Source organism: uncultured Hymenobacter sp. (assembly GCF_964242765.1).
Classification (GTDB): Bacteria; Bacteroidota; Bacteroidia; order Cytophagales; family Hymenobacteraceae; genus Hymenobacter.
The window spans coordinates 9,874-67,544 of the sequence record NZ_CAXTBM010000018.1 but is presented as its reverse complement, the minus strand read 5'-3'; the positions used below and the strand labels follow the sequence as shown (position 1 = coordinate 67,544).

Sequence of the window (57,671 nt, the reverse complement as noted above, 5' to 3'; positions counted from 1 at the left end):
CGCGGGCAGTCGATAAGTTTCATGGAGAGGCGGGGAAAGCAGCGTAGATCCGTAAAGGTAGAACCCCGCACGACAAACCTGCCCCGGTTCCCTCGCTTAGTTCTGCACCACTCCAAAGCGCCCTCTGGGGGCGTCCATGATTACGGTGTGCTCCACAAACGGCTCGTTGCCGAGCATGCCGCCCATCCCCGAAAAGCGCATTAGCAACGTCTCACGCCAGCTCATTCCCTCGATATAGGTAACGGTGCGCAGTGGCAGCACCAAGGATCCTACCTGCATGGCAGCCGCGGTAGGCACGGTATGCGCCGTCAGGGTTTTGCCCCACGAGTTTACGGGCACCGTATGCGCAAGGGCCGCCGGACGGGCCATATCGTGCCAGGTAGCTTGGTTGGTGAGCAGGGCAAAGGCGCTACTGCCCGAGTCGAAGAGCAGTTGCTTTGGCTTGCCTTGCAGCCCTACATCCAACAGCACTCGGCGACTATCGAAGCGCATGGGCACGTAGGCTGCCCGGCGCGCGAGGCTGTCGGGAACGGAAGAATACAAACTGAAGCGCCGACGGGCATAGTCAACGACCAGGGCCTGATCAGCCAGCACATCCGACCCTAGCGTGCCAATGACGAGGGGAGCGGTACTATCGGCGGGTAGCTGGGTTGCGCCGCGGTGCATCACCCGTATGGTGCGAACCTGTACTTGGCCCTGACCGATAGCGAACCTGAAATTGCGCACTGAATCGGCGTGGGGAAGAAGCGCGTTGTGAGTGGCCGGGTAACGGGCCCGGAGCGCCGCCAGTGGGTTGTCGTACAGTATCGAGTAAGGTGCTCCCGTATCGAATTGAAGGTAGCACGTCCGGGGGCAACCAGGCAGCGTCACGGGTACGAGCAGCGCCGCATGCGGCATGGCCCGACCAGCCGTGGTATCAGCGTCCCACAGGAAAGAGCAAGTGGCAGGTAGTTGCGTAAGGGTAAGCTGATTGACCGGCGGCTCGAACTTCTTACGCACGTAAAAGTAGCCGCCGATAGCACTACCTACCAGCAAAACCAGCACGGCAAGCAGAACTTTGAAGAGGGGTTTCACGAGAAATGGGGTTAGGATGAACTATGAAACCAAAACTAGGGTCTCACCCAACCCGGCCGTGCGTCATATTACCGCCGTTTTGCCGCCACTTCGCTCTACTAGTTGATTATCAGCCTGTTGCTTCTAGAGCCAGACACGATAAATGTTGAGATGCCCCTGGCGCAACCGCAGGGCATAGTACCCAACGGTTAGCACGTTGAGCGAATAAGTTAGGATAAACACGCCCAGAAAAACTCCTGGTAGCACGAGGTGGTAGCGTGCCGCCACTAGTTGGCCCAGCAGCACCAGCATGTAAGCGAAGAAGCAGCCAACCTGCCACAGTATCTGAAAGCCCAGCACCCGCCGGCCTATTTCGGCCGCATATTCCGTGTCGTGGCGACGCGCACGCCAGAGCAGCAGCGGCACCACTATATTGAGAAAAGGGAACAGCAAAAAGCTTAGCGCACTCAGATTGAGTAGCTGCAAAAACTGCGGGTCTGACCGCAGCACTAGCGCCCCAGCCGAGGCCTTCGTCACGGCTCCGGGCGCTAGCTCGTGCCTTGCTTCCGGCTCGTTTTGCAACACTTCGAGGGGTACTTCCAGCGCCACGGCCAGCGCTAGTACGGTATGGCCGCGCGGGGTGGTGTCACCTTGCTCCACTCGCTGTATGGTGCGCAAGCTCACCCCCGACCGCTCAGCCAACAACTCCTGTGAAAAACCTTTGCTTTTGCGAGCGGCAACAATACGGTCAGCAGAAAACATACAGATGTGTAGAGGCAGTACAAATTCCGTCAATAATACCTTTCTGCGGCCATATACTCTCGCTGTGTACTTGCTGGCGTTGATCTGTAAGCTCAATCGAGTTGGTTGTTGTTCCGACATTCCGCGCCTCCAGCGGCGAGAGGAATGTCGGAAGGACAACTGGCCCGATTAGATAGGCTTCAGAGCATCTGCTTTAGCGAATCAGCGGTGTATAACCGCACAAACTACTTACTCCATCTGCCCCCTGCCACAGAGATGCGAACTACCCTGCCCAGTTATGGGTTTGAAGGGAAATCAATAACGCATGTTCTTTCGCCTCCGCACTCCGCTATACTTCGCTTTCTTTCTGCTGCTTACTGCCTGTAGCCAGCAACAAACCTTACAGGGCATCTTTCAGAAATCGACACCCCACGAAACGTATGCCCGCCGCCTGCGCCAAGCCAAACTCGATCAGACGGCCTTGGGCCGCGACTGGCTGGCGGCGGCGGCCACCGCGCTGCGCGACTCGTTGGTTGTGACGCTGCCTTTCCAAGAAACCGGCTACTTCTCGGCCGAGCGTGCTACGGCTGCCTCTTACCGCTACCAAGTGCGCGAGGGGGAAACCGTCCGTATCAGTTTGAGTTTGGGCGCTGGCACCGACGCCCGGGTGTTTCTGGATGCTTTCGAGTTGGACCCCGACCGGGCTGAACCGCGCCCATTAGCTTCCGCCGACACCACGGCCCTATCGTTCAGCTACGTAGCCGCCGACGACCGCCAGCACTTGTTGCGCGTGCAGCCGGAATTGCTGCGCACAGGGCAATTCACCCTGCGGATTCAGCGGGCCCCGAGCCTAGGCTTTCCGGTGCACGGCAAGAACGACGTGGCCGTGGGCAGCTTTTGGGGGGTCGACCGTGACGGAGGTGCCCGTCGGCACGAAGGCATCGACATCTTCGCCAAACGCGGCACCCCGGCCGTAGCGGCGGCGGCGGGCTACATCACCCGCGTGAACGAAACCCCGCGGGGCGGTAAGGTGGTCTGGCTGGCCGACACCGAACACAGCCAACACATATACTACGCCCACCTCGACCAGCAACTTGTGCAGCCAGGCCAGCAAGTACGCGTAGGCGACACGTTGGGCCTTATCGGCAATACCGGTAATGCCCGCACTACCCCGCCGCACCTGCACTTCGGCATCTACCGGGGTGGCCGGGGCGCTGTCGATCCATTTCCGTTTGTACGTCGCGCCGATGCGCTGCCACTAGCCCCGCAGACCGCGCCCGAGCGGCTAGGCCAGTGGGTGCGGGTGCGCGACAAGCAGGCTACCCTGCACCGCGGCCCCTTGGCCAAGGCGACAACGGTAGCGGGCGTTTCGCGCAATACGCCCCTCTTGGTTGTCGGCAGCCAAGCCGACTGGTACCGGGTGCAGCGCCCGGACGGGCAGCTCGGCTACATTTCGGCGAAGGCCGTGGTAGCGGCTGAGGCACCTTTGCGGCGCACGGCCCTGCCCGTAGCTACCGACCTGTACGCACACCCACAAACCGGCGCCGCCACCCTCGACTCGTTGCCTGCGCGCAGCTTGGTAGCCGTGTTAGGCGAGTTCCAGGGCTTTCGGTTGGTGCGTAGCGCTACAGGTACCATCGGCTGGCTCGCCGGGCTCGATTCCTAACCGTTGCGGTTGGCTTCACCAATCATTCATGTAGCGGCATCTACCTTTCACGCGGTGATTGGAATTTTCGCGGCGCAGTTTTCCTGGTGGAGCTGCGCCGCGTTCTTTTAGCTGGTTGGTAGTAAGTAGCTCTTGTGTAGCTCCTGCGCTTAAACCAAACAGCCCCTGGCAAATACCAGGGGCTGTTTGGTTGGTACTGGTTGTTGCTTTAAAGCCCAATAGGCTACACGCTGCTTTATTCTGACCTTGAATTATTCCGCTACGATAACCGCTTTGCGCAGCTTCTTGGCATAAGCCAGGCGCCGCTCTTTGCCACCAGCCGCGGTGTAGTCGAAGCCTACGGCTTTGGTATCTTCCCGAACGGCCTGCCAGGCTTGCGCATCCACGTCGGAGGGCGCGCGCAGAGAGCGCGGCACTGCGGGCTGGGTAAACCGATCTTCCTTGAAGAAAGCATTCATGCTTTGAAGGATAGCAATTTCTTTGTCGCGGGCCGTGACAACGGTAGGATCAGAAGCGATGCGCTTGTCTAGCAAGGCCGTAGCAGGCATCAACTCTTTACGCAACGTATCGCCGGTGCTACTTAAAATGATGAAGCGGGCTTGCGCATTCAAAATCTTGGTGCCCCGCAACTGCAACACAAAGCTGTCTTTGGCCTTGGGATTAGAGAAATAGTGCGCCGCGTTTACCGTCCGCAACACCGTGCGTTCAGTGACACGGCCGCGGGCCCCTTCCGGGAGAGGCGTAAAAGGTTTGTCAGCGCTACGGGCGTTGCCTGCCTCTTTGTCGGTGGTAATACAAGAAGAGACCTGTAGCAAAAGCCCTAAACAGGTGGCGACCAGTAGTTTTTTTGTCATTATTACACGAAAATTTTTCATTGGAACAAGTCGGCAAAGTGCAAAGTTGCCCGTCAGCCGGGAGACGCTCGAAAACCGATGTCACTAAATTTAAATCAAAGCTACGGCTAACCCTTCATCTACCAAAAACTGCGCATAATTAAATAGTATGAGTTGTTTAACGGCTTTCATTATTTCCCGTAGGCCACTTAATATTAAGCTTGTATTGCGAGCAATATACGATTACAACTCAAGCCAAGATTTGAAAAATACCAATTTTAATTAAAATTTTAAAGCCATCCGAGCTCTACTCCTACCGTCCAGCGGGGCAACTCTGGATAGCTGGTTCGATAACTGGAAGTGAAAGTATCGGAGAGGCGGTAGCGTGCCACCGCCGCGCAACGGCCCGAGCCAAGCCGGGCACCGACGCCATAAGGCCAGCGCTCTAAATAAGGCAGCCCACGCTCCACTACTTGCACCTTCTTGGCGCCCGTACCGGGCCGATCTTCATACCGGTGGGCGGTACTCATCACCCAGCCGCCCCAACCCGTTAGGTCGAGGTACCGGCCCAGGACATTGCCGCGCTGCCCTACATTCAACCGCACAAAGCCTTCGAGTTGCCACTGCGCTGCCACCAACGACTCGCGGTGGTGCAACGCTGGCGTGGGCAGCAGCTTCTGACTGGTTTGGTCGAGCACGTATACCAGCCGCACAAACCGCAGGTCCACCCCTACACTCAGCGGCTCGCTCAACCGGAATTTGTTGCGCAGACCGAGCATCAACTCCGCTGAGTTGCCGTAGTGCAACTTGGCGCCGGCCGCAGCCCGCCCTATCACCGGCAAATAGCCCAGATAGAGGTGATTGAAGAATGCTCGATTCGGGCCGAAAGAAGTATAAACCGTATCGTTGGCTACTTCGGCGTGCAGCAGCACTCGCTGGGCATGCGCGGGCCCGCCGGCCAGCACCGGCAGCATCAACCACAAAGCCGCCGCTAGGTTCTTAAGAAAACTCATCGAATAGGGTAGCTATGCGTAGTGCCCTGGTAGAAAACCCGAACCACATCGCCGGGGCGCAACGTGCGGCGCGGGATGCGCAGGATAGCCCGCTGGCTGACTTCCATCACTTCGTAGCGCCGCAAGACACCTTGGGCGTCTGCTACGTGCCAATACAAATAGCCCGCGGCGGGTAGCGGCGGGAACCCCGGCGCCGCGGGCACGCTGGACGCCGCCGGACGCTGGATTTCAGGCTGCGTTGTTGGGCGAGCATCTTCGCGGCCGAGCGGGGCTACTCGTGCTGGTGCATTGTCGGCGCCCACTTTGGTGGAAATTGAGTCTACGTAAAGCGGGAGTTGCTGCCCCACGGCCGGCCGCTCCACCTCGGCGCGGATAACCACGGCCAGCGTACTATCCTGGAGCACAAAACTGACGGTTGGGTTTTGCTTTGGGCCTCCCTGCTCAGTTGAATTGCGCAGCACCGCGACGGCTTGTGGCACGCCGTAGCCGTGGGCATAGTCATAGTAAGGATACAAACTGGCCGACTGCTCGACTTTTGTGAACAGCGCCATCACGGGCAGCGTGCGTTGCAACTGCCAGGCGCAAGCGGCAAAACCAGCTACCAACGGCGACGCAAACGAAGTGCCATCGATGCGGGAGTAACCGCCGGGCGAGGCGGCCAATACCGTTCCGAAAGCGGCCACGTTGGGCTTTAGCCGGCGGCTGGCGGAAGGCCCATAGGCGCTGAAATCGAGATGCAAGCCGGTTTCCGGATTTATGCCTCCCACTGCCAGCACCGAATCGGCGTCGGCGGGGGTGCCGATGGTACGCCACTCCTCGTTGTCGCCGTCGTTGCCGGCGGCATTCACTACCAGTATTCCTTTTCGGGCGGCCAACTCGGCAGCGCGGGCCACCAGGCTGGTGCGGCCGTCCATGTCTTCGGGGAAGTAGCGGCGCGAAGTGTAACCCAACGACGAGTTGATAATGTCGGCGCCGTTGCGGTCGGCCCATTCCACGGCGGCTAGCCAATCCAGTTCCTCGGTATATACTTCCCGGTTCATGCGCTCGGTGCGAGCCAACAGATATTCGGCACCCGGCGCCAAGCCTAGCAGCGTACCGTCGGGCAGGCGGCCGGCCAAACACGAAAGCACCTCCAACCCATGCGTGCCGCCATGAAACACGTCGGACGTCTGGCGCACAAAATCATAGCTAGCCACCACCTTCTTTTCAGCGAAAAGCTGGCGAAAGGCCGGGTGCTGGTCGGCCCCGTTGAAACCCACATCGAAAATAGCAATGCGCAAACCGCGACCATCGAGCCCGGCCCGACGGAAAGCATCGGCCCCTAAAGTCCGGGTTTGCTGATGGGCCAGCTCGCGGTCGGCGGAACTAATGGGGGTCTTGTCTCCGGAACTGGCAACAGCAGCCAAAGGCGGGCGGTGGGCAGGCTGCAGCGCTACTTCCGGCAGTTCCAGTACTCGCCGCACACTGGGTAGTTTGGTAAGCGCGGCGGCCTGAGCGGCGGTGGCCCGGCAAGCCACTGCATTAAACCATCGACTCACGAAGAGCACCGTATCGGCGTGGGCTTGCACGGCGCACACGTAAGCTGGGCTAACCGGAAAATCGGTGGGGTCGGCGGCGGGCAGGTGCTGCCGCTGGCGCCGGGCCTGGGCCGCCGGGTGGAAATAGGTGGCCGGCTCGAACTCGACCCCGGCCTTGTCGCGCAGCTCCACCCAATAGCGGCGCGTGGGTGGTGGCCCGGCTGCCCGGCTCGTAGTGCCGAGGAGCAGGAGCAGCACTAAAACCTGAACGCGGGACAGCAAATACAACAAGGAAATAACTGGTCTAGGAATACAATCAGGACGACGGGGCAGTAGGGCAACACCCAAAAATGGCACCTGACAGCCTGAAAGAAGTGCTTGGCGTTGCGGCTCCAAAGCTAACGCAAAACAACCTCTCTTGGTCGTATTACCCGACAACTCAACCTTGCTCGAACCCGTTTTAAGCTCGACTCTTCTCCCACCTTTTTCTCATTTCTATGAATATACTGTCTGCCCGTTTGGCTTTGCTATCGGTGCTTAGCTCTGGTGCACTAGTACTCAGCGGTTGCAATGCCAAGGAAATTGCGGCGCTGCAACAACAGAATGCCACTCTTATTTCTTCCCGCGACCAGTTACAGGCGCAAAAAACAGCGTTGGAGCAAGAGAAAACACGCAATGAAGAAGCTTTACGAGCTAGCTTGCTGAATAAGAATCAACAAGTAAATCAGTTAAACGACAACCTCAGCGGGGCCGAGCAAGCCAACACCGCCCTCACCGCCGATTTGCGCTCGAAAGAGCAGCGTATTGCCGAGATGCAGCGCATTCTGGACCAGAAAGACGCCGCCGTGAAGGCCCTGCGCCAGAAAGTAGGCGACGCGCTGCTAGGTTTTAACTCGCAGGACTTGCAAGTGAATGTGAAGAATGGGAAAGTGTACGTTTCCCTCTCCGAGCAACTACTCTTTAAATCAGGCTCCACCAAAGTCGACCCGAAAGGCCAGGAAGCGCTGAAGAAGTTAGCTACTGCCCTGCAAGGCAACAAAGACGTGAATGTGGTGGTTGAAGGGCACACCGACAACGTACCCATTGCCAGAGGTACCGCCGGTATGCGCGACAACTGGGATTTGAGTGTATTGCGAGCCACTGAAATCACTCGCTTGCTTACCATTAATGGTTTACCAGCCAGCCAGGTAACGCCTTCGGGCCGCGCGGAGTACGTACCCATTGCCGAGAACAATACGCCCGCAAACAAAGCTTTGAACCGGCGCACCGAAATTATTCTAACGCCTAAGCTCGACGAATTATTTCAGATTTTGGAAGCCAACTAATTACAGTTCACTCCTTTCTATTTGCCTTGCAACAATGACTTTCCACTACGGGAAAGTCATTGTTATGTAATAGCATTCGTTGATCAGAGAAAAGTATGTGCTATAGGAAAGTTCACTCACGCCTAGTTAATTACTTACCTAGTAAGTGATGCAAGAGTATACTGGCAAATTGTAAAAGCACTTAACGGAATTTTGTTCAGCGGAGCAATAACGCTTAATATCTATAAACCCTTATACACAGCTGCGTCCTCACTGTTCTTGCACCGCGTCTCGGCAACGGGAGCACCGCGCAAAAATCGAATATCCAAACAAACGTTAATGGTGGATTCGACCGAAAATTATCTAATATACTAATGATTGCTATTACCCCTTTTGCTTAGCTCATTACGTGTTAATACATGCTTCTTGCATGAGAGATAGTTGCGGCACGGAGCAGTTAAATCCAAGGGGATAAGCTATTAATGACGTGTTATCAATACCTTGATTGTTGCCCACATGCCTGATTCTTCTTTCGTGGGCTATAGTTGAATTTTGATTGAAGTATTAGCTTAAGTTACAATAAAACAAGTGAGCAATGATCCTACGAAACTTCTGTAGAATACTTTCTATAGTTGAGTTTTCTAGAAAGTAGGTATAAGCTGTATGGAGGCTATATGCCTTAAATATGCTTCTTGAGGCTGTCGGGTTACTAATATGCTCTGTATTCGTTGTTTGCATCAGTGAATAAAACATGAAAATATTTTCCTCAACAATCAGAATTCAATTGCAGTAAATAGATAACCAGAACGCTTTTTCCCCGTTGTAGTTAAAAACTATTTGATATAAATAGTTTTTAGTTCAACTTTGAGCGATAGTTCATATTTACTCAACCTAAATTTCCAGCTCATGGCTACTCCCGACCTCAGCAAACTACAGCAAATTCTGGCCAGCGCCGAAGATAATGAAGCGGTGCTCAATCAGATTCGCAAAAACATGACCAAAGTAACCGAATTGATTACGGAAATCAGCACGATGTTGGAGCCCGGCTTTACAGTTGAGAAAAAAGAGCGTAAGCCTCGTGCCGTAAGCAGCACTGGCAAGCGCCCAGGCCGCCCGAAGAAAGAAGCAGCTTCAGCTGAATAGCTGTTAAATAATAAAGTAAAAAGCCACCTGCAAATATTTGCAGGTGGCTTTTTACTTTATTATCTATCCGAAGTAAGTTAATTGAAATAGGCAGATCAATAGGAAGTTTGTTTCAGCAATTATCTTAAACTGTACTCCTTGTCGGCGCTATTACAAACCGTATTTGCTGATTAGATAAATAAGCCCTGCCATGCTGGCGCCTCCTAATTCCAACTCGCGCCGATTCACTTTATCGAACGTGTCGGCGGCGGTATGGTGAATATCAAAATAGCGCTGGTCGTCGCAATTGTAGCCGATGAGGGCTTTCACTTGGTCTTTTAGCGGGCCAATGTCGGTGCCGCCGTGGCCAGGTTCGAATTCACCACTCTTATACGGTACAAACAGAGGCTGCCACTGCTGCATTTTCTTCACAGTGGCCGGATCGGCTTCGATGCTGAAGCCGCGGGGCGTGAAACCTCCCCCATCCGATTCCATAGCGACGACATGCTGTTCCTGGGCGGTTTTGGCTAGCTCGGCGTACTTGTTGCCACCACGCGTGCCGTTTTCCTCGTTCATGAACAGTACCGCCCGAACGGTACGCTCGGGGCGCAGACCGGTGGCTTTGAGCAGCCGTAGCACTTCCATACTTTGCACGCAGCCGGTGCCATCGTCGTGGGCGCCCTGGGCGAGGTCCCACGAATCGAGGTGCCCCCCCACGGTGATAATCTCAGCGGGGTATTTTGAGCCTTTGATTTCGCCTACCACGTTGTAGCTTTTCACCTCAGGTAGAGTTTGGCAAGCCATTTCCAGCTCCACCGTCAGGTCGGAATCCACTTTAAGGAGTTGGCTGAGCTGGTCGGCGCCGTTGGTGCTGAGGGCGGCGCCAGGCACTTTAGCTACGTTGTCTTCGTAGCGCATGGTGCCGGTGTGGGGCAGGTCGTCGTGGGCTAGGCTGAGGCTGCGCACGAGGGCACCCACAGCTCCACGCTTAGCGGCTTCGGAAGCTCCAATCCGGCGCTGGTCGCCGGCTTCGCCGTAGGCGCGGCCGGTTTCCACGTAGGTGGCGTTCATGGGGCGATTAAAGAACACGAATTTGCCTTTCACTTTTTCGGCGGGCAGTGCGGCTAGCTCGGCCATGCTTTTCACTTCCACCACTTGCGCTTTCAGCTTGCCATTTGTCCCGACGGAACCCCCAAGGGCACACACTGACAGCGCCACGCCCTTGCCTTTGGCCGGCTTGATCTCGGCTTTTTCCTTGGCACCCCGCACCCAATGCGGCACCATCACTTCCTGCAAGTACACCCGGTCTACTCCCAATTTCTCCATGGCCAACTTGCCCCATTGCACCGCTTGCTCGGCCTGGGGCGAGCCGCTTAGGCGCCCTCCAACCTTGGTGCACAACTCGCGCAGATTCTCGTAGCTCTGCCCGCGCAACAGTGCCTCGTCGTAGATTTTGCGGATGGCTAGCGAATCAATTTTAGTGGTGCTTTGAGCTGCGGCTGGCGCGCTAACAGCTAGCGTGAAGGCACCAGCAAACAGTAAACGAGAAAAGGAAATCAGCATGAAGAAAGAGAAGTTGAAAACAAAACAACAGTTGTGTAGCAACTGCCAACAGCGCTAAAGTAGCACGAAGCCCGCGGCAAGTTGCAGCATCGACGGGTATTAACGGCCGGCACTTGACCCGCCGTAGCGCCGTGCCACGGCCGTAGCAGCTTGCGTGGAGTCGCGGGGAAGCTTCACTTCCAGCAAGTAGTCATATTCATTGTCGCCGATGGTGGGCACTGGGCGGGGCGCACCGAAAGCTTCGGCAGTTTCGAGGATGGTGTTGGAATGGCCGACAACAAGAACCGTTTCACCCGGATAGCTCTGCCGGATACGGCGGGCCAGGGCGGGCAATTGCTTGGGGTCATAGTCTTGGATAGGCAGCTTCAGGACCTGCGCCAGTGGTTCGGCGGTGGTGCGGGTGCGGCTAGTAGCAGTGCTGAAAACGGCTGCCCAGGGCTTCCGCCGAAGCAGCGTGTCGCGCAACGCCAAGGCCCGCTGCTGGCCTTCGGGGGTTAAAGACGGATCGGGCAAGTTAGGGGTGAGGTCTTTCTCGGCGTGACGCACTATATAGATAGTGGTGGGCTGGTTGGCGGCACCAGAACGGCGGGTAGCACATTGCGTGGTAAGCGCCAGCAAGGGCCAAAGCAACAGGTGGAGGAAAGCGAGGCGGCTCATGGATTCTTGATTTTAACGGCTAAGTCTTCAAGCTGAAACGATGCTATTGCAACGCCAGAATCTGTTTTAACTCAGCGTCGCTCACGGTTAGCAGCCCTACTTTGGGTAGACGCTGGGTGAGGGTGCGCCAGTTGGGATCTTGCTTGAAAATGGGCTGGAGCATTTTGAGGGCCGCTGGTACTTGCTGCTTGTTGGCGAGGCTGATGGCGTGCCAATACTTCATTTCCAGGTTGTCGGGGAACTGCTTTTCGGCGGCTTGGTATTCGCGAATGGCGCCGGGAACGTCGTTTTTTTCCACGGCCAAGTCACCGGCATTCATGTGCTCGTAGGCGCGGTGCAAGCGCAGCAGGCGAGCCAGTTCTTTGAGAGGTTCGGCGCTGTCATCTACCCGCAGGTCGAGGAGGCGGTCGGTCCAGGGGGCATCGGTAGCTTTGCCGCGCACAATCAATATCGCGGCCGATTGCCGGCCCCGAATGTCGCCGCCGGCCGCTTGGGCGGCTTCCAGGGTGGCTACTACGCGCTCCGCGAAGGGGAGTTTGGCGTTCTGCTCGTAGGCTTTGGCCATAGCCGCGGGCACCGTGTTGTTGAGCATCATGTTGGCTTGTACCGAAAACTGGTTGCCTTGCTGCTGACCAGCCATGTCGATGCACTTGCTGCCCGTGTGCGTTGCTACGCGGCCTTGCGCGTCGAGAATGGCTACCTGACGGACGTCGCGGCCATCATCGGTGCGCAGGAGTTCATCGAGAGTTTGCTGGGCGGTTTTACCACTCTTCAGCAACGCCAGCCCGCGCATTCCAAACGACTTATTGGTGAACGATTGGGTGGCCACCACCCCCACGCCGGCCTCGCCCCAACTCACGGACGTTCCCACCGAAAACCAATGGCTTTGCACGGCCACGGCCATGTCGCCGGTTTGCGGGTCGCGGGCTACAATGGAAAAGGTGTGGGCCAGCGGGTCGGAAGCGCGGTACACCTGGGCTGCGGCGCGGTGCGCGAAACCGGGTAGCAAGGTTATTAAAAGAAAAAGCAGTAGTAGCGGTTTGCGGTTCATAGGAAGCTTGGTATGGAATGCGGCTCAAGATACACGCTGGCAGCTTTCCAGCGCATTCCGTTAGCTGTAGCGCGAGGCCTGCGCTTCGCGTATCGGGGCACAACCGGAACCGCCCCCTCGCAACAACACCGTTCAGCGACACGCGAAGTGCAGGCTTCGCGCTACAACCTTTGGCATCCAACGCAAGCCGACGCTTAAGCTACATTTTTTACCTTACTGCCTCTCCCCTATTGTATGTCTGATTCTGAACCCATCATCCGGGTCCGCGGCCTGAGCAAGCACTACGGGCCGCACGCCGTGGTGCAAGACGTGTCGTTCGACCTGAGGGCCGGCGAAACGCTGGTGTTGCTAGGCCCGAGTGGCTGCGGCAAAACGACGTTGCTCAAGACCCTCAACCGACTAGTGGAGCCCGACGCCGGTACGGTGGAAGTACAGGGCCAGGACGTACGCGCCCAACGCCCCGAAGAATTACGGCGCGGCATCGGCTACGTTATTCAGCAAGTAGGGCTGCTGCCACACCTTACCGTGGCCGAGAATGTGGCCGTCGTACCGAAACTACTAGGCCACCCCGCAGCCCAAGTAGCTGCCCGAACCGAGGCCCTGTTGACGCGCCTGCACCTGCCACCCGCCCGCTACGCCAACCAGTATCCGGGGCAGCTTTCGGGGGGGCAGCAGCAACGAGTGGGACTGGCCCGCGCCCTGGCCGCCGACCCGCCCATCGTGCTGCTCGATGAACCCTTCGGTGCCCTCGACCCCATCACCCGCGCCGGCATCCGGCGCGAGTTTCAAGAGCTAGATGAACTGCGCCAGAAAACCATAGTGCTCGTCACCCACGACGTGACCGAAGCCTTCGAGCTAGCCGACCGCATTATGCTGCTTGCTAGTGGCCGGGTGCAGCAGCTAGGTACGCCGCGGGAGTTGCTGTTTCAACCCGCCAATGATTTCGTCCGGAGCTTCTTCGAAGCTGAGCGGCTGACGTTGCAACTGCGTACTTTGCGCCTCGACGACTTGCTTGAAGATTTAGTTGAATCAGCAGACTACAAAGCTATACCTAGCTCACTATCAGAGCTAAATACCATCAGCAGTGATGTTACAGTTCAAGAAGCTTTGGAGCTATTGAGTGCGCCGCTAGCTAACGTCAGCACGGCCGCTATTCAGCAAAAGACAGCAGCTTCTGTTCCGCTCTCGGAAGGCGAAGTGCTTCCTCTTCGGCACGTTTCGGGTAGGCCTTCTTCCTCGTCGATGTTATGGGTCCGGCCGCTGGCAAGTGACGCCGCAAAGCCTTTCAATCAAGCAACCAACAGCCCAGAAATAGTAGCCGACAACGCACTGATTCCCGTCACACTACCCGCGCTGATGGCGGCATTTGGGCAAACAGTGCAACGCCTCCAACGCCCATGAACACGCTGCACGAACTGCTTGCTTTTTGGCAACTGCAAGCTAGCAAACTAGGCCAGCAAACGGTGCAGCACATCGGCCTCACGGCCGCTTCCTTGCTGCTCGGCGTGGCCGTAGGCGTACCGCTAGGGTTGCTGCTTACGCGTCGGCCGCGGCTAGCGCCCTGGGTGCTGGGTGTGGCCGGCGTGCTCCAAACTATCCCGAGTATTGCGCTGCTCGGATTCCTGATTCCGGCCATGGGCATCGGACCGGTGCCGGCCATCTTTGCGCTGTTTCTGTACGCCTTGTTGCCTATTGTGCGCAACACCGTAACCGGCATTCGGGGGGTGGATGCGGGCGTGGTGGAAGCGGCTCGCGGCTTGGGCTTCACCGATGGGCAACTACTACGGCGCGTGGAATTGCCGCTGGCGCTGCCAGTACTTTTGGCCGGAATTCGCACGGCGGCCGTCATCAACGTGGGCGTTGCGACCCTGGCGGCCTACGTAGCCGCGGGCGGGCTCGGCGAGTTCATCTTTGGCGGTATTGCCCTCAACAATCCGGTTATGATTCTGGCCGGGGCCATTCCGGCGGCGGTTTTGGCTTTGGTGTTTGACGCGGCGCTGGGCGGGGTTCAACGCCTGGCGAGCCGCAAGCGGCGCAGCGTTGGCCTTGGGGTGGTGTTGGCGTTGCCCCTGCTGGCTACGCTCTACCTGCTGCCGCGCGCTACGGGCCGCCTGCAAGCCGGCTTCAGTCCCGAGTTTGTGGGGCGGGCCGATGGGCTGCCCGGTCTCACGCGTACCTACGGCCTGCGCCGCCTGCCGAGCGTGGTGCTGGCTCCTGCCTTGGTTTACGAGGCCGCTCGCAACGCCAACGTCGATGTTATTGATGGCTATTCCACCGACGGGCGTATCAAAGCCTACAATTTGCAGGTGCTGCACGACGACCGGCGCGTATTTCCGCCCTACTACGCGGCCCCCGTGGTGCGCCCTGGTCTGCTTAGCGCGCACCCGGAACTGCGGGCGGTGTTCAGTAAGCTTGCCGGGCAGCTTTCCGATTCGGTGATGACCGAGCTTAACTACCACGTCGACTACCTGCACGAGGAGCCGAAGGCTGTGGCCCTAAACTTTCTGCGTCGTCGGGGTTTGTGGCGCACGCCTCGCCCGTTGCCGGCCGGCGCGGCTACCGTGAAGCTGGGCTCGAAGATTTTCGCCGAGCAGTATATTCTGGCCGAAATGTACGCCGGCCTCATTCGGGGCTACACCGACCTCGATGTGCAAACTAAAACCGGCCTGGGGGGCACCACCATCTGCTTCGAAGCTCTGCGCAGTGGGGCCATCGACATGTATCCCGAGTATACCGGCACGGGGCTTCTGGTACTGCTGCAACCTACGCCCGCCGTTGTAGACTCGCTGGGCGGCGACGCTGGCGCCGTGCTGCGTTACGTGCGCGCCGGGTTTCAGCGCCGCTACGGGCTTGAATGGCTGGCACCGCTGGGCTTCAACAACACGTATGCCTTGCTGATGCGTCGCCAACAAGCCACGCAGCTAGGAATTACTTCTATCTCCGACCTGGGCGCGTATTTGCGGCAATAGCGTTATCCAACTACTGCATTCCCTTGAATCTTCATCTACTTTTCACTTCCGCTATAAGAACCTTGTGCTTTAATCCTGATTTCCTATGCACGTCCTGATTGTAGAAGACGAGAAAAGCCTGCACGAGGAAGTGCGGCAGTTTCTGCTTGAATCCCAATACCTCGTTGATTCGGCCCACACCTACGGGGAAGCTTCCGAGAAAATATTTGTCAATAGCTACGATTTCGTTCTGCTTGACCTCGGTTTGCCCGGCGGCGACGGTCTGGACCTGCTGCGCGAAGCGCGCCGCAACGAGCAGCAGGAAGCCTCCTTTATTATCCTGACTGCTCGCGGCGCCCTCGACGACCGTATCAAGGGCCTCGACCTGGGTGCCGACGACTACCTGCCCAAGCCGTTCTCGCTGCTGGAGTTGCAAAGCCGGATGCAGGCCATCATGCGCCGTAAGTTTGGGTTGAAGCGGCAGGAAATCACCTTTGGTTCCGGGTTTATGATGGATGTACCGGGCCGGGTGCTACGCCAGGGCAACCAGGAAGTGCCCCTCACCAAAAAAGAGTTTGATTTACTGCACTACTTGGTGCTGCACAAAAACCGCGTGCTTACGCGCCTGCAACTTGGAGAGCACCTGTGGGGCAACGTGTTAGAGGATGACTCCGACTCCAATTACATTGATGTGCACATCAAAAACGTCCGCAAAAAGCTCAGCGCCTTCGCCCCCACCGACTTTCTAGAAACTGTGCGCGGTATTGGCTACCGAGTCACGGATAGCAATTAAAAAGTGTGCATTGCGACTTAAAAATTACCGGCGAGTAGTTTCCGCTTACGCCTTTCGTCTGATGTGCTGCCTTTAAAAACAACAGCTTTGCACAGGCCTACTCCACCCATTTTTAATGCGTAATTCCCATTTGACTTCATGCGCTTAGAAGCCAAGCTCGCTCTTTTCAATGCCCTGTCGAAGGTGCTGCTGGTGCTGCTGGGAGTGGCCCTCATTCCGGCCATTGTAAGCCGGGTGGCCGTGTCGCACACCGACCAGCGGCTGCATGAAAAGAAGCGAGAAGTCCTCGACCTGATTCAACGGGACGGGCTAGTAGCGTTTGTGCGGCAAGAGAAAAACGAGGCGTACGCCGACTACAATATTCTCAAGCAAGAGTACATCAGCCTGACCCCGGAAAGCGGCCCGGCGCTACCGAAACCGGAAGAGCTGATTTTCAACGAGCAACGGCAAGTAGACGACGAAGTAGAGGACTTCCGCATTCTAGGCTACCGATTCACGGCCAACGGGCGGCCGTACCGGCTGGAAATTGGCTCGTCGTTGGCTACGGTGGAACTCCTAGAAGACACCTTGCGGCGGTTGGCGCTGTGGGTGCTGGTGATTGGGGCGGCTCTGACGGTCGTTACCGATGCCGCGTTTGCGCGGTTTCTGCTGCGGCCTCTGGGGCAGCTTATTTCCAGCAAACTGCGCGACGTCCGCCACCCTTCCGCCTTCTCTTTCGCGCCCATTCCAACGACTACCACCGACTTTCGCCAGCTCGACGACAGCCTCAACGAGATGATGCACCAGATGCAGTCGGCATTCGAGAAAGAGCGTGAGTTCATGAGCAACGTATCGCACGAACTGCTGACGCCGGTGAGCATTCTGCAAACCCGCTTCGAGAATATGCTCCAGGACCCGGAGCTAGGCCACGCCCATTCGCTGAAGCTAGTGGAGTCGCAGAAGACGTTGTACCGGCTGCGCAACACGGTGAAGACGTTGCTGCTCATTGCCAACATCGAAAACGAGCAGTACCTGCGGGAAGAATCGGTGAGTTTGGCTGCTGTGGTGGCCGAGGTAACCAACGAGTTGGAAGACCGGCTAGCCCAGCGGGAGTTGCACTTGCGGGCGCTGCTGGACCCCGATTTTGTGCTGCCCCGCGCCAATCAAACCTTGCTTTTCACGTTGATTTTCAACTTGCTCAGCAATGCCATCAAGTACAACCGCTGGAACGGCAGCATCACCGTTACGGGTCAGTTGCAACCCAATGGCAGCTACCGCCTAGCCGTATCCGACACCGGCCCCGGCATCGCGCCCGAGAATCTGCCCCACCTCTTCGACCGGTTCCGGCGCTTTCAAGCCAGCGGCCCCGCCTCGCCAGAGGGCTTCGGCCTCGGCCTGCCCATCGCGCAGACCATTGCCACCTTTCACGGCGCTACCCTCACGGCCACTTCGGAAGTAGGCAAAGGCACCTCTTTCGCGCTAGAATTTCAGCCGCTCTCCAAACCCATACCAAGCAGCTCAGAGGCACACTGAATCAACACCTTACGCTTTACGGCACTGCACGCAGAAAGAACCGCTGTTCGCGTGGGTTGGTACGAAAGGCCTCACCTAGTCTTCATGGTTGCAGTGCCAACTTTAAGGACTTGTTCCTTGGCTCCCACCAATTATGAAAACTTCAGCTCTTTCCAACTTACGAGTTCCTATCCTTGCGCTTTTGCTGCTCCTGAGCCTGCTATTGGTACTGGTTTTTTCACCTAGTCCGCTGCAAGTAAAAAAAACGTCAACGCTGGCGCACAACGCCCCGCTAGTAGTCCGTCACTCTCCCGTTCCCATTCTGCACCGTGTTAGTGGTGTCCATCATCACCCCCCACGCCCCTAGCACATTGGCGTTTTGCAAAAAGCCCATCTGAAGTTATTCAGATGGGCTTTTTTTATAAAGGTATGGGGCTTGTCGGCTAGCTAGTTCTCGCTACGTCCACCTAGCCTAACCCCTCCGCTGATTCGCCGGGGCCAGGAGTGGCGCTGCCAATTAAGGGCGCGGGAGCCTCCTTGGTTGTGGTGGAGGGCGTGTTGAGTTGCCAGTTGGTGTTCATGAGCTTCAGGGCGTAGGTGGCCGTGAGGTCGTACTGGCAGGGCACGATGGAAATGTAGTTGTTGGCCAGGGCCCACTCGTCGGTGTCGGTGCCTTGGTCGAGGTTGACGAACTCGCCGATCAGCCAGAAATACTGGCGCTTGTGAGGGTCGTGGCGGATGTCAAACTCTTCCTGCCACTTGGCATTTGCCTGACGACACAGGCGCACGCCAGCAATGGGCGTGGCGGAATTGCGGGGGATATTTACGTTGAGGGCAGTGCCGGGTGGGATGCCATTTTGCAGGGCCTGGCGCGCTATCATCTCTATCCAGTCGCCGGTATGGGAGAAATCGGCGTCGTGGCCGTACTCACAGAGTGAGAAGCCGATAGCCGGCAATCCTTCAATGGCTGCTTCAATAGCGGCCGACATGGTACCGGAGTACAGCACGTTCACCGACGAGTTGGAGCCGTGGTTGATGCCCGACACCACGAGGTCGGGTTTGCGTTCCTTCAAGACGTGGTTCTTGGCCAGCTTCACGCAGTCGGCGGGGGTGCCGCTGCACTCGTAGGCTTCGATGCCGTCGAAGATGGTGCTGGAATCGAGACGCAGCGGGTGGCCGATGGTAATGGCGTGGCCCATGCCCGACTGCGGCGAATTGGGCGCTACTACCACCACTTCGCCGATGCGCCGCATTACGCGCACCAGCATGGCAATGCCGGGGGCCGTAATACCGTCGTCGTTGGAAATCAGAATCAAGGGTTTTTCAGCTTCAGCAGACACAGGCAGCAGGGATTAAAAACAACAGACGCAAAACCACGCTTGGCTAGCGCAACACCAGCCCAGTGCGGTAAAGGTACGTGCGGTGAGAGGTTGAGTTAGTGAAATTAGTGAAATGGTGAGTTTGTGAATTTGTGATGCAGAGCCAGCCTCCAAGTAAGCTCTTTGTCAAAGCCTTGATTGCCTTAAATCATCATTCCTTGAACGCCAGAGGCGTTGGGCGCGTAAGCATCGGCACTGCCACTTAACGTTCTGTTCCATGTCTACTTTTCGTCTTCTGTTGTGGCCCGCTGGCGTGGCGCTGCTGGCCCTGCAACTCAGTGCTTGCGGTTCCTCCGGAAACAGCGCTTCTTCCAGCGGCGACGTTCCCTTCGCCGGCGATTCTCGTGCCAGTGACCCCAATGCTGCCGCCGAGCGGTTGGCCGCCAATCCCAACGTGCCCGACTCGTTGCACCTGCTTAGCCCCGGCCGGGCGGGCCGCCTGCGCCTCAACATGACCGAAAAGGAATTGCTCCGCCGCGTGCCAGCTACCCAGCTCAAGCGCACCACCTACCAGGATCAGAGCCAGACCTACCCAGCCTACGAAATGCTGGATGCGCAGAAGCCCGATGCCCCGGCTACCGTCCTGCATATGCGCCCCGATTCGAGGGGTACGGTCCGCCTGCGCCGCATCCGCATCTACGACCCGCAGTACCGCACTGCCGAAGGTATTGGCGTCGGCTCGCCCTTCGGGGCGGCCCGCCAAACCATGGGCTTAACGCGGGTACGCAACACGCCCGCCGGGTTTGCGGGCGTATCGGATCTAGTGAGTATGGCGTGGGTAATCGACCCGAATTCCCTTCCCGATAAGCACCCCGAGGATATGAATTCGGCGGATATTCCGCCGGCCGCGCGCATTACGGGGGTGCTGCTCTACCAGTAAGTGGCAACATAGTGGAATAGCAGTAGATGATAAATAGTGTACTTTGGCCCTACCAGACGAGGTTCAATTCGTCTGCATGGTGCCACCAAGTACGGGCTTTGCCACTTTTTTCATCTATGGCTTTATTCAACAACCACTACCGCACCCACGACTTCGGCCTGTTGCTGCTGCGCGTGGGCATAGGCATCATGTTCACTATCCATGGCTACCCCAAGCTTGTCGGGGGACCGGAAAAATGGCTGGAGCTAGGCGGCGTGATGAAGATGCTAGGCCTGAACTTTGCGCCGGTTGCGTGGGGTTTCTTGGCCGCTATAGCCGAAGCAGTGGGCGGCCAGTTGATAGCGCTGGGCTTGTTCTTTCGGATTGCCTGCGCACTGTTGGTCGTGACCATGCTAGTTGCCACCGTCATGCACCTCAGGAGCGGCGACGCGTTCAACGCCTACTCACACGCCCTCGAATCGTTGATTCTGTTTTTGGGCCTTGCCTTTGCCGGTCCCGGCCGCTACAGCCTCGACCAACTCTTGTTTCCGGCTCGGCGTCGGTTGTACTAAATAGAATTAAGAATGAACAATTAAGAACGGGTCGTTCAACGTCCTCAACATAACTTTCTGAAAGCTTCCTTTTTTTCGTTGCTCATTTATCATCCTTCATTTTTAATTCTTAATTCCCCATGCCCCTCTTGCAAAGCTGGCGCTGGTACGGCCCCAACGACCCCGTAAGCCTCTCCGACATCCGGCAAGCCGGCGCTACTGATGTGGTGACGGCCCTGCACCACATTCCGAACGGCGAAGTATGGCCGGTAGTGGAAATCCAACGGCGCCAAGCTGAAGTAGCCGCCGCTGGCCTTACGTGGAGCGTGGTGGAGAGCGTACCGGTGCACGAGCACATCAAAACCCGCATCGGCGAGTACCAACGCTACATCCAGCACTACCAGGAGTCGTTGCGCAACCTGGCCGCCTGTGGTATCTACACGGTTACCTACAACTTCATGCCGGTGCTGGACTGGACCCGCACCGACCTGGCCTACGAAGTGGAAGACGGTTCCAAGGCTCTCCGCTTCGAGAAAGCCGCTTTCGTGGCCTTCGATACGCTGTTGCTGCAACGCCGCGACGCTAAGCATGACTATACCCCGCAGGAGCTGGCGCAGGCCGAAGCCCGCTTTGCCAGCATGAGCGACGCCGAAAAGCAACTCTTGCAGCGCAACATTATTGCCGGCTTACCGGGCAGCGAGGAAAGCTTCACGCTGGCGCAGTTTCAGTCGGCGCTCGATGCCTACCAAGGTATTGACGCCACCAAGTTGCGCGAGCACCTCATCTTGTTTTTGCAGGATATTGTGCCAGTGGCTGAAGAAGTGGGCATCAACCTCGCCATTCACCCCGACGACCCGCCCTACCCCATTCTGGGGTTGCCGCGCGTGGTAAGCACCGCCGCCGATGTGCAGGCCTTGGCCGACGCCGTGCCGTCCCGGCACAATGGCTTATGCTTCTGCACTGGCTCGTTTGGCGTGCGGCCCGACAACGATTTGCCGGCCATGGTGCGCCAGTTCGCCGACCGGATTCACTTTATCCACCTGCGTAGCACCCAGCGCGACGCCGATGGCAACTTCTACGAAGCCAACCACTTGGAAGGCGACGTGGACATGTACGCCGTGATGCGCGAATTGGTGCAAGTGATGCAGCAGCGCCAAGTACGCCTGCCCATGCGCCCCGACCACGGCCACCAAATGCTCGACGACCTGCACAAGAAAACCAACCCCGGCTATTCCGCCATCGGCCGCCTCCGGGGCTTGGCGGAGCTGCGCGGCTTGGAAATGGGCATCACGCGCGGGCTAACTGACTAGAATGTTTGGCAACGAGGGAAGGCATCTTGATTCTTCAGGTGCCCATGCTCTACAAGTAGTGGTTATGCGGCGCAGGCTAAAGCAGCCTAATCTTTACGCCTGAACAACTCCTGCCTGAGCACCCGCATCTGTCATTCTGAGCGGAGCGAAGAATCTTCTCACGCCCGAACAACCCCGCGTCTGTCATCCTGACGAAGGAAGGCCCTTATCACCGCTAAATGTGTCGGCTCGACGCCTGATGTTCTTGTGTGAGAAGATCCTTCGCTCCGTTCAGGATGACAGATAAGGAGGATAGACGGGAGTTGTTCAACGGCTATCAGCTAGCTCTATTCCTTGCGTTGCGTGCACATTCTGCGGGGAAACGCTAGTTTCGGGGCTTAAACCTTGCTCCTGACTATGCTTTCTTTTCTGCTGTCTGCCCTGTTGCTTGCCTCACCGCCCAAAGACGATTGGCGCACGCCTTTCGAGAAAAGCAACGGCAACACCACGGCCACCTATGCGGAGTGCATTGCTTACTATCAAAAGCTGGACGCCGCTTACCCCGAAATCCAGATGCGGGCGGTGGGCCCCACCGACAGCGGCCAACCGCTGCACGAGGTGGTAGTAGCACTGGATGGCCAGTTCAAGCCAGCGAATACGCAAGGCCGCCAGCGGCCGGTGGTCTTGATTCAAAACGGCATTCACCCCGGCGAGCCCGAAGGCATCGACGCCAGCATGGCCTTGGTGCGCGACTACGTGCAGAAGAAAGAGCTGCGGCGCCAGCTAGAAAACCTGACGTTGGTGATTATCCCGATTTACAACGTGGATGGAGCCCTAAACCGCAATTCCACCACCCGCACCAACCAGAATGGGCCCGAGAGCTACGGCTTCCGTGGCAACGCCCGCAACCTCGACCTGAACCGGGACTATGTAAAGCAGGATTCGCGGAATGCCCGCTCGTTTGCCGAGCTTTTCCAGCGTTGGCAGCCCGACATCTTTGTGGACACCCACACTTCTAACGGCGCCGACTACCAGTACACCATGACGCTGATTGCCACGCAGAAAGACAAGCTGGCCCCGGCTCTCAGCAACTACCTCACGCAGCGCCTGCTTCCCGCCCTGAATACCGGCATGGACAAGCGCAAGTCGCCGCTCACACCCTACGTGGACTTTGAAGGCCGGACGCCGGATGCCCGCGGCTTGGTCGGCTTTTTGGAAACTCCGCGCTACTCCACTGGCTATACCACGCTCTTCAACACCATCGGTTTCGTGACGGAGACGCACATGTTGAAAGCCTACGCGCCCCGCGTGCAGGCCACCTACGATTTTCTGGATGTGCTGCTGCGTTTCGTGCACACCGATGCAGCGGCCCTCACGCAGGCCCACGCCCAAGCAACGCAGAATCTCAGCGTGCAAACTACTTTCCCGCTGGCTTGGAAGCTTGATACTACGGCGGCCGATAAAATCAACTTTCGGGGCTACACCGGCAAAACCAAACCGAGCGAGGTCAGCGGCCAACCCCGCCTCTACTACGACCGGAAAGCGCCGTTCACTCGTCCACTCAACTACTACAACACGTTCCGGCCCACCGTCACGGTCTCGCGCCCGAAAGCGTATCTGATTCCACAGGCCTGGGGCGAGGTGCTCGACCGACTGCGGGTGGCCGGCGTCCCGTTGCAGCGCCTCACCCGCGACACCACCCTCACAGCCGAGGTGTACTACATCGACGACTACAAAACCAGTCCGCGCCCCTACGAGGGCCACTACCTGCACAGCGCCGTCACGGTGCGCACCACCCAACAGCCGCTGCGCTACTACCGCGGCGACTACGTAGCCCGCCTCGATAATGCAGCGGCCCGCTTCCTTGTCGAAATGCTCGAACCTCAGGCCACAGACTCGTATTTTGCCTGGGGCTTTTTCGACAGCATCCTACAGCAGAAAGAGCACTTCTCTGATTACGTATTCGAAGATGTAGCCGCCGACTTGCTCCGCCGCGACCCAGCCCTGCGGGCGCAATTAGAAAAGCAAAAGCAGCAGGACCCAGTGTTGGCAAAAAGCGGCGCGGCGCAACTGGACTGGGTGTACCGGCACTCCAAATATTACGAGCCCACCCACACGCGCTACCCTGTTGCCCGCTGGCAAGGCGGCGCGCTGGCTGTGGAGTAGTTGGTGGTTCTGCGGCGTTTTAGTAGCGGCAACTCACCCATTCTACTACAACTGGTGAGGAGCAAGGAAATTATTCTTGCGGTTGCAATGAGTTGGCGTAGGTTATAAATGCTGCTACTGCCTGCGCACTAGCAAATTAAGTTGATTGGCTTTCGCATATTGTTCTAGTTGCTGGGTGTGAGCGGCAAAAAGAGCGAATAACTGACGGCGCGGATGATGTAATTGGAGCGCCGTAGCCATAGCGGCTGCATTTGGCTCCACTATGTATAGATTATCATGCAGTTGATTGTACAACTCCTGTCTGCGGAGTAATAGTACGGGCCCGTTGGTTAATTGCTCGAAAAAAGCAGGGGCATCTACACTGGCTTCCAGACCCTTATTCAGCTTGTATGTACGGAAAAGGATTATTTTGGTGGAGTCCGGCATGTACGAATGGAGTTGCTTACCATGCAGTTTCTGGCCCCGTCTCTGGCTCTCAACGTAAAGAGGAAGTGCACCAGCCGATTGGGGCATAAGAGCGGCAGATGGGGTTAAATCTCCGTTAAGTCTGTGGCCTGAATAGTCACTTATAACCTGAAAAGACGTCATTTCATGGTTATTGCTTTGTTTTTCACCACCTACTCTCTTTTTAGAGGTTGCGTTTTTGTTAACCGTTCCCGCCTCTCGGGGCGCTTGGTTTAGCGTCTCCTGTGAAACAGCAAGTAGGCGGATAGAGGCCGCAGGTAACAGCCGCACGGCTTGGCCAGCATTTCGAATTTCTAATATATCCTGGTTGCAGTGCATTAACACGCTTCCCTGCACAGTATCGCCGGTAGCCAGTAGTATAGCGGCTGTCTTAAACTCCCTTACGAAAGTGCGTTGCGCTGTGCCCGACACACTTGTTAATAGACATAGCGTAGCAACAATTGTCAGTTTGCACCAAAGGGGCATGAATAAATCCATTCTTTTCATGTAAGTAATATAATGCTGAAAGTTCAATAGTGCCCCACTGCAAGAACTAGTTGTCAGGTATTGAACGAACCTCTACAGTTACAAAAGTTGTTTGGGCTTGCATCTCGGCGGCATTTACCGAAGCGAGACGGAAGTTTCGTTGTCACCTCAAACTCCGGCTTTTCCTATAGCTTCGCGCCATGGCCATCCTTGAACTCGACAATCTTTCTAAAGCTTACGGTAGCACCACTGCCCTCCGCAACCTCACGCTAAGCGTGGAGGCGGGGAGCGTGTACGGGCTACTCGGACCCAATGGCAGCGGCAAAACCACTACCCTCGGCATTGCCTTAGGCGTACTGCGGGCTTCGGGCGGCAGTGTGCGTTGGTTCGGGCAAGAGCCGTCGGCTAGCAACCGCCGCCGCGTAGGCGCGCTACTCGAAACGCCCAACTTCTTTCCCTATCTCTCGGCCCGCCAAAACTTACTGCTCGCTGCTGACGTCAAGCGCGCCGACCCCAGCACTGTTGATCGAGCCTTGGATATGACGGGCCTGGGTACTCGTCAGCATGACGCGTTCAAGGGGTTTTCCTTGGGCATGAAGCAACGCCTGGCCCTCGCGTCTACTCTGCTAGGCAACCCTGAAGTGCTGGTGCTCGACGAGCCAACCAATGGCCTCGATCCGCAAGGCATTGCCGAAGTGCGCGACCTAGTCACGCGCTTGGCCGCCGACGGCAAAACCATCATCATTGCCAGTCACCTGCTCGACGAAATCGAGAAAGTATGTACCCATGTGGCCGTGCTCCAACGCGGCGACTTACGCGCCGCTGGCCCTGTGCACAGCATCCTCGCCACCGCCGACCGGGTGGTGCTACGCCCCGCCCCCGACACTCTCGTTGCTACTTTCCAGCAAGCTTTGGCAACGCTGCCCTGGGTGTCGGATGTGCGGCTCGAAGCGGCCGGAGCCTTCAGCGCCGCTCTAGCAACAGGCCAGGGGCCCGCCGACCTCAACCGTGCTTTATTCGCGCAAGGCATTGCGTTGGCCGGCTTGGAAGTGCGCCACCGCAGCCTGGAAGCGCAGTTCTTGGAGCTAACTAAGTAACTAACTATTAGCTAGCTGCATGGCCAGCTAGTTGGCGGCACTGTCAGCCAGTCGAACAAGCCGCCCTCAACGGTGCAGGTATTTACCAACTCAACAATTCCCTTCGTATGTTCCGCGCTGAGCTCCGTAAAATCCTGCCTTATCGTACCGTCTGGATAATTCTAGCGCTTTTTCTGGTGCTACTGGCGCTGTTTGTGTCGGCGGGGGGCAGCGTGGTGCTGAACGGGCAGCAGATTGGTGCTACGCTATATACCTTTCCGGGGCTGTGGCAGAAACTGGCGTATGTGGCTAGTTACTTTAATTTGCTGCTGGGTATTTTGCTGATTATCCTGGTAACCGACGAGTTCCAGTTTCGCACGTTTCGCCAACAAGTAATTGATGGCGTTTCGGTGGCCGAACTACTGCAAAGCAAGTTGCTGATATCGGGCTTGTTGGCGGTTTTTGGCATGCTGGCGGTGCTCGTACTTGGCTTGTATTTTGGTTTGACGCGAGCCGCCGATACGGCCAACCAAGCCACGGTGGGCATCACGGCCGTGGCCTTGTACGGCGTGCAGATACTAGGAATGTTGTCGTTGGCGGCGCTGCTGGCGGTGCTGGTCCGCCGTAGTGGTCCAAGTATTCTGCTGTTCCTGCTTTACGCTTGGGTGGCTGAGCCCCTGCTGCGCTTTTCCTTGCCCGATACGCTGGATCGTTACCTTCCCGCGAAAGTGTTCAACAGCCTCACGCCCATGCCCGGCCAAGAAGTGCTCGACACTATGACCGGTCCCTCCGCGGCGCTGCTGCCCACTCAAGCCTTGCCATTAGCGCTGGCGTATACGGCGCTATTTTGGGGTTTGAGTTACCTGCTGATGCGTAGTCGGGATTTATAGTCCTTCTTCTTTTTACAAAGGCTCAGTAGTGCGTAACGCACTATCAATCAATCCGAATGTGCTACTGCGCAGGATATAACGTTGGCATAAACCAATATAATATATAAGTATTTTAATTAATTGATATTTATAGCTTTTACGCTTTTAGTACCAATTTATATAAACCGTAAATATTAATAGCATACTTTTATAACTATTTGGCTGCTAGCTCGTCACTTAAGCAATTGCATTCTGCACTGTAAAGTTTTTCAGGCTGTAGGTGTACTCTTAGCTGTCATCACTAAGGGTAAATGCGTTTTCATGCTATCCTACCCTTGTACAAGAAGGCTTTGCAGGTTGCTTTATCTCTTCCCTCACACCAAAACCTGTTGCTATGAAACAAAACTTTTCCGCGAATCTTACCCCAAGTCCTCCTTCTTTTCAATGTTACAAGGCACTGTTTGCTTTGTCGCTGTTGCTGCTGAGTTTCTCAGGCGCACTTCAGGCGCAAGTCAAAATTATGCCTTTCGGCGATTCGGTGACGCAGGGCGATGCGCAACACAACAGCTACCGCCGTCCCCTCTGGATTAAGCTGCAAAACGGCGGCTACTACGTTGATTTTGTGGGCAGCCAGAACAGCAATTTTGCCGGACCACCACGAAACACTGATTTCGACCTCAATCATGAAGGACACTGGGGCTGGCGCGCTGATGAGCTGCTGTACTCGGTGACCGATTGGGCCTCCACCTATCACCCTGATATTGTGCTGTTACACGTTGGCACCAACGACATGCTCCAAGGACAGAGCGTGAGCAGCACAGTAGATGAAATCAGCCAGATCATAGATCGGCTGCGAAGCGTAAATCCTAACGTCAAGCTGCTACTAGCCAAACTTATACCTACCACCAGAAGTATCAACGGTACTATCAGCGCGCTGAATGAGGCCTTGGCCGGACTAGCCAGCCAGAAGAATACCACGCAATCGAGTGTGACCCTTGTAGATCAGAATGCCAACTTCGATGCCTACGCCGACACCTATGATGGTGTGCATCCCAACGATGGAGGCGAAGAAAAAGTGGCGGCGGCGTGGTACCATGCCCTTCAGCCCCTGCTAGCCTCTACTCCATCAGTAGTCCTGTTGCCGGCAGTAAATCCAGCGAATACTACGGCTGGTTTAACTTATCAGTATTACGAAGGCAGTTGGCAAGAACTCCCCGATTTCAACAGTTTGGTTCCGGCCAAGGAAGGCACCACAAACGAGCCTACGCTGGCGCCCCGTAACCGCGACGAACACTTTGCTTTTCGCTACACCGGCTACATAGACGTGCCCGCCGATGGCGAATACACCTTCTATACGGCCTCCGATGATGGCTCGCAGTTCTTCATTGGCTCGAATCTGGTCGTCGACAACAACGGCCTGCACAGCCTGCACGAACGTTCGGGCACGATTGGCTTACAGCGCGGCAAGCACGCCCTGACTGTCACTTTCTTCGAAAGCATGGGCGGCCAGGAATTTAATGTCAGCTACCAAGGTCCGGGCATCAGCAAAAGAACAATTCCCGCTGCGGCTTTGTACCGGCAGGGCGCTGCGGAAAGCTCTACGGCGGGTTTTTACCGGGCCATCAACCTCAACGGGCCGGCACTACAGCTGGATGGCAATGCCTGGGAAGGCGGTACGGCACCCAATTTCTCGTACTCGGGCAATACCCATGAAAATCAAGGGGTAGACCTAAGCCCAAGCACTGACCCGGACCGGGCGCACATGCTTCGCTCCATGATCTGGGGAAGCGCCGTTTCGCTCACGCTAAGCGCGGTACCCAACGGTAGCTACGACGTGTATCTGTACGTGTGGGAAGACAACCACCCGGAGACCTTCAGCATCGAGTTGGAGAACACCAGAGTTTTAAGTGACCACAACAGCGAGGGCGCGGGCAGGTGGAATAAACTGGGCCCGTGGCGCACCACCATCACCGATGGAACCCTCAACTTAGAGGCGCGCGGCGGGGCCGCGAACCTCTCGGGGCTGGAAGTATGGCGAGTTGGTGCTGACAACGGCTTGCGAGCTGCCCAAACCCTCAGCAGCACCGACAAGCTCAACGTACATCCTAATCCCAGTGCCACGCAGGTATTCCTGACCACCGAGGCCAACGACTGGCGCCAAGCTGTGGTGCGCGACAGTTACGGCCAGGTGCGCCTAACCCAGGCGCGTCAGCCGGTGGATATGGGTTTGAACGTTTCTGCTTTGCCCAACGGCGTGTACATGGTGGAAGTGAAATCCGCTACCGGCCAAGTACTGCGCAGCCGACTGCTGATAGAACACTAAGCCCACAAAGGCCATCCTGAATTTTAGGTGAAAATTCGTTTGATCAGTAGCCAGGAAGTTGCGTAGGCTAGCCTACAAGCCATTTCCACCAACTTATATATCCTCTGATGAGCAACGAGAGCAGCTTACAACGCTTTATTGACGCCCAGGAAACGTCGTACCCTACTGCCCTGGCCGAGATTAAACAGGGCAGAAAACAGAGCCATTGGATGTGGTATATTTTTCCGCAGCTGCAAGGGTTGGGGATGAGTTCCACCTCTCAGTACTACGGGCTGAAAGATGCCGCGGAAGCGGAGCAGTACGCCAAGCACCCATTGCTAAGCCAGCGGCTACTTACCCTCTGTGATGCCTTGCTGGAACTTAAAAGCTCGAATGCCACCACGATTATGGGCAGCCCAGACGATGTTAAGTTGAAATCGTCCATGACGCTCTTTGCCTCCTTGCCCGGCACCAATCCTATATTCCAGCGCGTGTTGGACAAGTTTTTTCAGGGCTCCCAAGACACGAATACACTGCGCCTACTCGGCCGTCAATCCTAAGCACGCAACTTAGTTCGCTTGACTTACTGGCTGCAAAGGCTGGCTTAGGCGCTGCTTTTCAGTTGCACCATACGTCGTCCTGGGTATTCGCAGAATTGCGCTAACGCGTGTTATCGAGGCGAAAAATAAAAAGTGGCGGCTAGTAGAAAGCCGGCTCTGCAACAAAAAAGCCCAGCTATCTAGCTGGGCTTTTTTGTTGGATGATTCTAAGCTCTGAAGGATAGGGCAGTTGCAAACTTACCAGACGATGGTGCCCTTCACTTCCCTTGCAAAAACACCCTGTTTATTTAGCGTCCTCCTTCACCAAGGAGTTAGCATAGTTCACGATGAACGCTAGTTCGCGCGCTATTGTGAAGCTTAGCTGGTTTTGTTTCGCGTATTGCTCTAGTTGTTTGGACTGCCCCCGGAACACGTTCAGCAAATCCTTTTTAGGATTACGAAGCGCAATAACTTCACCGGCAGGGGTCGCCAGAAAGAAGTCGTCCTTCATTTCGGTGTAGGTGCCCATAGGGCGGCCGGCTCCGTACGGGTTTCCGTAGCCGTAACCGCCGTATCCATAGGGTCCGGAGTTGGGCACGGTGCGCTGCATCAGCGACTCACGGCGGAGCAACATGCGGGGCCCGTTGCTGAGCTGCTCGAAAAACGCCGGCGACTTGAAGTCGCTGTAGTCGTTGCCGCGGTTCCAGCGGTAGGTCCGAAACACGCGCACCCGGTTCAAATCCGACTCTTCCGAGCGCCGGGAACTGAAGAGCGGGTTACCGTAGTAGAAACCATTGCGGGCGTCATAAAAGTTATCGTAGTAGCCGGTGCCCCGGCGGCTGTCCCGGTTTTCGCCTTTCACGGCAAAGCTGTTGATGGCCACCGCCGAAAGCGTCGTGACGGTACCATCGGGCTGCGCCATCATAAGCACGTCTTGGTCGCGGCGGAGCGTAATGGGGCCGCGCAGGGTGTCACCATTCGTAAGCAGAATGGTGCTGCCCGCAAATTGCTGGACGAAAGCGGATTGTTGGGCCTGAGTGGTGCTGACCACGGCCAGCAGCCCAACCAAGAAAGTGAAAACGAATGCAAAACGGGGCATACTCATAGTGGAAGAAAGATAACCGAAAAACGCGCGCTAGCCGTAGCAACGGCACCATTTTTCAGGACTAAAGTCGTTCATCTCACTGCCCTAACTCTCTGCGAAGCCCCTGGGTTCACTTGGTGGAACGCAATACCCTTTTATCTCAGTCAGGCTTCAACAGCGGTCCAAGAAACCGCATTCCATGCTTTTCGGCCAATCCTTTTCGCGCTTCCGGCCTTTGATCGGGCATCTGGCTGGCGATGCGGAAGAATTCTTCCATGGTACCAGCCGGCTGGTGCATCACTATGAGCCGGGCCACGCCGGCGCTAGTTTTCACGAAGGCGTGAGGCATAGTACGGGGCACCATAAGCGTATCGCCCGCTTTCAGGCGCATAATTTCTTCGCCTGTCTGGAATTTAAATTCCCCGTCGAGCACGTAAAACCATTCGTCGCAGTCGGTGTGCAGATGCAGTTGCGGCCCCAGGTTGCCCCGCCGAAGCGTATCGAAGACCACGCAGCGCCCCTCCGTATCCTTGCCCGATACTTTCACGGTGAACGTGGCGTCCAGAAACTCGAACGGCTGATTGGAGCGGTCGGTGCCGGTCCTGACCAGCACGCTTTTCCTAGGTTCCTCGCTCGGCGTCAAACTATTTGAAATCCCAGCGAAAGGCGAGTCGACATATGCCAAACTCGGAGCTGCCAACGAAAGCTGAAGAAAGGAACGGCGTTGCATAAGCGCTAAGCATAAGTAGTGAAAATCTAATATACACCCTAACGACTTGACTAATAGCGGGATCACCTTTATATGTGATGCCAGTGAACAACCACTTCCCAAGCAAACAACAAAGCAAAACACCCCACCCGGATTCGGATGAGGTGTTGTCATGCTACAATAGCTCTCGGAACAGATCTTTACACTACACCCAAAGCGGGGTCCGGATTGACGTGCGAGGCGTGAGTTTGGTTTAGAATCGTATGGCCAAGCTTATCACGTTTGGTGGTGAGGTAGCTCTGATTGTGCTCATTGGGCTCGATTTCAATGGCCACTGCTTCCACAATTTCAAGTCCGTAACCAACCAGCCCCGTACGCTTGCGCGGATTATTGGACAGTAACCGCATTTTGCTGATGCCCAAGTCGCGCAAAATCTGCGCCCCTACCCCATAGTCCCGCTCATCGACGCCAAAACCAAGTTCCACGTTGGCTTCCACCGTGTCGCGGCCTTGCTCTTGGAGCTTGTAGGCCCGCAACTTATTGAGCAGCCCAATGCCGCGGCCTTCCTGGTTCATATACACAATTACGCCCCGGCCTTCGCGTTCGATTTGTTCCATGGCTTTGTGCAACTGCGGACCACAATCGCAGCGGCAGCTCCCGAAAATATCGCCCGTTACGCACGAGCTGTGCACGCGGACCAGCACCGGCTCGGGCGTGGAAATGTCGCCTTTCACCAACGCCAGATGTTGGGCGCCGTTGGAGCTTTGGGTGAAGGAATACAAGTCGAAGTCGCCCCACTGGGTGGGCATCCGCACAGAAATATCCCGCGAGATGAGGCTTTCCTTAGCGAGACGGTATTTGATCAGGTCCTGCACCGAAATCAGCTTCAGATTCCACTTGGTGGCAACGGCACGCAACTCGGGCAGCCGGGCCATTTCGCCGTCTTCACGCAGTATCTCAACCAATACCCCGGCTGGCTCGAAGCCAGCCAAGCGGGCCAAATCCACCGCCGCTTCGGTGTGCCCAGCCCGGCGCAGCACTCCTTCTTTACGAGCTTTCAAAGGGAAAATATGACCGGGCTTGCCAAGCTCTTCGGGCTTGGTTTCGGGGTCGATGAGGGCCAAGATGGTCTTGGAGCGGTCGGAAGCCGAAATGCCAGTGGTAACGCCGTTCTTCAGTAGGTCGATGCTGACGGTAAAGGGGGTGGCGTGCAGGGCGGTGTTGCGGCCGACCATCAGCTCCAATCCTAACTCTTCGCAACGGTCTTCGATCAGCGGGGCGCAGACGAGGCCCCGGCCGTGGGTGGCCATAAAATTGATGATTTCGGGCGTGGCACAACGGGCCGCGCAAATAAAGTCGCCTTCATTTTCACGGTCTTCGTCGTCTACTACCACTACTACCTTGCCCGCCCGGATATCGGCAATGGCGTCTTCTATGGAATCAAGCATGGAAAGCTGATTATACGCTGATATAAAAGGATTTCGCGGAGTGTACGTATGACAACCCAGCCGCGAAGCTGAAGAACAACCACTAACAGCGGTGCGAAGTTACAATAGCCGAAATTGTGAAGAAGGGAAATGCTTAGTTGTGAGCCCGGGAAAGGCGAGATTGGTGTTCTACTTGAACCACTTGCTTGGCCAGAACGTCAACCTCACCTTTCCCGGGCTCACGCTTTCGGTGCTTACTCTTTCGCTAACTCAGTGGCTCGTTGCTGGGCGGCTTTTATGCCATCAACCAGCGTATCAGCGAGGTTGCCGGCGCGGAAGGCGCGCAGGGCGGCTTCGGTGGTGCCGCCTTTCGAGGCCACGTTGGCAATTAGTTGGTCGAGGCTTTGGTCGGAATTGTTGAGCAGGTGGAAAGCGCCCAGCATGGTCTGCTTCACTAGTAAACCAGCCACCGATTCGGAAAAGCCTAGCTCCTGCCCGGCGCGCATCATGGCTTGCACAATGTAGTAGAAGTAGGCGGGTCCGCTGCCGCTCACGGCCGTCACGGCGTCGAGCAAACTCTCGTCCTCCAGAAAAATCGAGCGGCCGGTGGCGTTCAGCAAGTTTTCAACTTGGTGCAAGCGGGTGCGCTCCACTTCCGGCGCCGCCGAAAACCCTGTAATGCCCATGCCTAACAACGCGGGCGTATTGGGCATGGCCCGCAATACCTGCCGATGATTGAGTTCGCGCTGCAACCGCGTAATGGGAATCCCCGCCATGATAGATACCACAATTTGCTGGGGTTGCAGCACGCTCCGCAAACCGTCGGCGGCCCGCCCGAAATCCTGCGGCTTCACGGCGACCAGCACCACATCGTAGTCGCCGACGGCGGCGGAAACTAGCCCCGTTGGCAACCCTGGCTGGCTGACGCTGAGGCGCTGGCAGTGCGCATCGTCGCGGCCCAGGAGCAGCATATCGGTGCGGGCTACAAGGTTGTATTGCAAAAATGCCTTGGCAAACGCCTGCCCCATGTTACCGCAGCCCAGAATGGCAATGCGCAGATTGTTGTTCATTTCAAGCAAAAGTAGTTGATTCGCAAACCCCTCTTTGTCGAGCTTCTCTGGTCTCCAATGCCAGGCGATACAAGCGTGGCGGCCTCAATGATAAGACGAAACGAGCAGTCTATTACGCAAAAGTGCCCATAACTCACGGGGAGCTATGGGCACGAAGCTAAGTTTGGTAGTGAATCAGGAGTACTCCGGGCAATGCTGTGCTTGCTTACTTGTTCAGACTGAACTGAGCTTCAAGCAAATTGGAAAGTACCGGAATCCGGACGAACATGAGCGTAACCAGCAGCAGGCAGAACAGCACCACATACGTCATAAACCACTTGCGCGTGTAGAGCTTTTCGGAACCTTGCACGGGCGAGTTTTCCAGCAACCCAATCTTCAAATACCAAGCGAAAAGCAGTGCGAAGAAGGGAAAGCTTAGCAGCAACTCAATGCGGTTTTTAATTAGGAAGATGCCCAGGAAAAACGCCGACGTCAGGGCGTAGAAGAACATGGAAATCAGCAGGCTGTTCTCGGTGTAGAACTGGAAAGAACGACGGTAGAGGCCGGCCAATTCTGGATTCTTGATCAGGCGATACTCAGCGAAGCGCTTGGTAGCCATCAGGTACGCCCCACCCATCCAGTAGGCGATAATGATACTGGAAGGCGGCAGGCTGTGGAAAAAAGAGGAGGCGTTGAACGTTGCTGCGGTAAGGGCAGGCGCCACTATAAACCAGCCGAGCATAAAGCGGATAGGGTTGTTGACCGACTCCGACAGCACATCCAAGTACACCCGCTCTTTGGTACGGAAAGGGCGCACGTTATAAAACACGCCCATCACCAGCAGGAAGATGGAAATCAACAGGAACTGGATGTTGATTTGGTAGGCTAAGAAGAACCCAACGGCTGCCAAGAGGAACCATTCGGTATACACCAGCACTGGGTTAACTACCCGCACCACGGAGGTACGCTGCTTCTTCAGCGGGTGGAACTTGTCGAATTCAGCATCGAGATACTCGTTGATAACGTAGTTGGCCGAGGCAACCAAGCAGGTGCTGATCAGGCCGATAACAAGCTTAACAAAGAGAGCGGTATCGAGTGGAACCCGGTAGATGATGAGGGCGAAGAGTACGCCCGGCATCATAAACACGTTTTTAACCCAGTTGTCGGGCCGGGCAATGGCAATGTAGTCAGCTATACCAGCTGGCACCCGAGTCACGAGACTGTCGTCAGTTGGTATGACCTCAGGCGAGGCAGAAATAGATGCTTTATCCATGAGTAGGGGTCGTTAAGATGGCGGCGAGTTGTTGTTCTAGTTGTGTGTAAAACGTGAATTGGTCGAAGGGCTGCTTGTCGACAATCAGATAAGGCATACCGGCGCGCTCAGCGCAAACGCCGTCGAGTTCGGGTCGGTCACCAATAAAAAGGCATTCGGAAGGCGAAATGCCTAGCTCGGCCGTGAGGTAAAGTAAACCCTGGGGGGCGGGCTTGAGGTGATTGATGTGCGGATCAGTAGAGCTGACGATGATATCAGCAGCCAAGTTCATAGCGGTAAGCTTGTCCTGAGCGGGGTAGTCGGAATAAATCCCAATGGTGATGCCACGCTGGCGTAGGGCTGCAAAAAAAGATTGAGTGCCGGGGTATACGCATTTTGCCAGATATTGGTTGGGATGCTGAAACATCCAGTAGTCAACCACTTTCCTAACCTTTTCGAGTGGGAAACCGCCTCCATCGGCGCACCAGGCGTACTGGGCATTTTCCAGATCGGGTATCGCCATACCAGGGCGCTTTTCCCGCTCCACCCGAAACCGTTGCAGAATCCGCATTTCTTGCAGCCGCCAAGGGCGCAACGCGTAATACCCGAGCAGGTCTACGAGCATTTTAGAGCGAAGCCGTGACTGAGTGTAGAGGGTACCGTCCACATCAAAAATCACTGCCTTTACTCTGTCCCAATCAACTTGTTTCGAATATGTCATTATTTGGATGTAAAACTATTGCAGGGATATAGTGAAAAGACATGTGATTTGAATTATTCACATGTAGAATATGATTACCTGCATTAAGCTTTAAATTATACTTTTTCAAAATTATGCCATATAAAGCATTAATCCAAATTGATGTGAAAATATTATAATGGCGTACAGCAATACAAACGATTGTTATGCGTCTAAACCCATTTTTACCTAGTTATAAGGAACCAAAAAGCAGCTTACTACTAGTGCCTTCCAGCCATTCTTTTAACTGAAAATCAACTTGGTAGCTAAGCTAACCTTGGTGCTGCGCTATTTTCTATTTTGGGCTGTGCGAATAACTTTCTTTCCTCTGTAAACGCCTGCCACTAAGTGATAGGCAAGCACCAGCACATACATATTAAACGCTTCCCTCCTTCTAACTCCTTAGCGAAAACTTAACCGAGTGAACAGCGTGCTATCCGCTAGCCTTTACGCCCTCAAACAACGATTCGAGCTGATTGGCGGACACTTCCCAGTTGTAGTGCTCTTGCACAAAGGTGCGGCCTTGCCTTGCTAAGCGAGCGGCTAGTTCCGTGTTCGTGAGCAGGGAGCTAATGCCGTCGGCTAGCTCGGCAGCTGATTCCCCGACTAACAGGTCCTGACCAGGACGACCGTGCAAGGCATTGTTAGCTAGTGGCGTGGTAACGGAGGGCAGTTCCATCGCCATAGCTTCAAGCAGCTTGTTTTGCAAACCCGTCCCGACGCGCATGGGCGCCACAAACACGCGGGCGGCAGCATAGGCGTCCCGAATATCGTCGATCCAGCCACTAACCGTAACTGCCTCCGAAGCCAAAGCCAACACCCGCGGAGCCGGTGTGGTGCCCGCAATGAGCAGCCGCGCGGCAGGGTGCGTGCGCCGCACCAAAGGCAGAATTTCAAGGGCCAAAAACTCGACGGCATCCACATTAGGGTGGTAGCTCATATTACCGCAGAACAGGATATCGTACGTTTTGGGAACGGCCCGGGGCTTGAAGAAATCGGTGTCGATGCCGTTGCGTACGATGCGAATTTCCTCGCGCCGGGGGTGTTCGATGAGTTGCCGGTCTTGTTCGGAGATGATGATGTGCGACTGAAACCAATCGAAGGCCGCTGCTTCGTACGCCAGTAGACTCCGGCCTTCATGGCCATACACCTTGCTTTGAGCCCACGAACTCTGGTCGGCGCGGCGCAGCATTCCGGTCGAGAAGACATCCATATAATCGAGCGTCATGGGCAAGCGGCCGGCGTAGGTGCGCACGTAATGCGCCATCCGGATAAGCTGGCAGTATACGTGCTGGGGTTGAAACTCACGAATCAGCGCATCGAGGCGGCGCTGTACGCGGGTATCGTAGAAATAGCCTACCTGCAAGGGCAGTCCTTGTAGGAGGGCCTGCGCCATGTTGCGCGCTATGCCCGGCCGCCGTAGGCGCTGCACGTGCAGGCCACCCACGCACAGGGGCCGCACGGCCGCGTAAGCAGCCGCGGAAACCTCCTCATCGGAAAGGCAGAACAGGCAGATTTCGTGGTGACGGGCCAGGTACCGGAGCTGATGGTAGGCCCGCAACTTGTCGCCTTTGTCGAGGGGAAATGGAAAGCGGGACAGTAGAACAAGGAGCTTCATGTGCGGCAAACTTACGCCGTTTCAACCCGGCGCTCCCGCACCACGCTGTATAAGTCCAGAAAACGCTCCACCACCCGGCGGTTATCGTAGAGGCGCACTATGGTGCGGGTGGCTTCGCGCCCGATAAGGTTGGCGGGCAGTTGGCCGTGGTAGTAGCGCCCAATGGCTTCCACCCACGCCGCCGGCGTGTCGCGCAGCACAATGTCGTGGCCGTCGCGGACGTGGATGCCTTCGGCGCCCAACGTGGTACTCAAGATGCACTTGCCCAAGGCCATGCCCTCGATGATTTTGATGCGCATGCCGCCCCCACTCAACAATGGCACCAGCATCACCTCGTACTGCTGCATAAATTGCTGCGCCGATTCCACAAAGCCATGTACAACGACATTGGGCAACTGCAATTCCCGGAACCGAGCGGGCATTTCCTTGCCCGCCAGATGCAGCTCCAGCTTCGGGTATTGCGCGTGCACCTGCGGCCAGATTTCGGTGAGAAACCAGTCGAGACCTTCCTGGTTGGGCAGCCAGTTCAAGGTGCCAATCATGAACAAAGTATTCGGTTTGGGCTGGATAGCAGCATCTAGTTGAAACCGCTCCAGATGCACCCCGGCCGGCACAAACACTACGGGTTCCTGGCAGCCCAACTTCCGCAAACGCTGCTGGTCGGGCTCGGTAATGGCCGCGACGGCGTCGAAGCGCGGTAGGTAGTGCTGCTCGAACTGCTGCATGCGGCCGGCCAAATGACGCAGATATAATCTTTTGAGTGGATTTCGCTCGCGCCGAGCCAGCATCTGCCAAATGGTGTACTCCACGTTGTGAGCCCGCACTACCACCGGCACGCCGGGCGCTACGCGCCGCACCACTTCCTCGTACCAGGCCACAAACGTACCTTCTAGCTGAACCACATCCACTGCCTGCGCGCGCAAAATCTCGGTAAGCTGCTCGGCGGCTTCCGCGCTTACAAACCGCTCCACGTTGTATGGGAGCCGGCTCGCCACCAAGTTGCGCAGCGCCCTAACCGGCGACAGGCGCGTGTCTACGTCCACCGTCACGAGGCGCATATTGGGGCCAAGATGGGCCAGCGCATCGGCGGGTTGGTGGTGCTTAGGCGTGTTCAGGGCCAGTACCGTAACGCGGTGCCCGGCCCGGATGAGGCCCGCAGCCACGTCGTACATAGCAATGGCGCCCCCATCGGTGGGTGGATACGGGACGCGCGGACAAACTTGCAGAATATGCACGTTGCAGTAGATGGGTTGGGTTGGCAAAGCTACAAAGAACGGGCAGGCGGCAAAGTCAACCGTAGCGCTGGCTACAGTTTGCCGCACTACATAGTGCCATAGTGCCGCTGACGGATAACGGATACCTAAGCCGCTACGCGGCTACCCCCGAACTTAGGCAGCTTGGCTTCTGGCTTTTGCTTACCGCCTATGCTCGAAACAGCTTGACTAGCGCGTTTATCTGCTCATCGGTGCCCAAGAACAAGAGCACGTCGCCGGGTACGGGCACGGTGTCGGCGCTGGGGCTCACTTGCAGCTCGCCGTCGTGGTGCTTGAGGCCGATGACGGTGGCCCCGGTGCGGGAACGGATATCTAGCTCCCGAATGCTGCGGGCGCGCCACTCGTAGCGCAGCTCTTCGGGGCGCATTTCTTCGAGCCGGAGCTTGTGGGGGCCCAGCCCGGAAATCATATCCAGGAACCGGATTACTTCGGGGCGCATCACTAGGTTGGCCATGTGCGAGCCGCCTATTTCGTCGGGCATCACCACCGAATCGGCACCGGCGCGCAGCAGCTTGTGCTCACTGGTTTTGAGGCTGGCGCGGGCAATGATTTTGATGGTGGGATTTAGCTCGCGGGCCGTGAGGGCCACAAACACGTTGTCGGCATCTTTGGGCAGGGCGGTGATGAGGGCGCGGGCCCGCGACACACCCGCGGCCCGCAGGGTGTCGTCGGCAGTAGCATCACCGAACACGGCCAGAATAGTGCCCCCATTGGATTCGCCGGCTGCTTTCAGCAGTGTCTCGTCTTGCTCGACTATAACCACCTGGGCCCCGCTGGCCCGCAATTCGTGGTAGGCTTTGCTGCCGTTGCGCCCAAAGCCGCACACAATTACGTGGTCTTTGAAGCCGCGAATTTCCTGGTCGTTCCGAAGCATATTGAACATGTTGCGCAGCTCGCCATCAAAAATGTAGGTGGTCAGCACCGACAAGAGATAGGCAACAACGAGCAGATTAAAGAAAATGTAAAGCGAAACAAACAGCCGCCCCTGCGCCGACAAGGGATGTAACTCCCCAAAGCCGACCGTGGAAACGGTAATCATGGTCATGTAAAAAGCATCAGCCAAGCTGAACCCCTCAATGACCATGAACCCGGCAATACCGGTCCCAAAGCTGCCGATGGTCAGCAGCACCGCCAGCAAAAATCGGCTTAGGTTAAGACGCTTCCACATGCTTCAATTAAAAATTATGAATTAAGAATTAACAATTGACCTTTCTATTTAGAATCGGCGTGGTTGCCAGCAGGCTATGTGTAGGCTTACTTAGAAATGCAGGTTCACTTGACAAGCCAATTCTTAATTCTTAATTTTTAATTGAATCAGGCTCCGCGGGAAAGCACGGTGCCAAGTAGCTTGGCTAGCTCGTTGTCCATTTGCTTGAGGGCCCGGATAGTTTGCAGGTGCTCCATCATGGTAGCATCATCGAGCGGGTGACGCAAGGCTTCGAGGCGGGCGGACAACTCCCGCTCCACGTTCACTTTGTTGAGGCGCAAAATGGCGTTGTCGCAGGCAATTTGCAGCAAATCCAGCTCGCGGGGCACATGAATCTGGTGGGTGGTCCAGTTGGGGCTTAGCTCGTACCGCTCGGTGGCCAGCTCGGCAATCAGCGCCCGGATATCGGAGCGGCTGTGCTGGATCAGGGTGCGGATTTCCGGCCAGCGGCCCTGGGTTAGCTCCTCACGGCACAGGTGCAGCAGGTCGGCGTAGACTGGCGTTTTGAAAGGCGTGTCGTCGAGCTGCCCGAACAGGTACTGCGCCACGCTGACCTCCGGGGCCAGCGGCTGCGCCGAGTAGAGCAGCAGCAGGCGCACCACTTCCCGCTCGCACTGCTCCTGCACGTCGGGTATGGGCTCTAGTTCCTCACGCGGCGCGACGCTGACGGCGCCGTTGCCTTGCAAATCCTCAGGGGAGGCACCGTACATCAACGCCTCGGCTTCCTCCTCCGGACTTAGAGCTGTTTTTCGTTGTTCGTTGCTCGTTGTTCGGGCCGTGCTTGCAGCGGGGCTGCTGCCATTGCTGGTCGGGGCCGCGGGTTTCGGGCTGGCTTGCCGGGCAATTTTGTTGTACTCGGTGATAAGGACTTGCTCGTCGATGCCGAAGGTCTGCGAGGTTTGCTGCAAAAACACCTGCCGCTTGATCGGGTCCGGCACTTTGGCAATGCTTTGCAGCACCTCCCGAATGGCTTCGGCTTTCTTCACCGGGTCTTGGGCCGCTTCGCGGGAAACGAGGTCGGTTTTGAACTGGATAAAGTCTTGGCTGGCCTGGTCGAGGTGCTCCTTGAACTTCTGGTCGCCTACTTTGCGGATGTAGCTGTCGGGGTCGTCGCCGTCGGGGAACAGCACGACGCGCACGTTCAGGCCACCTTCGAGCAGCATGTCAATCCCGCGCAACGAGGCCCGGATACCAGCCGCGTCGCCGTCGTAGAGCACCGTTACGTTGTCGGTGTAGCGCTTGATGAGGCGGATTTGGCCGTCAGTGAGCGAGGTACCCGACGAGGCCACCACATTTTTGATGCCGCCCTGGTGCAAGCTCAGCACGTCGAGGTAGCCTTCCACCAAGTAGCACAGCTCCTCGGTCCGGATAGCCTGCCGGGCGTGGTAAAGCCCATAAAGCACATCGGACTTATGATATATCTCAGACTCCGGTGAGTTCAGGTACTTGGCCGTCTTGTCGTTGGGCTTAAGCGTGCGCGCCCCAAACCCAATCACGCGCCCCGACACGTTGTGAATCGGGAACATGACGCGGCCCCGGAAACGGTCGTAGCGGCGGCCGGTATCCTGGCCCTGGTCGTCTTCGCGCCGCACTACGAGGCCGGTTTTTTCCAAGTACTTCTGTTCGAAGCCCGCAGCCGTGGCCGACTTCAGCAAATCGTCCCACTGGTCGAGGGAGTAGCCTAGCTCAAAGGTGGCAATGGTGGTTTGATTGAGGCCGCGCTGGCGCAGGTAACTCCCGCCGATGCTCTGGCCTTCGTCGCTTTTTTGCAGCAGCTTGTGGTAGTGGTCCTTGGCCCAGTTGGACACGATGAACTGCGAGTCCTTTTCGTTTTGGGCGAGCTGCTGCTCGGGCGTTTTTTCCTCTTCCTCGACCTCGATGCCGTACTTCTTGGCCAGGTACTTCAGGGCCTCCACGTAGCTGGTGCCCTCGATGTCCATGATGAACTGCACCACCCCGCCCGCTTTGCCGCACCCGAAGCACTTGTAGAGTCCCTTGGCTGGCGCCACCGAAAAGCTCGGCGACTTTTCGTGATGAAACGGGCAGCAGGCCCACATGTTCTGGCCTTTCCGCTTCAAGCTCACAAAATCACCCACCACCTCCACAATATCGGCGTGGTGAATAATTTGATCGACTAGTTCTTTGGGGATGCGGGCCATACTGGCGGCAAAGGTAGGCAGGATGCAGTGCGAAGTAATGCGCCACCGTGTAGAGACGCGACACTTCGCGTCTCGGCGTCATAACAACTAAAACTGCGCACTCCAAACAACATCAGCACGATTCAAGACGCGAAGTGCCGCGTCTCTACAATTGCAGATACCCTAACTTCTACCCTGTTTCCAGGTTATCTTTGTGCTTCGTATTCGCATTTCCCTTCTCTCGATATGGCTATTACCCAAGAAGACGTCCTGAAGGCCCTCAGCTACGTGGAGGAGCCTGATTTAGGCAAAGACCTCGTAACGCTCAACATGATTGAGGACGTGCACATCGACGGCCGCACCGTGTCGTTTACGGTGGTCCTCACCACGCCAGCTTGCCCACTTAAAGAGCTGATTCACAACGCCTGCGTCCGGGCCATCCACACCATGGTAGACAAAGACGCCGACGTGCAAATCAAGATGACCTCGCGCGTGACCACCATGCGCCAAAACCGCGACATCCTGCCCGGCGTGCGCAATATCATTGCTATTGCCTCGGGCAAAGGCGGCGTGGGCAAAAGCACCGTTACGGCCAACCTGGCCATTGCCTTAGCCAAAACCGGCGCCAAAGTTGGGTTGGTAGACGCCGATATTTCGGGCCCGAGCATGCCGCTGATGTTTGGCGTGGAAGATGCCCGTCCGCACGTATACCGCACTCCCGACGGCCGCAACCTGATTGAGCCCATCGAGGCCTACGGCGTAAAGCTGATGAGCATCGGCTTTCTGGCGCCCGCCGAAAGCGCCATCGTGTGGCGGGGCCCCATGGCATCATCGGCGCTCAAGCAGTTTATCACGGAAGTGGATTGGGGCGAGCTAGACTACCTGCTCCTCGACATGCCCCCCGGCACCTCCGACATTCACCTGACCATGGTGCAAACCGTGCCCGTTACCGGCTCGCTCATCGTGACCACGCCGCAGAAAGTGGCCCTGGCCGATGCTGAGAAAGGCTTGCAGATGTTCCGCCTGCCCCAAATCAACGTGCCGGTGCTCGGCATCGTGGAAAACATGGCGTGGTTCACCCCCGCCGAGCTACCCGAAAACAAGTACTTCATCTTCGGGGAAGGCGGCGGCACGGCCTTAGCTGAAAAGCACCAGGTGCCCCTACTCGGCCAGATTCCGCTGGTGCAAAGCATCCGCGAAAACGGCGACCAAGGCACCCCGGCTATTCTGCAAAGCGGCACTCCCGCCGCTGATGTGTTCGGCCAACTCGCCGAGGAACTGGCCCGGCAAGTGTCTATCCGCAACGCCATAGCTCCTAAAACGAATATTGTAGAAATGAATTCGTAGCGGCCGTAACGCGGAAATCTGTTCCGCGACGAGCAGCGCGTGTATCCCGCGTTGGCGCAAGTGGCGCGGTATCCAGATACTCGCGCTGCTCGTCGCGGAACAGATTTCCGCGTTAGCGGCTTCGGCAACCTTGCTGCATTAAACTTGGTTTACTTTTTACTCGCCAGAAGCCTTACCTTTGCATTACCTCATGGTTGACTTGCATCTATGGAAGCAGGTGAGCTATTAAAATCAGTGATTTATGACGCATTCCGCTGCCGTAGAAGACCATCCACTCCTTTCGCGTATCGAGTTGGCGCTGGACAGCATCCGCCCGTATCTGGCGGCTGATGGCGGCAACGTACGGGTACTGGAAATCACAGAGAATATGGTGTTGCGCCTGGAGTTGCTCGGGGCCTGCGGTACCTGCCCCATGTCGCCGATGACGCTCAAAGCCGGCGTAGAAGAGTCGGTGAAAAAAGCCGTTCCCGAAATTCGGGCTGTAGAAGCCATCAACATCACGCCGATGTCAGAGCAGCCGGCTGGGCAGACTGGTCACCCTGTTTCCCCTGCTCCGGTACCGACCCCGCAGTTTTAAGCTTACTTATTTAATACGGCGCGCCCCGCTCCTACTGGTTTCCGGTAGAAGCGGGGCGTTTTGGTTTTGGAGGGATGAAATGTAAGAGCTTTTGAAAAACATCAGGTTTGACTAACCTATAGAATATAGAAGCAAAATAGCGTTTTGCTGTTGAATGCCTGATATTAAGCCGCAGTGTTATAAACACACTGTTAGCTGATATTAAACAGTTTCTGGAACATCTTCACCTTTACTTGAGTCATTACCATCTAAATAAGAATTTTCTTTCAGTAGTACATAAAGTTCATCCCATAATAGAGGCTGTTTTACAACAGATAAAATTGACTTTGCTTTGAGATATATTTCTTTTGCATTTATTTTATTCCCAAAATAAAATTCTGCTCTAGAAAACATTATAAACGTATCACATAGCTCTCTTAATCTAACACTGTTAGATATATTAATTGTATTATACTCTAGTATGTGTACTACATCTTCAAATATTTTTTCACCCTCTTCATGCCTTCCAGTTTGATATAAAAAACGTGCATATCCACGCATATTGAAAATTAACTCAATACTTTTTGGTGACATTTGTAATGCTTGCAAGAAATATCGATCTGCTCTGTCGTGCATGCCACCAGCAATACAAGCTTGGGCTATTGTAGATAAATCAATATGATCTATATACTTTGGAATATCTTTTATTAAGAATTCAGCTCTTGCGATTAAATAACGCCTACGAGTATTGAAGTTTCTTCTAATATCATAAATTTTATTCGTCAATACTTTCCCTTCCATCTCAATCTTGGCAATAGCAATATTTGTCTCTACAATCTCTTTCATTACTTCGGTTAGTTCCTTCCTAAATGTCCTGAGATTATCTCTTTGTTTATGTAAAATATTTACAAAAAATGTTGTCCCAGATAGCAAAAGCGCTACCGAGCTGAGAGTTATAGTTATTAGGTCTTTCGTTTCTAGTGGCATGTTAGTTTAATTATTAAAATTCAAGCAATCTAATTAGTAGCTAATATTTGTATTGCCGCTACTACTCCCAAAACTGTAGTTGTAACCGGCAATGGGAGATATAGGTTAAGATATAAGGTTCAGTTGGATTTAGCTAACCTTCTGTTGAGTTTGCTCGTCATTTGGCGGGCGGCTTTACCTTTACCGTCTCTACCAGCACCCCGATTCCTATATGTCCAGCCTTAATGACCCCGCGCTCCGCTCCTGGATTGATATTCCGCCCCTCAGTGATTTTCCCATTCAAAACTTGCCGTTTGGCGTGTTTGAAACCGAGGAGCGGGGCCCGCGCCTCGGAGTAGCCATTGGGGAGTACGTGCTGGATTTGTACGCCGTGGCGCAGTTCGGTTTTCTGTCGGATCTGGACTTGGGGCCAAAGATGCCGAAAGTGTTTCGCCGCCGCTCACTCAACCAGTTTATTGCGCTGGGTCGGCCGGCTTGGCGGGCCGTGCGCCAGCGCGTAAGCGAGTTGCTGCGCCACGACAATCCCGCTATTTCTGGTAGTTTGGAAGTGATGCGCGAGTGCCTGGTTCGCCAGAGCGAGGTGAAAATGCTGCGGCCGGTGAAGCCCCATAACTACACCGATTTCTACAGCAGCATCGAGCACGCCACCAACGTGGGCATGATGTTCCGCGACCCGGCCAATGCCTTGCTGCCCAACTGGCGCCACCTGCCCGTCGGCTACCACGGGCGCGCCAGCAGCATTGTGGTGTCGGGCACCAACATTCGCCGGCCCAACGGGCAGCGCAAAGCCCCTGATGCCGCCGCGCCCTCGTTCGGTCCGTCGCAGCAGTTGGATTTCGAGCTGGAAATGGCGTTTGTCGTGGGTCAGGGCACCGCGCTGGGCGACAGTATCCCACTGCAATACGCTGAAGACTACATTTTTGGGCTGGTGCTGTTCAACGACTGGAGCGCGCGCGACATTCAGAGTTGGGAGTACGTGCCGCTCGGGCCGTTTCTGGGCAAGAGCTTCGGCAGCAGCGTATCGCCGTGGGTGGTTACGCTCGATGCGCTGGAGCCGTTCCGCGTGCCCGGCCCGGTGCAGGAACCCGAACCGCTGCTCTACCTGCGCCAGCTCGATGCGCACAACTTAGACATCAACCTGGAAGTCGGTATCCAGCCCGAAGGCAGTTCCGAAACCATCGTTTCCCGCTCGAACTTCCAGCACCTGTACTGGAGCATGGCCCAGCAACTCACCCACCAAAGCAGCAACGGCTGCAACCTCGAAGTCGGCGACTTGTACGCTTCCGGCACCATCAGCGGCCCCACTCCCGACTCGCTCGGCTCGATGCTGGAACTCGCTTGGCGCGGCACCCGCCCCGTCGTCCTGGCCAGCGGGGAAGAGCGCCGCTTCCTGCACGACGGCGACACCGTGACCATGCGCGGCTTCTGCGAAAAGAACGGTATCCGCATCGGTTTCGGGGAGGTGACGGGCACTATTCTGCCGGCCTCGGGAAGCTAAATGGCGGTAGCGCGAAGCCTGCGCTTCGCGCATCGCTGAACAACCGAGAGGAAGCATTCGATTAAGTACTGAGACCTAAGTAATAAGCATTTAGAAGCAAGACAGACAATTGATTTATAGTTTTTTGTGTCTAGTCTCACTACTTACGTCTTACTACTTAATCGTCGTTCAACATCAGCAACGATACGCGAAGCTCAGGCTTCGCGCTACAGCCTCACGAGCTACGCGTTGGTGTACGCCACGTTGAAGCGGCCTTGGCTGTGGCGCACTTTCGAGATAGAGCCGTAGTCGATATCCAGCCGGAAGGCATTGGCCAGCGGCAGCCCTAAACAGTGGCACAGCAAGCTTCGAATAACCACGGAATGGCAGAAAACCAGGGCCACCGGCGGGGCGTCAGGCTGCGCTAGCACGTCGTTGAGGAAGGCTGTGGTGCGGGCTTGCACGTCGAGCAGACTTTCGCCGCCGGGCGCTGGCACCTGCACGTAGTCGGCCCGCCAGGCGTCTAGCTCCGCGGCGGGCAACGTGTTCCAGGGTTGCAGCTCCCATCGGCCAAAGTCGTATTCCCGCAGCCGGTCGTCGAAGTGGATGGGGCCGGGCACCAGGGCTTCGGCCAGGCAGCGGCAACGGGTGAGCGGACTGCTGTAGGTTGCTACCGGACCCGCCGCTAGCACCGGAGCCAGCCGGGTGCGCACGGCGGCCTCGTCTTCCAAGTAGGTGGTGGCGACGGGTACATCGGAGCCGCCGTAGCAAATGCCAGCCGCCGTGGCCACCCGGGTATGCCGAATCAAGTATAACTCCATAGTTGAGAGCAGAAAAACAGGTGTGCCACTACCGCCGCCCCTGGTTGGGTACGCTCAATCAGAGGCCGGTACAACAGTGGCTGGCTACTGGTTGAGCGCCCGAAGGTGGAAGCCGGGCCGAAGGCAGGTTTTGGCCTGAAGGTACTGGAGCAAAGTGGAAAGAGTTCGGGGAGCTTCGCTTCGCGCACCGCCCAAGCTAGCATCAAACACGACATCCTTTATAAGCAAAAAGGGCCGCTGGTATGCACCAACAGCCCTTTTTGCTTGTATGCCTCTCCTACTTCCGGCCGCTGATAATGTCGTCGACTACGCCCGGGTCGAGCAGCGTGGTGGTGTCGCCGAGGTTGGACGTGTCGCCTTCGGCTACTTTGCGCAGGATGCGGCGCATGATTTTGCCGGAACGGGTTTTCGGCAGGCCCGACACAATTTGAATCTTGTCGGGCTTGGCGATTTTGCCGATTTCGGCCACGATGGTTTCAATGATGCTGGCCTCGATGTGCGCCTTGTCGGTTTCCCGGATGCCTTCGCCTTCGTGGCAGATAACGTAGGCGTAGATGCCCTGGCCTTTCACGTCGTGCGGGTAGCCCACCACGGCCGACTCCACCACGCTGGGGTTTTGGTTGATGGCGTTTTCGATTTCGGCGGTACCGAACCGGTGGCCGCTCACGTTTATCACGTCATCGACGCGGCCAATGATGCGGTAGAGGCCTTGCTCGTCGCGGCGGGCGCCGTCGCCGGTGAAGTAGTAGCCGGGGTAGGGCGCGAAGTAGGTTTGGCGGGCGCGCTCATGGTCGCCGTAGGTGGTGCGGATGATGCCGGGCCAGCTGTTCTTGATGGCCAGGTAGCCTTCCTCGCCGTTGCCTTCAATCTCCTTGCCTTCCTGCGAAAGCAGCACCGGCAACACGCCGGGCAGCGGCAAGCCGGCGCGGGCCGGTACGCTCGGCGTGATGCCCGCCAGCGCCGAAATCATGATGCCGCCGGTTTCGGTTTGCCACCAGGTATCCACAATGGGACAGCGCTCCTTGCCCACGTGCTGGTAGTACCAGTACCAGGCTTCCTCGTTGATGGGCTCCCCGACCGAACCCAGCACCCGCAACGAATCCAGCGAGTAGCTCAGCACGTTGTCGAGCGGGGCGGCCATCAAGCTGCGAATAGCGGTAGGCGCCGTGTAAAACACGCTCACTGAGTGCTTGTCGATAACCTCCCAAAAGCGGCCAGGGCTCGGATACGTTGGCACGCCCTCGAACATGAGCGTGGTAGCGCCCGACAGCAGCGGACCGTAAAGCAGGTACGAGTGGCCCGTTACCCACCCGATGTCGGCGGTGCACCAGTAGATGTCGTTTTCTTCCACCTGAAACACGTTGCGAAAGGTGTAATCAATCCAGACCATATAGCCGGCCGTGCTGTGCACCACACCTTTGGGCTTGCCGGTGCTGCCCGAGGTGTAGAGAATGAAGAGCGGATCTTCGGCGTCCATTTCCTCGGCGGGACAGGTTTTAGCCACGTCTTCGGCTTCTTCGTGGTACCACACGTCGCGGCCTTCTTTCATTTGCACGGGCCAGCCTAGGTGCTCGACCACAATCACGCGGCGCACCGAGGGGCAACTTTCCAGGGCCTCGTCCACGACGCGCTTCACCGGAATCTGTTTGGCGCCGCGGTTTAGGCCATCGGCTGTGAGCACCACAGTGGCTTGCGCGTCGTTCACTCGGTCGGCAATGGCGGTGGCGGAGAAGCCAGCAAACACCACGGAATGCACCGCCCCAATGCGGGCGCAGGCCAGCACGGCAATGGCGAGCTGCGGAATCATGGGCATATACAGGCACACCCGGTCGCCTTTCTCGACGCCGTTGTTGTGCAGCACGTTGGCAAACTTGCACACCTCCTGGTGCAGTTCGCGGTAGGTGAGGCGCAGGTGGCGCGTATGGGGGTCGTTGGGCTCGTAGATGATGGCCAGCTTGTTGCCGCGCGTTGCGAGGTGGCGGTCCAGACAGTTTTCGGTGATGTTGAGGCGGGCGCCCCCAAACCACTCGTTTTTGCCAGCGGCCATGTCGGATTCGAGCACCTTGTCCCACTTGCGGCGCCAGGTGAACGGCTCGGCCATCTCCGCCCAAAACTGTTCGGGATTTGCTATGCTGCGGCTATAAGCATCTTGGTACTCTTCAAGGGTCCGGATGCGGGCATGTTTGGTGGGTGAGTCGGGCATGGGAATGGTGAGTTTGTGAAGTGGTGAAGTGGTGAGTTGTGGTTTTGGTGGGGGACCTCACCCCCTAGCCCCCTTTCCTAAAGAGAAGGGGACTAGCTTTCTAGTTTTTCTAAATTAAATCAGGCAAAAGACTAGAATCTAACTCTAGAGTTAGTTCCCCTCTCTTTTATTCCGCGCATCAAGCGACGAAGGGGATTAGGAAGTGAGGTCTGTTTGAGGATGTGGGGCGGCGAGCAGTTCCCGAACTTTTGCCATGAGTTGGCGAGTGCTGAAGGGCTTGGGAATGTAGAGGTCGGCGCCGGCTTCGTAGCCTTTTTGAATGTCGGCATCTTTGGTTTTGGCGGAGAGGAAGATGATTTTGGTGGCGGCCCGATCAGGGCGGGCTTTGATGTGGTGGCAGACCTGATAGCCATCAACATCCGGCATCATAATATCGAGCAACACAATATTTATAGGAGTACGGTCCACGGCTTCGAGGGCCTCGGTGCCATTGCGGGCAATGCTGACGGCGTAGCCATTTTTGCGCATGAGAAATTCGAGCGACATCACAATGTTGGGTTCATCATCCACGATCAATATGTGAGGAGCAGACATGGGTTGGAGTTCTGAGTGCTGAACTGCTTGTTCTAAATTTCTGACTGTCAGTTGTAACCTATGCTTGGGGCGTTGCGGCCGGCATCATACCTCGTGCTGAGCTTCCACCGGCAGCTCCACCGAAAACCGGGCGCCTTGATCGGGCTGGCTTTCCACCCAGATACGGCCGGCGTGCAGCTCCACTATCTTTTTGGTGATGGCTAGGCCAAGGCCTGAGCCTTCGGGCTTGCGCATGGTTTGATTTTTAGCTTGAAAAAACTTGTCGAAGATGAGGGTGTGGAAGGCGGCTTCGATGCCCTTGCCGTTGTCTTGCACCACGAGGCGCAGCGTGGCGGGCATACCGGCCGGCGCCGCGGGCAGTTCGGCGGCCACCCGGATGTAGCCGCTGCCATCGGCCCGGCACGACTTGATGGCATTGCTCAACAGGTTCACGAGTACCTGCATCAGCCGGTCACGGTCGGCGGAGAGTTGGGGCAAACCGGGCGGCACTGCCACATCCAGCTGAATCTGCTTGTCGCGCAGCAGTTGCCCCACCGACTCGATGGCGTCGTTGAGGATTTCCACCGGGTCGAGCGGCTCCCGGTCGAGGGTGGCTTTGCCGGACTCGTACTTCTCTAAGTCCAGCACCAGCGAGATAAGCCGGCTCAGGCGCTCCGACTCCCGCGTGATAGTCAGTAGAAAGCGTTGGCGCTCTTCTTGTTCCAGATCGGGATTATCGGTCAGGATTTCCGACAAGGCCCGGATGCTGGTCAGGGGCGTGCGCAACTCGTGCGTGACGGTGGCCAGAAATTCGTCTTTGTCGTGGTCTAGTTCCTGCAACTGGTCGTAGGCGGCGCGCAGCTCGTCGGTGAGGCGCTGAAGCTGCCGCTGCTGCTTTTGCAACTGGCGGTTCACTTCGAGCAACTGCTGGCTTTCGCGCAGAATACCAACCACGTTGTCGAAGCTGATGTCCTCCACGCCTACCGACGAGGACAGCAGCAGCCGGGCCGAGGCCGGGCCGATGCTGCCAGCCAGCAGCTTCTCGGAATACGCCAGCAGGCGCGGGTCGGCTTGGGGCGGGGTTACTCCGTCGGCGGGGTGCGCATCGGGAAACCGCTCGGCAAAGGCGTGTAGAGCCTGCGAAGCGCGTTTTTTACCTAAGAAGCCGTTCAGCAACGCCCGCACGTCGGGCAGCGGGGCGGCCCCCAGCCAACCGGCCGGCCCTTCAAACACGTTGCGGTAGTGGAACACGCCCACGAAGATGTCGGCCTGCCGCTGCTCGAGCGCCGAAGGGCCCCGCAGCAGCGAAACGCCCACGTAGAAGCCGATGTTGAAAAACCAGCTCCAAAACAGGCCGTGCGAGAGGTAATCGAGTCCTTCTAGATTGAACAGGGCGAAGGGTCGCAGGCTTTGCCAGTTGAAGAGGCCGTTGGAAAGTAGCGTTTCGCTTAGCATGCCAGGTCCCACCATCGTAGGCACCACCAACGTAAAAAACCACACCACAAACCCCGCCAAAATACCCGCCGTGGCCCCTTGCCGGTTACCGCCCTTCCAGTAGAGCCCGCCGAGCACCACCGGCACAAACTGCGCCACCGCCGCAAACGACACCAGCCCGATATTGACCAGCGGCAGCAGATGGCCAACCTCAATGTAGTAGCCGTACGCCAGCAGCAGCACCAGCACCACCGCCAGCCGGCGGCTGTTCAGGGCCACTTGGCCGAGGTAGGCAAACCAGTTGGGTCCCTCGGTTTGGGTGGCCGGAATGCGCACGAGCAGCGGCATAAGCAGGTGGTTGCTCATCATCACGCTCAAGGCAATGGTTTCCACGATAATCATGGACGAAGCCGCCGACAGCCCCCCGATGTAGATAAACAAGGCCAGCCACGGGTGCCCCGCCTGCATCGGCAAGGCCAGCACAAACGTGTCGGCGTCGAAGCTCGGGCCCGACAGCAGCCGGCCCCCGAAAGCCAGCGGCAGCACAAACAGGTTGATGACGATAAGGTAGAGCGGAAACAGCCACATGGCTTTGCGCAGGTGGTCTTCGTTGACATTCTCGACCACTGACACTTGAAACTGCCGCGGCAGCACCAAAATAGCGGCCATGCTCAGCACGAGCAGCGTAAACCATTGCCCGCTGCTCGTGCCCGCCCCATCGAGCGTGAACAGCCGACTCAACTCGGGCACGGCCGCCGCTTGCGTAAACACATCCTCCACCCCGTCGAAGAGTCCGAACGTCACGAAGGCGCCGGCCGCCAGAAACGCGACCAGCTTCACGAGGCTTTCCAGGGCCACGGCCAGCACCATGCCTTCGTGCCGCTCGGTGGCCTCGATGGAGCGCACCCCAAATATGATGGTAAAGAAAGCCAGCGCCACCGTCGTGTAGAACGCCGAACTGGCCGCCGTGGCTTCTAGCGGCAGTTGCAAAGCAACAGGGCCGCGGGTGATGATGTCGAAAGAGGTGGCAATGGCCTTGATTTGCAGCGAAATGTAGGGCACGATGCCAAGCACGCATACCACCGTAGCCAATGCCCCCAGCGAGGCACTTTTGCCGTAGCGAGCCGAAATGAAATCGGCAATGGACGTGAGGCGCTGCAAGCGGCAAATCCGGATGATTTTGCGCAGCACCAGCCACGCGGCCGGCGCCATCAGGGTGGGCCCCAAGTAGATACCGACAAACTCCAGCCCGAAATTCGCCGCCCGCCCCACCGACCCATAGTAGGTCCAGGCGGTGCAGTACACGGCCATGCTCAGCGCGTACACATACGGGTTGTTTACGAGGCTGCTCCGTGCCGATCCGGCCCGCCGCTCGGCCGCGTACGCCACCCCGAAGAGCAGCGCCAAGTAGCCGAACGAAAAGCCAATAACCAGCAGCTTGGACATGATTTCAATTGAAAATTGTTAATTAAAAAATCAAATTAAAGACCACCATTCCCTGTTCTTTTCGGCATTCCGTGCATACAAGTCGGGGATAAATCTGAGTGCAATTGCTGGGCAGATTTCGCGCGGATTCCTCGTTTTTCTGAAAGACGGGCGGCATTTTCAATTCGTTAATTCTCAATTTTTAACTGACTTCACCAGCCAGGCCGTGAGAACCACCAACGTGAGCCAGGCCAGCAGTACGTAGAGGTAGAGCACGGGCACGCCCCCTACCCGGCCGTCGTGGTTGAAAACGGCCAGCAGCGGAAAATTCAGCAGCACCCCAAACAGCAAGCTCACAAACAACAGCCGCTGCCCGCGGCGCTGCTCGGTTTGCTCTTGCGGAGACATTGGTAGCATAGGATTTCTGTTTTGGGAAGGGCAAAGCCTACGGAAGCTAACAGTTTTGCTGGAAATCAAATTGCCAACACGCAGTACTGCTGTGCCGCCCGCTGACGCAGCCAACCTAACCACCGCGCCGCCCGCAGCAGGACGGTCAGTTGGCCGCGTTGACAAGCCGCGCGCTTCGGTTCCGCCTGGCCTGGACCGCCGTTCGTGACACAAGAAAGTCCGCTGGACCAGGGCCCAACGGACTTTCCAGGAAGGGCTGTGAACACCAGCCAGTTAACCCGCCGGCTTATCGTTGGGGCTATCGAACGTCGCCGGAGCCGTCTTCCATCAAACGCACATTGCGCACGTCTTTCATCAACGCCTGGCCAATAAACCAGCAGAGCAAGGCGATGATAACTGGGTAAAGCAAGCCAGCAAAGCTGCTGTATTCCTTGAGCAGTGTGCCTTCGGGCATAGCGGCGGCGCGCAGCGTAAGCGCCGTAGCAATGAACGGCACAAACCCGCCGAATACGCCGTTGCCGATGTGGTAGGGCAGCGAGAGGGACGTGTAGCGCACTTTGGTTGGAAACAACTCCACCAAGTAAGCGGCAATCGGACCGTAGGCCATCGTCACGAACAGCACCAGGCAGAACACAAGGATGGTCATGGGCACGAGGCTAGGCGAGAGGGCCTTCATGACGGCGGGCACAACTTTGCCGGTGGCATCTACGGTGGCAGCCGTTACTTCCGTGAGCGGGCCGGCAAAGGCTTTGAGGCCGTAGAAAATCGGGATGGTAAACAGCGCCCCACACAGCAGCCCCATCATAATAATTTTCTTGCGCCCAATACGGTCCGAGAGGCTACCGAAATACACGAAGAACGGCGTGGCGAGCAGTAGCGCAATGCAGAGCACCAAGCTGGCATCCACGAGGTCCAGCTTCAGCGAGTTTTGCATAAAGGAATACGCATAAAACTGACCGGTGTACCACACTACTCCCTGGCCCATGGTGGCGCCAAACAGCGAAATAAGTACCAGACGACGGTTTACAGGATTCACGAATGACTCGCGCAGTGGGTTAGTACTCGTCTTGCCCTCCGCCTTGGCTTTGGCAAACAGAGGCGACTCGTGCAGCTTGCGCCGGATGTAATACGAGGCAATAACCAGCGCCCCCGAAAGCAGGAACGGAATACGCCAGCCCCACTCCTTGAAGGCTTCTTCCCCGAGGCTCTTGCGGGTGGCAATAATAACCAGCACGCTCAAAAACAGGCCGGCCGTGGCCGTAATCTGAATAAAGGAGGTGTAGTAGCCGCGCTTGTTGTCGGGGGCGTGCTCGGCCACGTAGGTGGTAGCCCCGCCGTACTCGCCACCCAGCGCCAAGCCTTGCAGCAAACGCAGCAGCGTGACGATGATGGGCGCGGCCACGCCAATTTTGTCGTAGCTCGGAATGAGGCCCGTCACGAACGTAGCCCCGCCCATAATGAGCAAGGTGAGCAGAAACGTGTACTTACGGCCAATCATGTCGCCGATGCGGCCGAAGAACACGGCACCAAACGGCCGCACCACAAAGCCGGCCCCAAACACGGCCAACGTGCCCAGAATGGTATCTTCAATCTTGCCCGTCGAGCCAAACAGCACCGGCCCGATGATGGCAGCCAGGGAGCCGAAGATGTAGAAGTCGTACCACTCGATTACGGTGCCCACCGACGAAGCGGTAATTACCTGCCAGATTTTGCTGGTCGGGGTGGTGTTGTTATCGTGGGCTACAGCGTCGTTGGCAGCGCCCGCAAGAGGTGCCGCCCCCGTGTATGCCCCTGAGTCACGATTGGGGAGGTTCTGGTTCATGATGAATGATGGGTGTTTTTGAGAGTAATACAGAATCGTGAGGTGATGAAAGGGGAAGCAGTGAATTTGCCGTTTCCTTGGCAGAGTTTGCGCAGGCAGCACGTCAACGCACTAGTTCACTATCTCACCTCCTACAAGAATACTTGCGTTTGCAGCGTGATTTCCGGGCGGTATTTCACGTTGTTGATCAAGGCGCCGTTCGGAACCCCTCCTTGGTCGCTGAAGTCGGGGCGGGCGCGGTAGTTGAGCGTGACTTTGGCATTGTGGCCATCGAGCAGCACATTCACGCCGGCATCGTACACGTTCACGCCGGCTCTTTCGCCGTTGCTCTTGCGCAAGCCCTCGTAGCTGCTGTGCAAATAGGCGATGTAGGGCTGCAACCGCACTTTTGGGCCCAGCGTGTTCTGGGGCAGCAGAAACCCGGCGTTCAGGTACTGCGCATTACCCGTGCCCGACTGCGGGTAGGCATTGCCGCGGATAGCGGCCGCGCCGTAGCCGGGGTTTTCGCCGCCCACGTAGCGCACATAGTTCGGTCCGAAATCGTATCTGTAATACACGCCGTAGAAGGTCAGCGCCGTCCGCGAAGCCGTATCCAGGGGCACGTCATAGAATACATCGGCCCCGAAAAGCTTGATGTCGTGCTTGCGGGTGGGCACGGCGGTGTACAAATCCGTACCCGGCGTCAGGGCAGACAGTGTCCGGGCGTCGCTCGTGGGCCGTGAGAACATACCGTCTTGGTTGTACATGAAGCCGGTTCCGATGCTCAGTACGCGCTTGGTGCCTAAGTAAGTACCCTGGTAATAGGGCAACAAGTTGGCTTCGGGCTCCAGAAAGTTATAATTGAAGTAGCCCTGATACACGTGGCTGGTGTTCTGCGGATTGTACTGGGCCACATTGCTGCCCGTATTCACGCCGGCTTCCGTAGTACCCAGGCCCAGCGGGTTGCCGACCTGCGCGCCCCCCACCACATAGTTGGCGTTGGTAGGCAGGTTGGTCAAAAACGGGTCGCTCATCGACACGCGGTAGTCGAACTTGCCAATGCGGCCCTTGGCAAATACCCCGAGGTAGCGGGCAAACTGATCGAGGGCGTCGATAGTGGGGAAGTTGGTGAGCGGGAAGTCCATGGCCAGCATGTTGACGGTGCTGGCGCTGCTCAGGCGCGAAATGCCATTGTAATAGTGCAGGCCCGCCCCCAGGCTGAGGTACTTGTTTACTTTGTACTCGGTCACGGCTTCGTGAATGAAAAACTGGGGCTTTTTGCCGTCCGTCGTGGCGTTTACGCCCCCACTCACGTTGTTTTGGTTGTTGATACCCAGGTGCGTGTACACCAAGAAACGGGGGTTGAGCTGCGCCAGAATCACCAGGCGCGAGCGGCGGATACCAAAGTCCACCTGGCTTTCCTTGGGCTTGTTGGGACCACGCAGGGTGCCGGTATTGTTTTCGTTGTAGCGGGTATAAATTTGCGACCAAAGCAGGAACCGCAGGTATTTCGAGCCGTCGGGCGAGAGGTTGACTTTCATTCCCGGGCCGTAGGGAACCGGTTTAGCAGCCGTCGGCGTGGCGGGCGGCGCCGCCGGGGCGGCGGGCGGGGGTGCTTGGCCGGCAGGTGGGGTTATTACCTGAGCCGAAGCTCCGGCAGCAGTCAACAGCGCACTAAGCGCCAGCGCGTAACGGGCGTTTCGCATAGAAGGGGTGGTGGGAAGGTGTAAGGTGGGAATTGGTTGAGCGCACCCGATGCGCCGTTGCGGCCTTGTTGGGTGCGCTCAACCAAGTAGCAAAACCTTCCGGCAGAAGTCACGCCCTTGCTATATTTCTGCTAACCGCTATAGCCTTACCCCTGCCGAAACCGCTCCCACCGAATCATCATGTACTTGTCGCCTAGTTCGGTTACCACCAACCCGGCCCCTTTCAAGTTGTTGGAATCCTGAAAGAACTCATTCAACTCTTTCTGGTTTAGTATTTTATAGGTCGGGTGATAGTCGGTTTGGCGGGGAGCTTTCATACCGTATTTCTTCACCCAGTTCATCACGCTTACGTGGCTCACCCCTAGCAGCCGTTCTATTTCGCGGTAGCTAACGCCCTCTACATACAGCTGCAAAGCCTTGATAACGTAGTAGGAATTGATTTCTTTGCCGGCCTTGGCCACCGAGTAGTGGTAGCCACAGTTCTTGCACTTATACCGTTGCCGACCACCCACTACCCCACTTTTGGTGGCTTCCTTCGATTCGCATTTCGGACAAGCAAGCTGAGCCATGACAAAGTAAGTGAGGACTTACACTAAAAAACCTATAGCTATTTAGTAAAGATATAGTAAATCAGCAAAGATATAGCACTCTGCCACCTAAAAGTTTAACTCACTGGAAAATAACGCCACACTAAACAGCTTCGGCGAAATCTACACAAACAAAG

The 57,671-nt window shown here is 56.7% G+C and carries 48 protein-coding genes (1 of these 48 running past the window's edge); 18 read left to right on the top strand and 30 right to left on the bottom strand.

What is annotated here, in order from left to right; translation table 11 throughout:
* The 3 genes from ACFE7X_RS09885 to ACFE7X_RS09875 all read right to left on the bottom strand — a co-directional run.
* On the bottom strand, positions 1–23 hold the 5' portion of the coding sequence (locus tag ACFE7X_RS09885) for a hydroxymethylglutaryl-CoA lyase (RefSeq protein ID WP_375435515.1). 829 nt of this gene lie to the left of the window's left edge; the window shows 23 of its 852 coding nt (coding positions 1–23); the start codon lies at positions 21–23; its stop codon lies beyond the left edge, outside the window.
* 73 nt (positions 24–96) lie between these two features.
* Positions 97–1,074, bottom strand: coding sequence for a hypothetical protein (locus ACFE7X_RS09880; RefSeq protein ID WP_375435514.1), 978 nt, complete (start codon positions 1,072–1,074; stop codon positions 97–99).
* A gap of 123 nt (positions 1,075–1,197) precedes the next feature.
* Complete coding sequence (locus tag ACFE7X_RS09875; protein WP_375435513.1) at positions 1,198–1,815, bottom strand: helix-turn-helix domain-containing protein; 618 nt, start codon at positions 1,813–1,815, stop codon at positions 1,198–1,200.
* A 304-nt stretch (positions 1,816–2,119) separates the two neighbouring features.
* Between ACFE7X_RS09875 and ACFE7X_RS09870 the strand changes: the two genes are divergently transcribed.
* Positions 2,120–3,460, top strand: coding sequence for a peptidoglycan DD-metalloendopeptidase family protein (locus ACFE7X_RS09870; RefSeq protein ID WP_375435512.1), 1,341 nt, complete (start codon positions 2,120–2,122; stop codon positions 3,458–3,460).
* Positions 3,461–3,711: 251 nt separating this feature from the next.
* Here ACFE7X_RS09870 and ACFE7X_RS09865 read toward each other — a convergent pair whose 3' ends face one another.
* The 3 genes from ACFE7X_RS09865 to ACFE7X_RS09855 all read right to left on the bottom strand — a co-directional run bounded on the left by ACFE7X_RS09865 (position 3,712) and on the right by ACFE7X_RS09855 (position 7,105).
* Positions 3,712–4,275, bottom strand: coding sequence for a hypothetical protein (locus ACFE7X_RS09865; protein ID WP_375435511.1), 564 nt, complete (start codon positions 4,273–4,275; stop codon positions 3,712–3,714).
* Positions 4,276–4,583: 308 nt separating this feature from the next.
* Complete coding sequence (locus ACFE7X_RS09860) at positions 4,584–5,306, bottom strand: hypothetical protein (protein WP_375435510.1); 723 nt, start codon at positions 5,304–5,306, stop codon at positions 4,584–4,586.
* Positions 5,303–7,105, bottom strand: a complete 1,803-nt coding sequence (locus ACFE7X_RS09855; RefSeq protein ID WP_375435509.1) for a S8 family serine peptidase — start codon at positions 7,103–7,105, stop codon at positions 5,303–5,305. The genes ACFE7X_RS09860 and ACFE7X_RS09855 overlap by 4 nt, the downstream gene beginning before the upstream one ends.
* A gap of 215 nt (positions 7,106–7,320) precedes the next feature.
* Between ACFE7X_RS09855 and ACFE7X_RS09850 the strand changes: the two genes are divergently transcribed.
* Positions 7,321–8,148 carry an OmpA family protein gene (locus ACFE7X_RS09850; protein ID WP_375435508.1) on the top strand — a complete coding sequence of 276 codons (828 nt, stop codon included), beginning with the start codon at positions 7,321–7,323 and terminating at the stop codon, positions 8,146–8,148.
* Between the two features lie 885 nt (positions 8,149–9,033).
* Positions 9,034–9,270 (top strand): hypothetical protein, encoded by a 237-nt coding sequence (locus ACFE7X_RS09845; protein WP_375435507.1) that lies wholly within the window; start codon positions 9,034–9,036, stop codon positions 9,268–9,270.
* A 150-nt stretch (positions 9,271–9,420) separates the two neighbouring features.
* Here ACFE7X_RS09845 and ACFE7X_RS09840 read toward each other — a convergent pair whose 3' ends face one another.
* From ACFE7X_RS09840 to ACFE7X_RS09830, 3 genes are all read right to left on the bottom strand, one after another.
* Positions 9,421–10,812, bottom strand: coding sequence for a M20/M25/M40 family metallo-hydrolase (locus tag ACFE7X_RS09840; RefSeq protein WP_375435506.1), 1,392 nt, complete (start codon positions 10,810–10,812; stop codon positions 9,421–9,423).
* A 99-nt stretch (positions 10,813–10,911) separates the two neighbouring features.
* Positions 10,912–11,469 carry a histidine phosphatase family protein gene (locus ACFE7X_RS09835; RefSeq protein WP_375435505.1) on the bottom strand — a complete coding sequence of 186 codons (558 nt, stop codon included), beginning with the start codon at positions 11,467–11,469 and terminating at the stop codon, positions 10,912–10,914.
* A gap of 43 nt (positions 11,470–11,512) precedes the next feature.
* Positions 11,513–12,520, bottom strand: coding sequence for a DUF1028 domain-containing protein (locus ACFE7X_RS09830; RefSeq protein WP_375435504.1), 1,008 nt, complete (start codon positions 12,518–12,520; stop codon positions 11,513–11,515).
* A gap of 234 nt (positions 12,521–12,754) precedes the next feature.
* Here ACFE7X_RS09830 and ACFE7X_RS09825 point away from each other — a divergent pair, with 234 nt between their 5' ends.
* The 4 genes from ACFE7X_RS09825 to ACFE7X_RS09810 all read left to right on the top strand — a co-directional run bounded on the left by ACFE7X_RS09825 (position 12,755) and on the right by ACFE7X_RS09810 (position 17,773).
* Positions 12,755–13,921: an ABC transporter ATP-binding protein gene (locus ACFE7X_RS09825; protein ID WP_375435503.1), complete on the top strand. Its 1,167-nt coding sequence runs from the start codon at positions 12,755–12,757 to the stop codon at positions 13,919–13,921.
* Complete coding sequence (locus tag ACFE7X_RS09820) at positions 13,918–15,489, top strand: ABC transporter permease/substrate-binding protein (protein ID WP_375435502.1); 1,572 nt, start codon at positions 13,918–13,920, stop codon at positions 15,487–15,489. The genes ACFE7X_RS09825 and ACFE7X_RS09820 overlap by 4 nt, the downstream gene beginning before the upstream one ends.
* An 85-nt stretch (positions 15,490–15,574) precedes the next feature.
* Positions 15,575–16,261 carry a response regulator transcription factor gene (locus ACFE7X_RS09815; RefSeq protein WP_375435501.1) on the top strand — a complete coding sequence of 229 codons (687 nt, stop codon included), beginning with the start codon at positions 15,575–15,577 and terminating at the stop codon, positions 16,259–16,261.
* 138 nt (positions 16,262–16,399) lie between these two features.
* Positions 16,400–17,773: a sensor histidine kinase gene (locus tag ACFE7X_RS09810; protein WP_375435500.1), complete on the top strand. Its 1,374-nt coding sequence runs from the start codon at positions 16,400–16,402 to the stop codon at positions 17,771–17,773.
* Positions 17,774–18,219: 446 nt separating this feature from the next.
* Here the strand turns inward: ACFE7X_RS09810 and surE are convergent, their stop codons facing one another.
* Positions 18,220–19,020 (bottom strand): 5'/3'-nucleotidase SurE, encoded by an 801-nt coding sequence (surE, locus tag ACFE7X_RS09805; RefSeq protein ID WP_375435540.1) that lies wholly within the window; start codon positions 19,018–19,020, stop codon positions 18,220–18,222.
* 328 nt (positions 19,021–19,348) lie between these two features.
* Between surE and ACFE7X_RS09800 the strand changes: the two genes are divergently transcribed.
* From ACFE7X_RS09800 to ACFE7X_RS09785, 4 genes are all read left to right on the top strand, one after another.
* Positions 19,349–20,011 carry a hypothetical protein gene (locus ACFE7X_RS09800; protein ID WP_375435499.1) on the top strand — a complete coding sequence of 221 codons (663 nt, stop codon included), beginning with the start codon at positions 19,349–19,351 and terminating at the stop codon, positions 20,009–20,011.
* A 116-nt stretch (positions 20,012–20,127) separates the two neighbouring features.
* Entirely contained in the window at positions 20,128–20,562 is a 435-nt protein-coding gene (locus ACFE7X_RS09795) for a DoxX family protein (RefSeq protein WP_375435498.1), read from the top strand.
* 119 nt (positions 20,563–20,681) lie between these two features.
* The gene (uxuA, locus tag ACFE7X_RS09790) at positions 20,682–21,851 is read left to right on the top strand and encodes a mannonate dehydratase (protein WP_375435497.1); all 1,170 of its coding nucleotides are present in this window, start codon (positions 20,682–20,684) and stop codon (positions 21,849–21,851) included.
* Between the two features lie 396 nt (positions 21,852–22,247).
* Entirely contained in the window at positions 22,248–23,996 is a 1,749-nt protein-coding gene (locus tag ACFE7X_RS09785) for a M14 family metallopeptidase (protein WP_375435496.1), read from the top strand.
* Positions 23,997–24,110: 114 nt separating this feature from the next.
* Here the strand turns inward: ACFE7X_RS09785 and ACFE7X_RS09780 are convergent, their stop codons facing one another.
* Positions 24,111–24,947 (bottom strand): hypothetical protein, encoded by an 837-nt coding sequence (locus ACFE7X_RS09780; protein WP_375435495.1) that lies wholly within the window; start codon positions 24,945–24,947, stop codon positions 24,111–24,113.
* Between the two features lie 179 nt (positions 24,948–25,126).
* Here ACFE7X_RS09780 and ACFE7X_RS09775 point away from each other — a divergent pair, with 179 nt between their 5' ends.
* The 4 genes from ACFE7X_RS09775 to ACFE7X_RS09760 all read left to right on the top strand — a co-directional run bounded on the left by ACFE7X_RS09775 (position 25,127) and on the right by ACFE7X_RS09760 (position 29,733).
* On the top strand, positions 25,127–26,023 hold the full coding sequence (locus ACFE7X_RS09775; protein ID WP_375435494.1) for an ABC transporter ATP-binding protein: 897 nt from the start codon (positions 25,127–25,129) through the stop codon (positions 26,021–26,023).
* Positions 26,024–26,130: 107 nt separating this feature from the next.
* On the top strand, positions 26,131–26,892 hold the full coding sequence (locus tag ACFE7X_RS09770; RefSeq protein WP_375435493.1) for an ABC transporter permease: 762 nt from the start codon (positions 26,131–26,133) through the stop codon (positions 26,890–26,892).
* Positions 26,893–27,391: 499 nt separating this feature from the next.
* Positions 27,392–29,194 (top strand): GDSL-type esterase/lipase family protein, encoded by a 1,803-nt coding sequence (locus ACFE7X_RS09765; protein WP_375435492.1) that lies wholly within the window; start codon positions 27,392–27,394, stop codon positions 29,192–29,194.
* A 107-nt stretch (positions 29,195–29,301) separates the two neighbouring features.
* Entirely contained in the window at positions 29,302–29,733 is a 432-nt protein-coding gene (locus ACFE7X_RS09760; protein ID WP_375435491.1) for a DUF1810 domain-containing protein, read from the top strand.
* A gap of 283 nt (positions 29,734–30,016) precedes the next feature.
* Here the strand turns inward: ACFE7X_RS09760 and ACFE7X_RS09755 are convergent, their stop codons facing one another.
* From ACFE7X_RS09755 to dnaG, 10 genes are all read right to left on the bottom strand, one after another.
* Positions 30,017–30,811, bottom strand: a complete 795-nt coding sequence (locus ACFE7X_RS09755) for a hypothetical protein (RefSeq protein WP_375435490.1) — start codon at positions 30,809–30,811, stop codon at positions 30,017–30,019.
* 145 nt (positions 30,812–30,956) lie between these two features.
* Positions 30,957–31,526, bottom strand: a complete 570-nt coding sequence (locus ACFE7X_RS09750) for a cupin domain-containing protein (protein ID WP_375435489.1) — start codon at positions 31,524–31,526, stop codon at positions 30,957–30,959.
* A 179-nt stretch (positions 31,527–31,705) separates the two neighbouring features.
* Positions 31,706–32,953 carry a bifunctional 3,4-dihydroxy-2-butanone-4-phosphate synthase/GTP cyclohydrolase II gene (locus ACFE7X_RS09745; RefSeq protein WP_375435488.1) on the bottom strand — a complete coding sequence of 416 codons (1,248 nt, stop codon included), beginning with the start codon at positions 32,951–32,953 and terminating at the stop codon, positions 31,706–31,708.
* A gap of 233 nt (positions 32,954–33,186) precedes the next feature.
* Complete coding sequence (gene proC / locus ACFE7X_RS09740; protein WP_375435539.1) at positions 33,187–33,990, bottom strand: pyrroline-5-carboxylate reductase; 804 nt, start codon at positions 33,988–33,990, stop codon at positions 33,187–33,189.
* Positions 33,991–34,207: 217 nt separating this feature from the next.
* Positions 34,208–35,254, bottom strand: coding sequence for a UbiA family prenyltransferase (locus ACFE7X_RS09735; protein ID WP_375435487.1), 1,047 nt, complete (start codon positions 35,252–35,254; stop codon positions 34,208–34,210).
* Positions 35,247–35,954 carry an HAD family hydrolase gene (locus ACFE7X_RS09730; RefSeq protein WP_375435486.1) on the bottom strand — a complete coding sequence of 236 codons (708 nt, stop codon included), beginning with the start codon at positions 35,952–35,954 and terminating at the stop codon, positions 35,247–35,249. Before ACFE7X_RS09730 ends, ACFE7X_RS09735 begins: the two co-directional genes overlap by 8 nt.
* A gap of 451 nt (positions 35,955–36,405) precedes the next feature.
* A complete protein-coding gene (locus tag ACFE7X_RS09725; RefSeq protein ID WP_375435485.1) occupies positions 36,406–37,590 on the bottom strand; it encodes a glycosyltransferase in 1,185 nt (394 codons plus the stop codon).
* A gap of 11 nt (positions 37,591–37,601) precedes the next feature.
* Positions 37,602–38,912 carry a glycosyltransferase family 4 protein gene (locus ACFE7X_RS09720; protein WP_375435484.1) on the bottom strand — a complete coding sequence of 437 codons (1,311 nt, stop codon included), beginning with the start codon at positions 38,910–38,912 and terminating at the stop codon, positions 37,602–37,604.
* A gap of 100 nt (positions 38,913–39,012) precedes the next feature.
* Positions 39,013–40,032 (bottom strand): potassium channel family protein, encoded by a 1,020-nt coding sequence (locus tag ACFE7X_RS09715; protein ID WP_375435483.1) that lies wholly within the window; start codon positions 40,030–40,032, stop codon positions 39,013–39,015.
* A 146-nt stretch (positions 40,033–40,178) separates the two neighbouring features.
* The gene (dnaG, locus tag ACFE7X_RS09710) at positions 40,179–42,230 is read right to left on the bottom strand and encodes a DNA primase (RefSeq protein ID WP_375435482.1); all 2,052 of its coding nucleotides are present in this window, start codon (positions 42,228–42,230) and stop codon (positions 40,179–40,181) included.
* A 225-nt stretch (positions 42,231–42,455) separates the two neighbouring features.
* Between dnaG and ACFE7X_RS09705 the strand changes: the two genes are divergently transcribed.
* Complete coding sequence (locus ACFE7X_RS09705; RefSeq protein ID WP_375435481.1) at positions 42,456–43,556, top strand: Mrp/NBP35 family ATP-binding protein; 1,101 nt, start codon at positions 42,456–42,458, stop codon at positions 43,554–43,556.
* A 241-nt stretch (positions 43,557–43,797) separates the two neighbouring features.
* The gene (locus ACFE7X_RS09700; RefSeq protein ID WP_375435480.1) at positions 43,798–44,133 is read left to right on the top strand and encodes a NifU family protein; all 336 of its coding nucleotides are present in this window, start codon (positions 43,798–43,800) and stop codon (positions 44,131–44,133) included.
* Positions 44,134–44,334: 201 nt separating this feature from the next.
* Here ACFE7X_RS09700 and ACFE7X_RS09695 read toward each other — a convergent pair whose 3' ends face one another.
* Positions 44,335–45,099: a hypothetical protein gene (locus ACFE7X_RS09695; RefSeq protein ID WP_375435479.1), complete on the bottom strand. Its 765-nt coding sequence runs from the start codon at positions 45,097–45,099 to the stop codon at positions 44,335–44,337.
* Between the two features lie 211 nt (positions 45,100–45,310).
* Here ACFE7X_RS09695 and fahA point away from each other — a divergent pair, with 211 nt between their 5' ends.
* Positions 45,311–46,597, top strand: a complete 1,287-nt coding sequence (gene fahA / locus ACFE7X_RS09690) for a fumarylacetoacetase (RefSeq protein ID WP_375435478.1) — start codon at positions 45,311–45,313, stop codon at positions 46,595–46,597.
* A 221-nt stretch (positions 46,598–46,818) separates the two neighbouring features.
* Here fahA and cobC read toward each other — a convergent pair whose 3' ends face one another.
* The 8 genes from cobC to ACFE7X_RS09650 all read right to left on the bottom strand — a co-directional run bounded on the left by cobC (position 46,819) and on the right by ACFE7X_RS09650 (position 57,516).
* Positions 46,819–47,397 carry an alpha-ribazole phosphatase family protein gene (cobC, locus tag ACFE7X_RS09685; RefSeq protein WP_375435477.1) on the bottom strand — a complete coding sequence of 193 codons (579 nt, stop codon included), beginning with the start codon at positions 47,395–47,397 and terminating at the stop codon, positions 46,819–46,821.
* Positions 47,398–47,674: 277 nt separating this feature from the next.
* A complete protein-coding gene (acs, locus tag ACFE7X_RS09680; RefSeq protein WP_375435476.1) occupies positions 47,675–49,600 on the bottom strand; it encodes an acetate--CoA ligase in 1,926 nt (641 codons plus the stop codon).
* A gap of 195 nt (positions 49,601–49,795) precedes the next feature.
* A complete protein-coding gene (locus ACFE7X_RS09675; RefSeq protein ID WP_375435475.1) occupies positions 49,796–50,194 on the bottom strand; it encodes a response regulator transcription factor in 399 nt (132 codons plus the stop codon).
* A gap of 84 nt (positions 50,195–50,278) precedes the next feature.
* Complete coding sequence (locus ACFE7X_RS09670; RefSeq protein WP_375435474.1) at positions 50,279–53,053, bottom strand: ATP-binding protein; 2,775 nt, start codon at positions 53,051–53,053, stop codon at positions 50,279–50,281.
* Between the two features lie 174 nt (positions 53,054–53,227).
* The gene (locus ACFE7X_RS09665) at positions 53,228–53,449 is read right to left on the bottom strand and encodes a hypothetical protein (protein WP_375435473.1); all 222 of its coding nucleotides are present in this window, start codon (positions 53,447–53,449) and stop codon (positions 53,228–53,230) included.
* Between the two features lie 289 nt (positions 53,450–53,738).
* Positions 53,739–55,262 (bottom strand): MFS transporter, encoded by a 1,524-nt coding sequence (locus ACFE7X_RS09660; protein ID WP_375435472.1) that lies wholly within the window; start codon positions 55,260–55,262, stop codon positions 53,739–53,741.
* Positions 55,263–55,393: 131 nt separating this feature from the next.
* Positions 55,394–56,947, bottom strand: coding sequence for a hypothetical protein (locus tag ACFE7X_RS09655; protein WP_375435471.1), 1,554 nt, complete (start codon positions 56,945–56,947; stop codon positions 55,394–55,396).
* 146 nt (positions 56,948–57,093) lie between these two features.
* Positions 57,094–57,516 (bottom strand): hypothetical protein, encoded by a 423-nt coding sequence (locus ACFE7X_RS09650; RefSeq protein ID WP_375435470.1) that lies wholly within the window; start codon positions 57,514–57,516, stop codon positions 57,094–57,096.
* Positions 57,517–57,671 lie beyond the last annotated feature (155 nt).

Excerpts from the sequence above, each read along its gene's own strand:
- ACFE7X_RS09830 (WP_375435504.1), bottom strand. The coding sequence starts at position 12,520 with ATGAACCGCAAACCGCTACTACTGCTTTTTCTTTTAATAACCTTGCTA.
- ACFE7X_RS09820 (WP_375435502.1), top strand. The coding sequence starts at position 13,918 with ATGAACACGCTGCACGAACTGCTTGCTTTTTGGCAACTGCAAGCTAGC.
- ACFE7X_RS09815 (WP_375435501.1), top strand. The coding sequence starts at position 15,575 with ATGCACGTCCTGATTGTAGAAGACGAGAAAAGCCTGCACGAGGAAGTG.
- ACFE7X_RS09755 (WP_375435490.1), bottom strand. The coding sequence starts at position 30,811 with ATGCCCCGTTTTGCATTCGTTTTCACTTTCTTGGTTGGGCTGCTGGCC.
- ACFE7X_RS09770 (WP_375435493.1), top strand. The coding sequence starts at position 26,131 with ATGTTCCGCGCTGAGCTCCGTAAAATCCTGCCTTATCGTACCGTCTGG.
- surE (WP_375435540.1), bottom strand. The coding sequence starts at position 19,020 with ATGCTGGTGCGCGTAATGCGGCGCATCGGCGAAGTGGTGGTAGTAGCG.
- ACFE7X_RS09705 (WP_375435481.1), top strand. The coding sequence starts at position 42,456 with ATGGCTATTACCCAAGAAGACGTCCTGAAGGCCCTCAGCTACGTGGAG.
- ACFE7X_RS09780 (WP_375435495.1), bottom strand. The coding sequence starts at position 24,947 with ATGAAAAGAATGGATTTATTCATGCCCCTTTGGTGCAAACTGACAATT.
- ACFE7X_RS09795 (WP_375435498.1), top strand. The coding sequence starts at position 20,128 with ATGGCTTTATTCAACAACCACTACCGCACCCACGACTTCGGCCTGTTG.
- ACFE7X_RS09675 (WP_375435475.1), bottom strand. The coding sequence starts at position 50,194 with ATGTCTGCTCCTCACATATTGATCGTGGATGATGAACCCAACATTGTG.
- ACFE7X_RS09775 (WP_375435494.1), top strand. The coding sequence starts at position 25,127 with ATGGCCATCCTTGAACTCGACAATCTTTCTAAAGCTTACGGTAGCACC.
- ACFE7X_RS09695 (WP_375435479.1), bottom strand. The coding sequence starts at position 45,099 with ATGCCACTAGAAACGAAAGACCTAATAACTATAACTCTCAGCTCGGTA.
- uxuA (WP_375435497.1), top strand. The coding sequence starts at position 20,682 with ATGCCCCTCTTGCAAAGCTGGCGCTGGTACGGCCCCAACGACCCCGTA.
- ACFE7X_RS09835 (WP_375435505.1), bottom strand. The coding sequence starts at position 11,469 with ATGAGCCGCCTCGCTTTCCTCCACCTGTTGCTTTGGCCCTTGCTGGCG.
- ACFE7X_RS09785 (WP_375435496.1), top strand. The coding sequence starts at position 22,248 with ATGCTTTCTTTTCTGCTGTCTGCCCTGTTGCTTGCCTCACCGCCCAAA.
- ACFE7X_RS09700 (WP_375435480.1), top strand. The coding sequence starts at position 43,798 with ATGACGCATTCCGCTGCCGTAGAAGACCATCCACTCCTTTCGCGTATC.
- ACFE7X_RS09765 (WP_375435492.1), top strand. The coding sequence starts at position 27,392 with ATGCCTTTCGGCGATTCGGTGACGCAGGGCGATGCGCAACACAACAGC.
- ACFE7X_RS09650 (WP_375435470.1), bottom strand. The coding sequence starts at position 57,516 with ATGGCTCAGCTTGCTTGTCCGAAATGCGAATCGAAGGAAGCCACCAAA.
- dnaG (WP_375435482.1), bottom strand. The coding sequence starts at position 42,230 with ATGGCCCGCATCCCCAAAGAACTAGTCGATCAAATTATTCACCACGCC.
- ACFE7X_RS09655 (WP_375435471.1), bottom strand. The coding sequence starts at position 56,947 with ATGCGAAACGCCCGTTACGCGCTGGCGCTTAGTGCGCTGTTGACTGCT.
- ACFE7X_RS09875 (WP_375435513.1), bottom strand. The coding sequence starts at position 1,815 with ATGTTTTCTGCTGACCGTATTGTTGCCGCTCGCAAAAGCAAAGGTTTT.
- cobC (WP_375435477.1), bottom strand. The coding sequence starts at position 47,397 with ATGGAGTTATACTTGATTCGGCATACCCGGGTGGCCACGGCGGCTGGC.
- acs (WP_375435476.1), bottom strand. The coding sequence starts at position 49,600 with ATGCCCGACTCACCCACCAAACATGCCCGCATCCGGACCCTTGAAGAG.
- ACFE7X_RS09715 (WP_375435483.1), bottom strand. The coding sequence starts at position 40,032 with ATGTGGAAGCGTCTTAACCTAAGCCGATTTTTGCTGGCGGTGCTGCTG.
- ACFE7X_RS09860 (WP_375435510.1), bottom strand. The coding sequence starts at position 5,306 with ATGAGTTTTCTTAAGAACCTAGCGGCGGCTTTGTGGTTGATGCTGCCG.
- ACFE7X_RS09800 (WP_375435499.1), top strand. The coding sequence starts at position 19,349 with ATGTCTACTTTTCGTCTTCTGTTGTGGCCCGCTGGCGTGGCGCTGCTG.
- ACFE7X_RS09660 (WP_375435472.1), bottom strand. The coding sequence starts at position 55,262 with ATGAACCAGAACCTCCCCAATCGTGACTCAGGGGCATACACGGGGGCG.
- ACFE7X_RS09745 (WP_375435488.1), bottom strand. The coding sequence starts at position 32,953 with ATGCTTGATTCCATAGAAGACGCCATTGCCGATATCCGGGCGGGCAAG.
- ACFE7X_RS09735 (WP_375435487.1), bottom strand. The coding sequence starts at position 35,254 with ATGGATAAAGCATCTATTTCTGCCTCGCCTGAGGTCATACCAACTGAC.
- ACFE7X_RS09850 (WP_375435508.1), top strand. The coding sequence starts at position 7,321 with ATGAATATACTGTCTGCCCGTTTGGCTTTGCTATCGGTGCTTAGCTCT.
- ACFE7X_RS09870 (WP_375435512.1), top strand. The coding sequence starts at position 2,120 with ATGTTCTTTCGCCTCCGCACTCCGCTATACTTCGCTTTCTTTCTGCTG.
- ACFE7X_RS09760 (WP_375435491.1), top strand. The coding sequence starts at position 29,302 with ATGAGCAACGAGAGCAGCTTACAACGCTTTATTGACGCCCAGGAAACG.
- ACFE7X_RS09810 (WP_375435500.1), top strand. The coding sequence starts at position 16,400 with ATGCGCTTAGAAGCCAAGCTCGCTCTTTTCAATGCCCTGTCGAAGGTG.
- ACFE7X_RS09825 (WP_375435503.1), top strand. The coding sequence starts at position 12,755 with ATGTCTGATTCTGAACCCATCATCCGGGTCCGCGGCCTGAGCAAGCAC.
- ACFE7X_RS09750 (WP_375435489.1), bottom strand. The coding sequence starts at position 31,526 with ATGCAACGCCGTTCCTTTCTTCAGCTTTCGTTGGCAGCTCCGAGTTTG.
- fahA (WP_375435478.1), top strand. The coding sequence starts at position 45,311 with ATGTCCAGCCTTAATGACCCCGCGCTCCGCTCCTGGATTGATATTCCG.
- ACFE7X_RS09845 (WP_375435507.1), top strand. The coding sequence starts at position 9,034 with ATGGCTACTCCCGACCTCAGCAAACTACAGCAAATTCTGGCCAGCGCC.
- ACFE7X_RS09730 (WP_375435486.1), bottom strand. The coding sequence starts at position 35,954 with ATGACATATTCGAAACAAGTTGATTGGGACAGAGTAAAGGCAGTGATT.
- ACFE7X_RS09670 (WP_375435474.1), bottom strand. The coding sequence starts at position 53,053 with ATGTCCAAGCTGCTGGTTATTGGCTTTTCGTTCGGCTACTTGGCGCTG.
- ACFE7X_RS09665 (WP_375435473.1), bottom strand. The coding sequence starts at position 53,449 with ATGCTACCAATGTCTCCGCAAGAGCAAACCGAGCAGCGCCGCGGGCAG.
- ACFE7X_RS09840 (WP_375435506.1), bottom strand. The coding sequence starts at position 10,812 with ATGCTGATTTCCTTTTCTCGTTTACTGTTTGCTGGTGCCTTCACGCTA.
- ACFE7X_RS09725 (WP_375435485.1), bottom strand. The coding sequence starts at position 37,590 with ATGAAGCTCCTTGTTCTACTGTCCCGCTTTCCATTTCCCCTCGACAAA.